Source organism: Paenarthrobacter sp. NPDC090520 (genome assembly GCF_044769205.1).
Lineage (GTDB): Bacteria > Actinomycetota > Actinomycetes > Actinomycetales > Micrococcaceae > Arthrobacter.
The window spans coordinates 56,226-111,681 of record NZ_JBIVXM010000004.1 but is presented as its reverse complement, the minus strand read 5'-3'; the positions used below and the strand labels follow the sequence as shown (position 1 = coordinate 111,681).

The window sequence follows — 55,456 nt, the reverse complement described above, 5'->3', positions numbered from 1 at the left end:
CGCGCCTCGTTGAGGCAGGAGAACGGGCCGCGCAGTCCGGAGGCACCCGGGAGGATGGCATCGGGACCCAGCCTCACGCCGTCGAACTTCACATCGCATTGGATTGAAGCGCGCAGGGAGAGCTTCGGCTCGATCGGTGCAGCGGAGACGCCAGGGGTGCCGGCCGGTACCAGGAATCCACGGATGCCGTCCTCGGTACGGGCCCAAACCACCATCACGTCAGCGATGGAAGCCAGCCCGATCCAGCGCTTGGCGCCGTCCAACACCCAACCGTCAGCAGTTCGCCGGGCAGAGGTGGACATGGAAGATGGATCCGAACCCGCGCTTGGCTCGGTCAGCGCGAAGCAACCGATCAGCTCGCCGGCTGCCATCCGGGGGAGCCACCGCTCCTTCTGTTCCTCGGAACCCCACGTGTGGATGGCCGTCATTGCAAGCGAGCCCTGTACCGAGACGAACGTGCGGATGCCGGAGTCGCCTGCCTCCAGTTCCATCGCGGCAAGGCCATATTCGACGGCGGTCCGGCCGGGGCAGCCGTAGCCGTCCAGGTGCATGCCCAGAACTCCGAGCTCACCGAGTTCCGGGACAATCTCCCGCGGGAATTCGGCCTTTTCGAACCAGCGCGCGATGTTCGGCTTGATGCGCTGGACTGTGTAGTCCCGCACCTTCTCCCGCAGGGCGAGTTCGTCATCGCTCAGGAGCGAATCCAGGTCAAGGACGTCCGAGGTCGAGGGGCTCATGCAAGCATCCTAGGGGAGTCGCTACTCGAACCTGACGGCATCCCATTGAAGGATTCTCGGAATGGCGAGACGTTCGAGCACGAAAGGATCGCCGGCAATGAAGCTTTCGGCGGCGTCGCGGGATGCGAAGATCCCCATGGAACTGCCTGCAGGGTCCGGCGTCAGGAACGGGCCCAGGGCAAGGATGCCTCCGCCCTCGGCACGGAACGTCTCAAAGAATGCTTGGTGCCGTGGATAGGTTTCCATGACCCGGGAGCGCTCAACGCCTTCTTCGAGGCTGTAAATGACAACGAATTCCATGGCTCGATAGTACCGGCGGGCCGCCTACTCGCCCCGGACGATTCCCATGTCCGCGTGCTCACCCGTGAAGTACCCGCGGGTGGCCGGTGCGAAGCGGCACACGATGGCCAGCACCACGCCGAGGAGCAACAGCAGTACGCCGCTGACAAACGCTCCGCCGATGCCGAAAATCTGGGTGTCCCCGTACGCCGGGTCCCACATCTGGACGGCGGAAACGAAGAACGCTACCGTCAAGGCCACTGCTCCGAGGAGCGGGAGGATTCCGCGGAACCACAGGTTACGGGCCGACTCGCGAAGGGTGGTCCGGAAGAACCAGACACAGGCGAAACCGGTCAACGCGTAGTAGAAAGCGATGAACAAACTGATGGCGCTGATGGAATCGGCCAGCAGGTCCTCGCTGAGGAAGCTCATGGCCACGTAGTACACCACGGCAGCGACGCCCATCACTTGCGTGGAGAAGCCCGGAGTCTGGAAGCGCTCGTGGACTTTGCCGAACCTGGCAGGCAGTGCGCCGTGGACCCCCATGGACAGCGTTCCACGGGCCGTGGGGAGGATGGTGGTCTGCGTGGAGGACAGCACCGAGGCCAGCACGGCCACAACAATCAGCCACCCCCACGGACCCAGCACAACGTCCTTCATGGCCAGGAACACGTCGTCCTGGTTGGCGGAGTTGCCCAGTCCAATCCCGTCCGTGCCGATCGTGGCATACATCATCACCAGGAGCGCCATGGAAACGTAGATGGCTACGAGCACAAAGGAGGAAATCACGGCACCGCGGCCGGGAGTCTTTGAGGGGTTCTCGGTTTCCTCGTTGAGGGCCAGGCACGTGTCCCAGCCCCAGTAGATGAACAGGGCCAGGAGGACGCCATGGACCACGGCACTGGGATCGTTGAATGCGCCTACCGGGTTGAACCACTCAAAGTCGAAGGCCTGGCCCTCCGGCACGCCGCCGGCGATGCGGATGATGATCGCCAGCGCGAAGATGCCCAGGGAGATGTATTGGATGTAGGTCAGCGTCCGCTGGACATGCTCGCCCAGCCGGATGCCCCGGTGATTGACGAACGTCATGAAAGCTATGAACAGGACACCCGTGGCCGTGACAATCCACGTGTTCCCAGCGAGGGAGCCATCGCCGATCAAAAGCCACAGATACTTTCCGGCCACCTGGGCCAGGTTGGCCAAAACCACGATGCCTGCAAGGGCCACGCCCCAACCGCCCAGCCAACCGGCCCACGGACCGAAGGCCCTCCGAGCCCAGATGAACGTGGTGCCGCAGTCCGGCATGGCGCTGTTCAGCTCCCGGAACGCGTAGGCAATGAACAGCACAGGGATGAAGCCGAGGACCAGGATCAGCGGGGTGTAGTTGCCGTTGACGGCAACGATCAGGCCCAGCGTGGCAGCGAGCGAATAGACCGGTGCAGTGGAGGCCAGGCCCAGCATGACGGAGTCACCCAGGTCCAGGATTCCTGCCCGCAGGCCTTTGGAAGGAACGACGGCGGTGCGGTCACCGCCGGGGGCGCCTCCCGGCGTCGAGGTTTCAGTGCTCATAGTGCGGCTCCAAAGAGGGAAGTCGAGGTTGGGCCCTGGGGTGCAGGTGCGTCGATGGTGTTGGGAACGAAACGGCAGAAGTAATCAGTGATGGGTCCGTCCGACTCGCGGATGCCGCAGCCCACGGATTCACCGTCAACCACCCACAGGCCCAGGACAGGATGGTTTCCATCGAAATCGGGCAGCGCGTGGTACTGCTGGTAGCACCAGCCTTCGCGCCCGTAGCCACCGGGCTGCGTGATGTCGATGCCCGCAGCGTGGATGCGGACGTTGTCCCCTTCGCGCCCGTGCAAAGGTTTGGCAACCCACTCCTTGAGCGGACCGGGATCGCCGAGGTAAGCGGGCAAGAGATTCTCGTGGCCGGGGTAGAGGTGCCACAGGGCGGCCAGCAGCGCCTTGTTGGAGAGCAGCATCTTCCAGGCCGGCTCCACCCAACGCGGGTTGTGGGCACGTTGCAGGAGGCGGTGGCCGAACGGCTCCTTCATCATCAGTTCCCACGGATACAGCTTGAACATTGTGCTGATCATGAAGTTGTCCAGGTCCACGAACCGGTTCAGGTTGGGGTCCCAGCCGATATCCGACATGTTGATGCCAATGGTGGTCCAGCCGCCCTGGCTGGCAACGTCCCGCATGTAGGCCGCGGTCATCCAATCTTCGCCGGACTCCTCGGCCTCGGAGTGTGCCACGTGCAGGGTGCTCATGCCGGTGCGGAACTGCAACTTCTTCCACTGCCGGATCAGGGCCTCATGGATGCCGTTCCATTGGTCTTTCTCCGGGAACACATCCTGGAGCCAGAACCACTGCGCCACTGCCGCTTCGATCAGGCCTGTTGGCGTGTCAGCGTTGTACTCCAGCATCTTCGCCGGGCCGCCCTGGCCGTCATAGATGAAGTCGAAGCGGCCGTAGATGTCCATATCACCGGCCTGCAACGACTCCGCCGCGAGCTCCAAGGCCTGCCTGCCAATGCCGATGTCTCCCATGGCTCCGGTGGCCAGGTACTTCGCGGCTTCCAGGCACATGAGATGCATGTCCTCGGCGGTCTTCTCGAGCGTTTCCACCTCGTCCATGGAGAACTCGTAGTAGGCCGACTCGTTCCAGTATTCGATTTTCCGGCCATCGGGCATGGTGGTGGTTGAAAAAACCAGGCCCTGCTCTTCGATCTTCTTCTTCCAGTCCGGCCGTGGCACGGAGGAGAGTCGCCGCACGCTTAGCCTCCCGAGCTTCCGCCGCTTTTCGAACTGCTGCCAAAGCCGCCACGGCTCACCGTTCCGCCCTTGCTGCTATAGCCGGTGGAAGTCTTTGCACCCTGAGGAACCGTTTTGGTGGCGCTCGGGTAGGAGCTGCGGTTCTGGCCAATGCCGGGCACACTTGCACCCCTGGAGTAGAAGTACCAGGCATAGACGCCGGAGCTTCGACCCGCCGAGCTGCTGTTGTTGCACTGGTCGTCGTCGACGCGCTCGCCGGTTTCCTCGTTGAAGCACACCTGTGCGTAATCGGCCTCGGCCTCGTTGCTGGCCACGATCGCGGTAATCGTTCCAGCCAGCAGCGCGGTAACGCCCAGACCCACGACGACGGTGCGGCGCTGCGACCGCTTCTTGCGCGCCGCGGCATCGCGTTCTTTGCGTTCGCGTTCCTTTTCGAAGGGATCGACGACGGGGAGCGGTCCGTTGGGGCGCTGGGCCTTCCGTCCGGTGGGCGCCGCGCCAGGGGCCTTCCCCTCCGTGGCTTTCCCGTCTTCGGGCACAGGTGTGCTCAATTCGGGGTGGAGTTCGGGTTTCGGCACTTGCCACGGTGGAGGCTTGGGGGCGTTGTTGCCGACGCCCGGCTCGCCGTTGGCACCCAGTCCACCGGCATTGGTGCCGTGGCCGTCAGGGCCTTCTTTTGGGTCCATGTGTATCCCCCTGGATAGACCGTAGGAGTGTCCGGCCCGCGCCGGACAGGAATTCTGAATGCAAGCCTAGTCCTTGCGGTGGTCGTGGGCACCGATGACATAGCCCGGTGGGTAGAACTACCCGTCTGCCGGACGTGCAAGGATGTAGCCATGCCTGCCGCCGACTCCCACAGTGACGACGCCGAGGGGTTGTTGTTGCGGCTCCCGCCGGTGCGGGGCATTGGACGACGCCGGGTGCTCAGCGGCCTGGTCCTGGCGCTGTTGCTGCCACCCGCCGTCGAACTTTTGGTGACGGTCCTCAACTTCCGTAACTTCTCCATGATCATGCTGCTGCAGTTGGCCGTGGCGGTGGCCGTAGCGGCGATCGGGGGACTGTGGCCAGCAGTGGTGGCGGCCGTTCTGGGCAGCTTCCTCCTGAACTACTTCTCCGCAGATCCTGTGGGGTCCCTTTCCATCGCGGACCCCACCACCCTGTTCACTGTGGTTGTCTTCCTTGCTGTCGCCTGCGGAGTGGCGCTCGCTGTAGGACTGGCCACCCGTCGGGCCCAGGAAGCAGCGCGGTCCGGCGCCGAAGCCACGGCCCTCAGCGCGCTGGCCCTCCGGATCCTCAGCTCGGACGGGAGCCTTGAATCCTTCCTCGAGAAGGTGCGGGGGAACCTGGGAATGGAGGCGGTCACCCTCCTGGGCGCCGCGACTCCTGCCTCGGCCGGGGTTCCAGCCACATGGCGGGTCCTGGCGAGTGCCGGCCCCAATCCACCGGTGACCCATGCTGCGGCCGACCATGCCGCCGTCGTCGATCCCCACTACACGCTGTTGCTGCGCGGAGGGCCGCTGACGTTGCAGCACCAGCGGCTGCTGGCCGCCTTCGGTGCGTTCGTGGTGGCGGTGCGGGAGCGGCAGCAATTGGTGAAGAGCCGCAGGGACAATCTCCGCCTGGCCGAGGGCAACAAGATGCGGACGTCCATCCTTCGCGCCGTCTCGCACGATCTGCGGACACCGCTTGCGGGCATCAAGCTGGCCGTCAGCAGCCTGCGGCAGGAAGACGTGCAGTTCCCTCCGGATGTGGAGCGCGAACTGCTGGAGACGATCGAAAGCTACGCAGACCGCTTGGACCATCTCGTGGACAACCTGCTGGACATGTCCCGCATTACGGCCGATGCCGTCAACCCGTTGCTGGCCGGCATTGCGTGGGCCGAAGTGCTGCCGGACGCGCTGCGTGGTGTTCCCGCGGACAGGCTCCGCAACGAACTGCAGCCCAATCTCCCGCCGGTGCAGGCCGACGCAGGGATGCTGGAACGAGTGGTGGCGAATATTGCGGAGAATGCGGTGAAGTACGCGGCAGGTTCGGACGTTGTCCTGACGGCACGTGCCGGGGCGGGCATCACTGTGGGGGACACCCCAGCCAGTGAACTTCGCATCACGGACCATGGCAAGGGAGTGGGACAGGCTGAAGTCCTGGAGATGTTCCAGCCCTTCCAACGCCTTGACGATTCGGCCGGAGGCGGCCCGGGGGTCGGGTTGGGCTTGGCGGTTGCCAAGGGTTTCACGGAGGCCATGGGCGGTACCCTGCGGGCGGAGCCGACGCCGGGTGGCGGCTTGACCATGGTGGTCACCCTCCCGCTCTGGACCGGGCACCAGGAAGGCATGGAATGACGCGCGTACTGATCGTGGAGGACGAGGCCCAGATTGCGCGGGCCATGCAGATCACCCTTCAAGCACACGGCTACCAGGCATTTTCTGTCGGGACGGGAGCAGATGCCCTTGTTGCCGTAGCCAAGGGGAAGGTGGACATTGTGGTCCTGGACCTGGGTTTGCCGGACCTGGATGGGGTGGAGATCATCCGCCGCGTCCGCGGCTGGAGCAGCATGCCCATCATTGTCCTCTCCGCCCGGCATGCCTCGGAGGACAAGGTTGAAGCACTCGACGCCGGTGCGGACGACTATGTGACCAAGCCTTTCGGCCTCGATGAGCTGCTCGCGCGGTTGCGGGTCGCCTCGCGCAGGCTCGTCACCTCGCAAGAGGAACCCACTCTGGCGACTGCCGACTTCATGGTGGACCTGGCGGGGAAGAAGATCGTCAAGGATGGTGCCGAGGTCCGCCTGACACCAACAGAGTGGAACATCCTTGAGCTGCTGGTCCGGAACAAGGGCAAGCTGGTGAGCCAACAGCAGCTCCTGACCCAGGTGTGGGGGCAGGCGTATGCCAAGGAGACCCAGTACCTTCGCGTCTACATTGCGCAGCTCCGGCGGAAGCTGGAACGCGATCCCGCGGCTCCCCGCCACCTGCACACGGAGGCAGGGATGGGATACAGGTTCGATCCGTAGCGGGCTGGGGTTCAGCTGGACGGCTTACCTGGTGCCGTTATTCCTCACCCGTGTACTGCCCCGACCAACTTTGCGGGGAAGGGGTGGCCGAAAGCCCTCCGTTGCGGCGTGTCGCAGAGTGTTCCCGCTCAAAGTGGGTCGTGGCGGCACGGCGGATGGCGCGACAAACTGACCGGTCACAACACACCCCACCGGCGCCGGAGTCCCAGCGGCTACGTGTGCGCCCCTGCTTGTGAGCCGGCACTTCGCCATCAAATGAGAGAGCGTTGGGGTGGCGGGGGTGTTTGGTGAGAGAGCGTCGGGTGGGGGCTTCCGTAGACTAGGCCACATGAACACCGCCTCCCTTCTTGCCGTCTGCCGGGTCCACCAACTGTTGCCGGACCCGGAAGGCAGCGTGGGCGTGACCGCGATCGACAAACGCGCGGTGGAGGGACCCGTCAAGGTGCACAAGCTGGGCCTTCACGGCGATGTCCAAGCCAGCCGCAAGGATCACGGGGGAGAGGACCAGGCCCTCTACGCCTACTCGCAGGATGACGCCGACTTCTGGTCCGCTGAACTGGGTCGCGAGCTGCCGCCGGGAATCTTCGGCGAGAACCTCCGCGTAGCCGGCATCGACGCCACCGGAGCAGTGATCGGGGAGCGGTGGAAGATCGGCCTGGACCTGGAAGTTGAAGTGACCTCGCCGCGTGTTCCGTGCGCCACGTTCCAACGGGTGCTGGGGGAGCCGCAGTGGGTCAAGCGGTTCACCAACGAGGGGCGGGTGGGAACGTACCTGCGCGTGATCAAGACCGGGACTATATCGGCCGGCGACCACATCCATCGGCTCTTCGTCCCCAAGCACGGCATTACAGTGGGGCAGTGGTTCAGCGAACCGACCCCGGAAATCGTCCAGGCCCTGCTCGACGCGGAAGCAGATGGGGAGATCCGTTTGCAGGATGAATACCACTCAAAATTCGAGAAAGTCCTGCGCCGCAACGGCCTCTAGCACCGCCCCACACAGAGGAGTGTGCGCAAGCTCTCACCGCCGCCGACGCGGTATAAGTCGCGGTGGACCATGCCCGTGCCCTACACTGGATACATCCCCCACTCCGGAATTCCCTTTATCCTGCCCAATTTTTGAGGCAGGACTGGTAAGTGTTGGGGCCCGCAAACTGTGTGCGGGCATTTTCATAGGGAGCGCCGGCTAAAGAAAACGCTGTACAGACTGCTGGGATAGCAGCCAAGAGATGCAGCGCGAAGTCCTGCCATGGGATTGCGACAGCGCCGGACTTCTGCGAAAGCAGGGCACCCTTGCCGGGCTTTCGCGTGTACTGCGGCCAAGCCCAACCGGGCCGCGCCGACGCCCTATGGATGAGGAATTTCCCCACATGCCCGAGACTCTCAACGAGAACCTTGACGCCGAGACCACAGAGACCGTGAGCGACGCTCCGGAAGCACCGGCCGCCGTCGAAACCCCTGCCGACGAAACCGCAGCCGCTCCTGCCGCCGAAGCCGAAGAGGAAGGCGTCCGCTTCTCCGACCTCGGCCTTGACGGCCGCGTCCTTGCAGCCCTCCAGGATGTTGGCTACGAGAAGCCGTCCCCCATCCAGGCCGCCACCATTCCGCTGCTCCTGGAAGGCCGCGACGTCGTTGGCCTGGCGCAGACCGGTACCGGCAAGACCGCAGCCTTCGCTGTTCCGGCCCTGTCCCGGCTTGCCGAACTCCACGACCTCAACGGTCCCTCCCGCAAGACCCAGGCCCTGGTCCTGGCTCCGACCCGTGAGCTCGCCCTTCAGGTTGCCGAGGCTTTCACCTCCTACGCCAAGCACATGGACGACTTCACCGTCCTGCCCGTCTACGGTGGCTCGGCTTACGGCCCGCAGCTCGCCGGCCTGCGCCGCGGTGCCCAGGTTGTAGTGGGTACGCCCGGTCGCGTGATCGACCACATCTCCAAGGGTTCCCTGGACCTCTCCGAACTCCAGTACCTGGTGCTGGACGAAGCCGACGAGATGCTGCGCATGGGCTTCGCCGATGACGTGGAGCAGATCTTCCAGCAGACCCCTGAGACCCGCCAGGTGGCGCTCTTCTCTGCCACCATGCCCGGCCAGATCCGCCGCATGTCCAAGCAGTACCTGAACGACCCCGCCGAGATCTCGGTCAAGTCCAAGACCTCCACGGGTTCCAACATCCGCCAGCGCTACGTGCAGGTCATGGGCCCGCACAAGCTGGACGCGATGACCCGCATCCTCGAGGTGGAAGAGTTCGACGGCGTCATCGCCTTCGTGCGCACCAAGATGGCCACCGAGGACCTCGCCGACAAGTTGAAGGCCCGCGGCTTCCAGGCTGCCGCCATCAACGGCGACATCCCGCAGCAGCAGCGTGAGCGCACGGTTGACGCCCTGCGTGAGGGCCGCATCGACATCCTGGTGGCAACCGACGTCGCCGCCCGTGGCCTCGACGTGGAGCGCATCAGCCACGTCGTGAACTACGACATCCCGCACGACACCGAGTCCTACGTCCACCGCATTGGCCGTACGGGACGTGCAGGCCGCAGTGGCGACGCGATCCTCTTCATGACCCCGCGCGAGAAGTACTTGCTCCGTGCCATCGAGAAGGCAACCCGCCAGTCGGTGGAGCAGATGCACTTGCCGACCGCGGAAACGGTCAACTCCCTGCGCCTGGGCAAGTTCGCCGAGCGCATCACCGAAACCCTCGAGTCGGAAGATGTTTCGCTGTTCCGCGACCTCATCGCTTCCTACGAGGAGGAGCACAAGGTTCCGGCCGCCGAGATCGCCGCAGCCCTGGCCGTCATGGCACAGGGTGGCCAGCCGCTCCTGGTCAAGGACCTCCCTGCAGCACCGGAATTCCAGAAGCGCGAGCGCAAGGACGGCTTCAACTCCCGCGGCCCGTCCCGTGCCCTGACCGAGGGCAACGCCACTTATCGGATCGCCGTCGGACGCCGCCAGCGCGTCATGCCTGGTTCGATCGTGGGCGCCATCGCCAACGAAGGTGGCATCTCGTCCTCGCAGATCGGTGGCATCGACATCCGTTCGGACCACTCCCTGGTGGAGCTCCCCGCGGACCTGAGCCCCGAGCAGCTGCGCGCCCTGTCCCGTACCCGGATTGGCGGCGAGCTGATCCACCTCGAGCTGGACACGGGACGGAAGCCCCGCGGTGAAGGCGATCGCGGCGGCTACTCCGGTGGCCGTGGCGGCGGAAACTTCAAGGGCAACGGTGGCTTCAAGAAGGAGTTCCGCCGCAACGACGGTGAGCGCTCCTCGGCAGACCGTGGCGGCCGCTCCTACAGCGAGCGTACCTCCGGCAGCTACGGCGACCGTGACCGCGGCCAGTCCAGCGGATCGCGGTTCGGCGGTCACGGCGACGGTGCCCGCAAGCCCCGTGGCGGCGGCGAAGGCGGCCACCGCGACTTCAACCGCAAGGGCAAGTGGTAAACACTCTGCAGCATCCTGACCGAGGGGTCGGCTTTCGAGCCGGCCCCTCGGCCGTTTAACGGGTTCCCTGCCACTGGCACCCGCCGTACCATCGAGCCATGGGATTCCTGGACAACGTGAAGAAGAACCTCGGTTTGGGACACAAGGACCACGCTGCCGGGGAATCGGCAGCGCGCCAAGCGGCTGAGGACGCTGCCGCCGTCGAGGTTTCCGCCTCGGACACGGCGGCCGCGGAGGCCGCTGCAGCGCAGGCGGCCGAACAACAGGCGGCAGCCACCGCTGCGGCGGCGCAGGAGGCGCACGACGTCGGCCTGGAGCCTTCGGACCCGGAGGTGCGGCAGGCGGGCCAGGACGCCGCCGTGGAGGCCGCTGCAGGGGCCGGACAGACCGGGCGAGTGGCTCCCCGCGTCACGGAGGTGGTGGTGGAACCGGGGGACACCATGGGCGGCATCGCGGCCCAGTTCAAAGTGGACCTTGGAGCGCTGATTGCGACGAACGCAGACAAGGTGCCGAACCCGGATGCGATCTACCCCGGACAGGTGCTCCGCCTGCCCTGAAATGGCCCCTTTGAGAACAGGAAATTGGCCGGTTCGCAAATTGTGTCGGAGCTGTTTTTCCCCGTCTTTGCACCGATTTGGAGCTTCGGAAAACCTCCGGTAGAGTATTTACTCGTTGCCCCCCTAGCTCAGTGGTAGAGCGCGTTCTTGGTAAGAACGAGGTCACCGGATCGATTCCGGTGGGGGGCTCTGGATGAGGGCCTGCGTCAAGGCGGTTTTGACCGGCTGACGCAGGCTTTTCTCATCCGTGGCGGTGTAGCTCAGTTGGTTAGAGCGCACGACTCATAATCGTGAGGTCGGGAGATCGAGCCTCCCCACCGCTACAAAGCAAGGCCCCGCAGGTTTTCACCTGCGGGGCCTTTTTGTTGCCGCGCCACGTAGGGCCGATCTGGGACAGAATGGGTGCATGAGCCGAATCGCAATCATTGGCGGCCACGGCAAGGTGGCCCTGCATCTGTCCAGGATTCTTAGTGGCGAAGGTCACGATGTCACGTCGTTCGTGCGGAATCCCGATCATGTGGCTGATGTCACGGAAACCGGGGCCGCCGCCGAGGTCCTGGACGTGGAAAGTTCGACGACGGCGGAACTCGCCCAGGCGCTCACGGGCCATGACGCCGTGGTCTGGTCGGCGGGTGCCGGGGGAGGCAACCCGGAGAGGACGTATGCGGTGGACCGGGACGCGGCGATCCGTTCCATGGACGCAGCCGCCGAAGCCGGCGTCAACCGCTACGTGATGGTTTCCTACCTCGGCGCCGCGAAGGACCACGGAGTCCCCGAGGACCACGGTTTCTTTGCGTACGCCGAAGCCAAGGCAGCCGCCGACGACTACCTGCGCAGTACCTCGCTGGACTGGACGGTGTTGGGCCCAGGGGCACTGACGGATGTGCCGCCGACAGGCCTGATCGAGGTGGATCCAGCGAACCCGGACGACGGTACGCAGACTTCGCGGGCCAATGTTGCCTTGGTGGCGGCTGCGGTCCTGGAACTTCCGGACACAGTTCACCGCACTATCAGGTTCAAGGACGGCGCCGTGGACGTCGTGGACGCCCTGACCGGGGGGTGAGGCCCGGCCCCCGGGATATGTTGGTAGGGAACTTTCGCGGCCTGGTCCGCTGAAGTGCCGGACATACTCATGGGGAAGCGGGACTATGGATCAATTGGCGCTGATTATCGGATTGCTGCTTGCAACGGTGGTGGCTGTTGGTTTGGGGGACCGGCTGAAGCTTCCCTACCCGGTGCTGATGCTGCTGCTGGCGGTGGCCCTGACGTTCATTCCGGGGTTCCCCGAGTTCGAGATCTCCCCGGAACTGATCCTCCCCATCTTCCTTCCGCCGTTGCTTTTCGCCACGGCACAGAAGAGTTCCTGGGCCGTGTTCCGTGTGCGGTGGAGGACGTTGCTGCTCATGGCCGTGGCCCTGGTGGTGGTCTCCACCGCAGCAGTGGCGGGAGCCGCCTGGCTCATGATCCCGGGGATCGGTATTCCTGCGGCGATCGCTTTGGGCGCCATGGTGGCGCCGCCGGACCCCGTGGCGGTGGAATCCGTTGCCGGCCGGGTCCATATGCCGCGTCGATTGATCACTGTCCTGCAGAGTGAGGGATTGTTCAACGACGCAGCCGCCATTGTGATTTTCCAGGCGGCAGTGGCGGCCACACTGGCCGGCAGCGAGGTAGGCCCGGGAATCATCCTCCAGTTCGTCATCGGCGCGGCACTCGCCGTGCTGATCGGCATCGCCATGGGCTGGCTCACCAAGGTCATCACCAAGCTGGTGTCCTCCATGGTGGCCAGGAGCGCTGTGACGCTGGTTGTTCCGTTCGCCGCGTACATCCTGGCGGAAGAGCTGCACGCCTCAGGCGTGGTGGCCGTCGTCGTCACGGCCTTGGAGCTGCAACGCCACGCCCGGCCGCAAGACGCCGCCGAGCGGGTTACCCGGAACGCCTTCTGGGATGTGGTGGAACTCCTGGCCACGGGACTGGCGTTCGGTTTGGTGGGCCTGGAGATCCGTCACGTCATCCGGGATGAGGGCACAGCCATCTTCGGCATGATCGGCATGGCCGTGGTGATCTGCGTGCTGGTGTTCGTGGTGCGCTACCTGTGGCTGGGTCTCTTGGCGCTGTCTGCCAACAGGCGCAGGAACCTCCTGCAGCCTACGACGCCGAAGGAAGTACTCATCCTGACGTGGTGCGGCATGCGCGGGCTTGCCACCCTGGCCCTGGCGTTGGCGCTTCCGCTCACCCTCCCGGACGGCAGCGATTTCCCGGCCCGGCACGAGATCCTGGTGATTGCCTGTGCCGTGCTGCTGGCCACGCTGGTGGTGCCGGGGCTGACACTTCCATGGCTCATGCGTGTCCTCAAGGCCACCGAGGATGGCTCGCACGAAAAGGACGCGGCCCGGTTGCTGGCCAAGCGTGCCCAGACGGCCGCGGTGGCGGCACTCAAGGAGCACGACCTCATGAAGGAGTTGCCGCCGGAAAAGGTGGCCCTGGTCAAGGAAAAGATGCGCCGCCTGCACGCCGAGCTGCTGGATGGAACGCTCAAGAACGAGTCCGCCGCGGAGAAGCGCGAGCGTGGCCGGGAATTGGCCATCACGGTGCAGACCATCGCCTTGGACGCTGCCAGGCTGGAAGTGGTGCAGGCCCGCAACGAGCCGGGGACGGATCCGGAGGTTGCCGACCGGGTGCTCCGGCAACTGGACCTGCGGACCATGTCCATGCCGGAGTAGGCCGGAGCCTCCAGCGGGGTGGTGTCAGGAAGCCCGCTTTGGCAGGGACGAAGGGGAGAGATCCAGTGCGTGCTCTTCCACGTAGTCCAGGGCATGCCGGATGGCTCCGAGCGAGACAATGCCTTCCTCCAGGGTGGACGTGGCCAACCTCGGGGGAGTGAAGGTGAACTCCGGCAGGTGTTGCTGGATGCCCGGAAGCAATGTCCTCGCGGAGGCTGCCACCCCTCCGGCGAGCACCACGAGTTCCGGGTTGACCAGCGTGCTGATGGAGCCGATGACCCTCGCCATGCGCAATGACACCCGGTCCAGGGCGCTGAGGGCGGCACCGTCTCCATCGGCCGCTGCTGCGAAGACCATCTCGGCGGTCAGGTCATCCGGGTTGCCGCCACAGAGTCCGCGGAGGGTTGTCCCGTCCGCCTCTTCCATGGCTTCTCGGCCCGCCAGGGCGGCGTAGAAGGCGATTCCATACGTGTTACCCACGCCGTCCACGTTGTCGAGGAATCCCAGTTCACCGAAGCCGCCCACCTGGCCGTGGAGGAGCCGTCCGGATTCCAGAATCCCGGAACCCAGGCGGTCTCCGGCCAGCATGACCACCAGGTTGTCCACCCCCTGGGCCGTCCCTTGCCATCGTTCGGCCAGGGCCGCGAGGTTGGCGTCGTTTTCGAGGAGAACATGCCACCCGTGGCGCTCGGACACGGTCCGGCGGACGTCGAAGGATTTCCAGAATTCCTGGACGGTGAGGACTTCGCCCTCCCGGCTGACGGGTGCGGCCACGCCAACCGATACTGCCAGGACGGAGTCCGCAGGAACCCCGGCCTCCTGCAAGGCGTTGGCTGCGATCTTGTCCAGCACGTCGGCGCGTTCAGCCGCGGAGACGTTGTACGTCCGGAAGGGCATGGTGACCTGCGAGAGGGGGTTTCCGGCCATGTCGGCGACGATCGTGGTGATCTTGTTGGCGCCGATGTCGATGCCCAGGACGCTGGCGGCGCCGTCGTCGAACACGAAACGCCGGGCCGGGCGTCCCTTGACGTAATCGCCCGCGCCGCGCTGGTTCTCGAGTTCCCGAAGCCAGCCGAGCCGGACCAGCTCGTCGCAAATGGAAATGACGGTTGCCCGGGAGAGTCCCGTCTGGGCCATCAGCTCGGTTCCGGTGACAACGCCTGCGCCGCGCATGGCCTTAAGCATTGCCCCGGCGTTGAGCCTGCGGACCAGCTGGGTTGAGGGCGCCGTTCCAGTGAGCATGGTGTGTTCCCACCTTTCCTGGCCGCCAGAGGAATCGGCCTCTCTAAATTTAGTACATAAATTTAGACTTCGCCGTGTTACGGCTTCGGGCTTGACGGTGTGGCGGCCCTCACATAATACTTGCGACAGGTAATAAATTTATCTCCTATCTAAAATCCCGGGGTGGTGTCGCGCGCCATCACCCCGTTGGCATGCGGCAGAGGGGCCGCACGACGAAAGGATCACGTGTCTGTGAAAGTGACACGCAAGAAACGTTGGGCCGCCATGGGCCTTGGGCTGGCATTGCTTGCCGGCCTTCTTTCGGGATGTGCAGGAGAGCACGGGAAGGAAACCATCCGCTTCACCTTCAGCAAGCGGGAAGCGATTGGCTTCATGACCAAGCTTGTCTCCGAGTACAACGCCTCGCAGGACCACACGGAAGTGGTGCTGGATACGTCCGGCGTCGATGTGGTCTCGGCAAGCTTTGTCCGCGGCAATCCGCCGGACATCGCCTTGGCGAACTACAACATGGAGACCTCGCGCTTCGTCCAGCGGGGTGCGTTGAGCGATCTCTCCGGCACGGGTGCAGCCAGCCGCGTCCGCGAAGACCTCCAACCGCTTATGGACCAGTACGGTTCCTACCCCGGCCGCACCAGTGCCCTGCCATATTCGGTGATGGCCTCCTCGGTGATCTACAACAAGCAAATCTTCGCGGCCAACAACATCAAGGTGCCTACCACCTGGAGCGAGCTGATTGCCGCGTGCGAGAAGCTCAAAGCTGCCGGAGTGACGCCTTTCTATGCCACGTGGAAAGATGACTGGACCATCGCCCAGGGCTGGTTCGACTATGCGGTGGGTGGCCAAGTGGACACACTTGGCTTCTTCGACAAGCTGGCCTCCGAAGGTACGGCCGTTGGATCCGGCTCCGAGGCTTCGTTCCAGAAGGATTTTGGCCAGCCGGTGGAAAAGATGCTGACGCTGGCCAAGAAATACGTCAACAAGGACGCTGCCAGCAGGGCTTACGGGGATGGAAACCTTGCCTTCTCCCAAGGCAAGGCTGCCATGTACCTGCAGGGGCCGTGGGCTTTCAGCGAAGTGGCCAAGACGGCTCCCAACCTGGAACTGGGAACCTTCCCGCTCCCCATGACTGACAACCCGCAGGACCTGCGCGTCCGCGTCAATGTGGATCTCGCTGCGTGGATTCCGGAGGCGTCCAAACACAAGGACGCCGCCCGCGACTTCCTGGAGTACCTGTACCGACCCGAAGTCATCGACGCCTACAACCAGTCGCAACTGGGTTTCACGCCCACCAAGGACGCTGCCGGCGCTGCCGATCCCCGGATAGAGGGAATGGTGAAGTACTACGACAACGCCCAGGTGTACCAAGGGCCGTCCGTGCTGGTTCCCAAGACCATCCCGATCATGAACTACACCCAGGCGCTCGTGTTTGGCGCAGACCCCACATCCACCCTCCGCACACTCGACGCAGACTGGGCACGCCTGGCCTTCCGCCAGTAGCGCAGACACAGGGAGCCAGATAAATGTCCGTCCTTACCACTTCAACGTCACCCAAACGCCCCGCGAGTGGACGCAGTGCCCAAGCGAATCCCGCACCCACACGCCGTCGGCCCCGGAGGGTCGAGCCGATCTTCTACCTGTTCCTCCTGCCGAGCCTTGTTCTTTTCACCTTGGCGATCACCGTGCCCGGCGTCATCGGTATCTTCTTCAGCTTCACCGACTCCATTGGAATCGGCGACTGGGAGTTCGTGGGCCTGACCAACTACATCGCCATTTTCAGCGACCCTGCGATCCTGCAGAGCTACCTCTTCACCTTCGGGTTCTCGATCGTCACGGTGATCGTGGTGAACGTGATCGCGTTCCTGCTGGCTGTGGGACTGACCTCCCGCGTCCGGATGAAGTCTGCGCTGCGGACCGTCTTTGTCATTCCCATGGTGGTCTCCGGCATCATCATCGCCTACGTTTTCAACTTCCTCTTCTCCAATTCGCTCCCGGCGCTGGGCTCGGCCGCCGGGATTCCTTGGCTGGAAGGCAGTCTCCTGGCCAATCCGGATCTCGCCTGGGTCGCCGTCGTGTTGGTCACTGCCTGGCAGGCTGTCCCCGGTTCCCTGCTGATCTACATCGCGGGTCTCGTGGCCGTTCCCGGCGACGTTTACGAGGCTGCGGAGCTCGATGGTGCCGGCAAGGTCCAGCAGTTGCTGAAGATCACCCTCCCGCTCGTAGCGGGATACGTGGTCATCAACGTCATCCTGGGGTTCAAGGGCTTCCTCAACGCCTACGACATCATCGTGGGGCTGACCAACGGAGGTCCGGGGACCTCAACGCGGAGCATCGCCATGACCGTCATCACCGGCTTCAACGGTGGCGACTACGCCTACCAGATGGCCAATGCCACCATCTTCTTCCTGGTGGCGATCGTTATCTCCCTTGTCCAGCTTTCCCTGACCCGCGGACGGAATGCCCTCTGATGAGCACACAAGCAACCCTCGGACGTGAGGGCACCACCAAAGCCGCCGGCAGTACCCGTCGGTCAGCCAACAGGCCGGAACGGATCAACTGGTCCGGAACCACCATCCTCATCCTGTGCGCGGTAACGGTCCTGTTACCCCTCTACGTCACGGTATCCATGGCGTTCAAGACGCAGGCCCAGGCCGTGGACGGCAACGCCTTCTCCTTGCCTGCTCCCTTCAGCCTGGACGGTTTCGTGCAGGCCTGGAGCCTGACCAACTTCCCGGTCGGCGCGGCAATGTCCTTGCTGGTGACCGCGGGAACAGTTGTCGCCACCATTGTCCTGGCAGCGTTCGCCTCCTATGCGATTGTCCGGAATTGGGACCGCCGCCTCTTCCGGTATTCGTTCTTCTACCTTCTGGCAGCCATGTTCATCCCCTTCCCGGTGGTGGCCCTGCCGCAGATCCAGCTGACCGGTCGCCTGGGCCTGGATAATCCGCTCGGCGTGATCCTCCTGGCCACCATGTTCCAGTTGAGCTTCAGCGTGCTCCTGTTCACCGCCTTCCTCCGCTCGATCCCCATGGAGTTGGAGGAGAGCGCCAGGATCGACGGGGCAACCACGTGGCAAACGTTCTGGAAGCTGATCTTCCCGCTGCTGGCGCCCATGAGTGCAACTGTGGGGATCTTCGCCTTCCTCTATGCCTGGAACGACTTCATGATGCCTTCGCTGATCATTTCCGATCCTGCGCTGCAAACCCTTCCCGTGCGGCAAAGTCTGTTCCAGACTCAGTTCAGCAACAACTACCACGTGTCCTTTGCGTCCTACTTGATGGCCATGGCTCCGGCGATTGTTGCCTACCTGTTTACGCAGAGATGGGTCATGGCGGGCGTGACCCAGGGAGCCGTCAAGGGCTGAGTGTTGACCTGCCGGGCCAGCCGTCAGATACTGGTTCGGGAACTAAATTTAGAATCTAAATCAAAGGAGTTTCGTGAGCACCTCCGCCACCAAGGCAAACCTGTCCCACTCCGACCGCATGGCCGACCCCAACTGGTGGCGCCAGGCGGCGGTGTACCAGATCTACCCGCGCAGCTTCTACGACGCGAACGGTGATGGGCTGGGCGACATCAAAGGCATCACTGCCAAGGTTCCGTACCTGAAGGAACTTGGCGTCGACGCCGTGTGGCTGAGCCCGTTCTACCCCTCCGCGCTCGCCGACGGCGGGTACGACGTGGACGACTACCGCAACGTGGACCCCAAGCTTGGAACGCTGGAGGACTTCGACGAGATGGCCGCAGCCCTGCACGCAGCAGGCATCAAGCTCGTGGTGGACATTGTGCCCAACCACTCCTCGGACCGGCACGAATGGTTCAAGGAGGCCCTGGCCTCGCCGAAGGGGTCCGCGGCCCGCAACCGCTACATCTTCCGCGACGGCAACGGCGAAAACGGCGAATTGCCGCCGTCGGACTGGGACTCTGTTTTCGGCGGCCCCATCTGGGAGCGCATCACCGAACCTGATGGCACACCCGGCCAGTGGTACATGCACATCTTCGCCAAGGAACAACCGGACTTTAACTGGGAAAACCCGGAAATCCGCGAGGACTTCCTGAAGACCCTGCGCTTCTGGTCCGACCGTGGCGTGGACGGCTTCCGGATCGACGTTGCCCACGGCATGGCCAAGGACCTCTCCGAGCCGATGCCCATGAAGGCTGACCTGGCTGCCAAGGCACACAACACCGATGGCTTCACCGACGGTTCGCACCCCTTCTGGGACCGCGACGAAGTCCACGAGGTCTACGCTGAGTGGCGCAAGCTCTTCAACGAGTACAACCCGCCGCGCACCGCCGTCGCCGAAGCCTGGGTCCACGAGTCCCGCCGGGCCCGCTACGCCAGCCCCGAGGGCTTGGGCCAGGCATTCAACTTCGACCTCCTGCAGTCGGACTTCGACGCCGCCTCCTTCAAGAAGATCATCACGGACAACCTGGTCGCCGCCAAGGAATCCGGCGCGTCTTCCACGTGGGTCTTCTCCAACCACGACGTCGTCCGCCACGCCACCCGCTACGGGCTGCCGAAGGGTGGGTCCGTAGCCCAGGGAACCAACGCAGCGCAGGACATCACCGGCACCGAGCCCAAGGGCCAGGATGGCAAGGGCTGGCTGCTCGCGGGTGCCCCCGCCGACGAACTGGACATCGAGCTTGGCCTGCGCAGGGCACGCGCTGCTTCGCTGCTCCTGCTCGCGCTCCCCGGTTCGGCGTACCTGTACCAGGGCGAAGAGCTTGGCCTCCGCGAAGTCACGGAAATTCCCGACGCCGAGCGCCAGGACCCGTCGTTCTTCCGCAACAAGGGCGTGGAGATCGGCCGCGACGGCTGCCGCGTTCCGCTGCCTTGGACCCCGGAAGGTTCCGCCTTCGGTTTCGGCGGCGACACGGCCCACCTGCCGCAGCCTGCCTGGTTCAAGGACTACGCAGTGTCCACCCAGGAGGGCGTGGAAGGCTCCACGCTGGAGCTGTACCGCAAGGCTCTGCGCCTCCGCAGTGAGCTGCAGACGGACGAAGAACTCGAATGGGTGGAGACCGGCAACCCGGACGTGCTGCACTTCAGCCGCCATGGTGGCTGGGAGACGGTGACCAACTTCGGAACGGAAGCCTTCGAGCTTCCGGCGGGGACCGTCGTCGTCAGCAGCGGACCGTTGGAAGACGGCAAGCTGCCCGCTGACACCACGGCGTGGGTAGTCCGGGACGCATAGGCATCCCTGGAAGATGACTGAAACGAACGGGCGGGGACGCCTCATTTACGGTTGCATGGGACTCGGTGGTCCGTGGGACGGCACATCCTACGGCGCCACGGAGATCGACCAGGCTGCTGCCGTGATCGAAGCCGCGCAGGGCATCGGGATCGATCTGTTCGATCATGCCGATATCTACCGCAGCGGCAAATCGGAGGCCGTCTTCGGGGAAGTCCTCGCCCGTTCGCAGGGTTTGCGGGAATCGGTCCAGCTTCAGACCAAGTGCGGAATCCGGTTGGGGGAGCGAGGGTTGGATACCCACTACGACCTCAGCCGCGAAGCCATCCTGGAGCGGGTCAACCAGAGCTTGAAACGGCTCCAGACGGAGTACGTGGATATCCTCCTGCTGCACCGGCCGGATCCCCTCATGGACGCGCGCGAGGTGACTGACGCCGTCGGGCAGTTGATGGCCGAAGGCAAGGTGCGGCAACTGGGTGTGTCCAACATGTCCGGGGCTCAGATCGCCTACCTGCAGGACCGGCTGGAGACGCCCATCGTGGCCAACCAGTTGGAAATGAGCCTGCTCCACCGGGATTGGCTGGAGAGCACGGTGCTGGTCAATCATCCTGAGGGCACCGCGTACAGCTTCCCCCATGGAACACTGGAGCATTGCATGGCAAACGGGATCGAGTTGCAGGCCTACGGTTCCCTGGCGCAGGGGCGTTACACGGGTGCCGGCGGACAAACCCCCGCTGATACAGCAACGGCAGCGATGCTCGAACGGCTGGCAGGGGAGAAGAACACCACTCCGGAATCCGTCCTCCTGGGCTGGCTCATGAAGCACCCGGCCCGGATTTCGCCCGTGGTGGGCACCACCAACCCGGGCCGGATCGGTGCCTGCGCCCAGGCCATCGACGTCGCAGAGAACATGTCCCGTGCCGAGTGGTACGGCCTCTGGACCGCTGCCCGCGGAAGCAATCTCCCGTAAACCCAACTGAGTCGCAGTAGTGCGCGTTATGAGAGCTCAAAACGCGCTTAACTGCGACTCAGTTGGGTGACAACAGCAACACATAAGGCCCCCTACGAAGCGTCAGCCACCACAGAGTAGGTGCTCGAATCGCCCTGGAGGGACTGGCTCAGCTTGCCGTCCACACCCACCGGGATGTCACCGGCAATGGTCACGCGGTTCAGCTTGCGCGGCTGGCCGTCGTAGTTGTCCGGAGCGTAGTGCTGGGTGATCCTGTTGTCGAACAGCACCACCTGGTTGGGTTCCCAGTTCACGCGGACCACGTTCTCCGGACGGGTCACGTAAGCCTGCAGCAACCGGATGATGTCCTTCGACTCAGTGTTGGACAGGCCCACAATCCGCAGCCGCTGCGCGAAGCCCCCAATGAACAATCCGCGCTCGCCGGTCAACGGGTGTACACGTACCACGGGGTGGGCGGTCTCGAACTTCAGGCGGGTGAACTCCTTGCGGCGTTCCTCGGCGTTGGCGTGCTCCAGGTTCTTGGGCACGGAGTAGTCGTAGTCATTGGTGTGGATGGCCCAGAGGGTATCCGCGAAGTTGCGCAGCTCCTCCGGCAGGTCCTGGTAGGCGCCGGCCGAGGAAGCAATCAGCGTCTCGCCGCCGTACGCCGGGAGGTCGATGCTCCGGAGCGTCGAAGCCTGCGGCGGGTTCACCACGAACGTGACATCCGTGTGCCAGTTGTTGGCCGAACCGTTCTCGCTGTCCACGGGCAGGACGTTCTCCTCGCCATCAACCGACGCCACCGTGGGGTGCGCCTTGGTCAGCGGACCGAAGTGCGAGGCGAACTTCACTTGGGCCTCGTCCGTGAGGATGTTTGCCTCCCTGAACACCAAGGCTTTGTGCTCGTTGAGGGCGGAACGGATCTGTGCGACGGTCTCCGCGCTGAGGTCACCGGAGATGTCGAGTCCACGGATCTCGGCGCCGATGCGGGAGCCCAGCTTGGCAAATTCGAGCTTGGTTTCGGTAATGACAGTCATGGTTCTTTCCTTTTCTTTCGGTGATGGTGTGGCGAGGTGCCACGGGTACAAAAATCAGGCGGCAGAACCAACGGCGGTCCGCCAACGGGAGAAGTGCCGTTCCAGGGCGACCAGCAGGAAATTCACGGCGAGCCCCAGCAGGGACACGGTGAGGATGCCCGCGTACATGTCCGGGATGAGGAAGCTGCTCTGCGCGTTCACGATCAAGTAGCCCAAGCCAGCCTTGGCTCCCACCATTTCCGCAGCGATCAGCACCAGGATGGACGCGGTGCCGGCCATGCGGATACCGGTGAAGATGGTGGGCACTGCAGAGGGCAGGATGACCTTTTGGAAGAGCCGGAAGTTGTTCAGTCCCAGTGAGCGTGCGGCCCGGATGAGCAGGGGATCCACGGTTTTGACGCCGGCGATCGTGTTGAGCAGCACCGGGAAGAACGCAGCGTAGGCCACGATGCTGATCTTCGATTCCTCGCCGATGCCCAGCAGCAGCGTGAACACCGGAAGCAATGCCAGCGCGGCAGTGTTGCGGAACAGTTCCAGCAGCGGGTTCAGGACGGCGTTCAGCTTCCCGTACCAGGCGATGAGCAGGCCCAGCGCCACACCCGCCACCAGTGCAGCACCGAATCCGGCAACCGAACGGGTCAGGCTGGCGGCGATGTGCCCTTGGATGGTCCCGGCATCGAACAGCTTGCCCCAGGCTGCGAGGACTTCATGCAGCGGCGGAAGGAACACCCGCGTGGACGGGCTCGCCAGGTACGTCGGCCCGAGTTCCCACAGTGCCAGGAAGGCAAGGACGGCCGCGGACTTCCACGCCGCCGATCCCGCAACTGCGGTGACGCGGCGCGCCACGGCGCGGACCGGCGTCGTGCGTTCCGCCTCCACACGGACTGAAGGTTCGACGGCGGCAGTCGGCTGGGGTGCGGCGGCTGCGGTTTCTGCGTGCGTCAGGGTGGTCGTCATCAGGCCGCGCTCCTTTCAAGGGTGGTTGGTTCGTCGGGGGCACTGCCGTCCGGCAGGATCTTGCGGTGTCCGGCATCCTGCGCTCGCCGGACCTCGTCGTGGAGGAGTGTCCAGACCTGGTGCCTGTGCTCCACGAAGGCCGGGTTGGAGCGGATGTCCTCGTCTCCGTCGCGGTCCGGAATGTCGATGTCCACGATTTCCTTGAGCCGGCCGGGCCGGGCGCTGAGCACGGCAACCCGTTGACCCAGGTACACGGCCTCGTCGATGCCGTGCGTGATGAAGATGATCGTCTTGCCGGTGGCCTTCCAGATCCTGAGCAGTTCGTCCTGCAACTGCTCGCGGGTTTGTGCGTCCAGGGCCGCGAACGGCTCGTCCATCAGCAGGACGTCGGGCTCGTAGGCCAGGCTCCGGGCAATGGCCACGCGCTGCTTCATGCCGCCGGAGAGCTCGTGCGGGTAGCGGTCCTCGAAGCCCGCCAACCCAACGAGTGCAAGGTACTCACTGGCTTTCGCAGCGCGTTCCCGGCGACTCAGCTTTTTGCCGTCAGGTCCTTTGCCTTCGAGTCCAATGGACACATTGGCCGAGGCCGTCCGCCACGGGAAGAGTGCGTATTGCTGGAACACCACGGCACGATCCTTTCCGGGGCCGGTCACGGTTTTGCCGTCCACCAGGACCTCTCCCGAGGTCGGCGTGGAAAGCCCGGCCAACAGGTCCAGCAAGGTGGTCTTGCCGGAGCCGCTGGGCCCTACCAAGGTGAGGAACTCGCCATCGCGCACGTCCAGGCTGAGCCCATCGATGGCCGTGAGCCGGGAAGCGGGTGCTCCTTTCGTGGCACGGACGGTGAATTCCTTGGTGACGTCTTTCAGGCTGATTTTCACGGTCATTGCTATCCCTTCGTCGTTCCGCTGGAAGCCGTGGCGCTGGCCGCAGGCTGCTTGGCAAGATCGTTGAAGTCGTTGGTGTAGTACTTGGACGGCGTCAGGTTGCCCTTCACGATTCCCGAAGAATTCAGCCATGCCTCCCAGCGGGTGAAGTCCTCGTCCTTGATCACGCCGTTGTCCGGCACGCCCGGGCTCTTCCAGTACTTGAGGTTGGCCGTGCTTTCGTTGCGTCCACGGTTTTCGATGATCTTGGTGAAGCGCGCGATCACTTCCTCCCGCGGTGTTTCCGTGGCCCACTTCAGGGCTTTGGCAATGGCAGTGGTGAACTCGCGGGTGGTGTTCGGGTTCTTTTCGATGAAGTCGTTCCGGAGCACGATCTGGCCGCCGGCGAACGTGCCGAACAGTTCGTAGTCGTTGAACAGGGACCGCAGCCCGCCGGCTTCGATCGCCCGGTCCTGCAGCACGCCGCCCAGTGTTCCGGCATCCACCTGTCCGCGACGAATGGCTTCCTCGGTGTCGTTCGGTGGCAGCGGCACCAGCTGGACCTGCTTGATGTCGTCTTGGCTGAGGCCGTTCTTGGTGAGGTAGGTGTTGATGACGGCCTCGTGGTGGGCGCCCAGGGTGTTGACGGCGATTTTCTTGCCGATCAGGTCGCGGGGTCCTTTGATGTCGCTGTCGGCTTTGACGTAGTAGCCACTGAAGTTCTTGGCGTCTGCGCCGTAGTAGTTGATGACGCCCTTCACCGGGGCACCGGCTTCGATGAGCTTGGTCACCGCGCCGGTGAACGCCCCGCCAAAGTCGGTCTGGTTGGTCGCCGCCGACTGGATGTCCTGCGGACCACTGGTGGTGTTGCCCACCCAGTTAAGCTTGATGTCTCCCAGATAGCCCAGGTCCGCGGCGAGCTCTGGGAACGTGACTTGGTTGGCCCAGCCCTGGTAGCGGAGTTCCTTGACTTCGGGACCCGCCTGGCTGGCTTGACCGGCGTCGGCTGAACCGCCGCAGCCGCTCACCGTCAGCGCTAGTACGACGGCGGCCGCGACGCTCAGGAGGGGCAGTTGCAGTTTCATGGGAGCTACTTTCGGGTGGTTGGTTTGTGGTTGGGGAAGCCATCTGCGAAACGGCTTGGGAACGATGAAAGCCCATTTCGACGGCGGCAGGGAAGCGATCCGGTAACGGCCGGAAACGCGGGGAAACAGCGGGCAACGCAATGAAATCCGGGGCCACCGGAGGCAACGGGAAGACACAAAGTCCTCTGGTTGAGCCGCGTGAAGGCTGTGTTCCGCGAGGTGACGTCCGGCGACAGACAGGACCAAAGCGACTGGCCAGTACCGGCGTCGGGCAGTCATACTGCGGGACCCCACAGCAATATGGGGTTTAGTTCGTATTGATCCTCACAACCGGGCGCAATTCTTCGCCCCGCGGGCCGGTGGGCGGATACGGTAGATACATGACGTCTAGCATCGCCGCCGAGTCCGTTCGGCCTACCCGCAACATTCCTGCCGATATCGCCCGTTCCTGGCTCCTCGTGAACGCCATGAAGACGGAGCTTTTTGACGAATCGGCGGGCTCGCGTGCAGACGCCATCATCCTTGACATCGAAGATGCCGTTGACCCGTCCCAGAAGGACAAGGCCCGCGAGAACGTGGTGAACTGGCTGGCCAACGGCGGCCAGGCCTGGGTCCGCATTAACGACGCCACCAGCCCGTTCTGGGCCGACGACCTCGCAGGCCTGCGCGGCACCCCCGGCCTGCTCGGCGTGATGCTGGCCAAGACCGAATCCGCGGACCAGGTCACCGAGTCTTACCACCGCATGGACGGCAAGACCCCCGTGATCGCGCTGGTGGAGTCCGCCCTCGGCATCGAAGAGGCCAACCACATTGCCCGCGCCCAGGGTGCGTTCCGCCTGGCGTTCGGTTCGGGCGACTTCCGTCGCGATACCGGGATGGCGGCAACCCCGGAGGCCATGGCCTACCCGCGTGCCAAGCTCGTGGTCGCCAGCCGCGTGGGCAACCTGCCGGGTCCGATTGATGGCCCCACCGTGGGCACCAACCACCCGATCCTGCGCGAGCAGACCGGCATCACCGTGACCATGGGCATGACCGGCAAGCTGTGCCTGGCCATCGACCAGACCACGGTCATCAACGAGGTCATCAGCCCCACGCCGTCCGATGTCGCCTGGGCCACCGACTTCATGAACGACTTCGAAGCCAACGGCCGCGTGATCCGCGACGGCTCGGACCTCCCGCGCCTGGGCCGTGCCGAGAAGATCATGAAGCTCGCGGTGGCCTTCGGGGTCCAGCCTTCGCTGTAGGCATGCTCGTCCACGGCGTCGTCTGGGACTCGTCCTCCCCAGCGTTGCGCCTCCACACTCCTGCCGGGGAGTTCACTGACGTTGCGTTGGCCCAGGGATCATCCCTGGGCCTGCGCGTTATCGCGGGTCTGTGGTGCCTCGGCCACGTCAAAGTGCATGGGCCAGGAGAGCGGACCCACGTTCCCTGCCGCAGTTCTTCCCCCGCCGAACGAGGCAAACAGTGTGGCGCCTGCTTTGCCAAGGACGATTCCCGGCTCATGCACGACTTCCACCGCGGCGGTTCCGTCCCGCCCGGGCTTCGGGCCTACCTCATGCAGCCGCACTGGCTCTACGTCGCCACGTTCGCCAACGGCGCCACCAAGGTAGGGACGGCCTCTGCCCCACGGAAGTGGAACCGGCTCGCCGAGCAAGGAGCCGTTCACGCCTCCTACGTTGCTAACGCCGAGGACGGCCGGATCGTCCGTGTACTCGAAGACCTCGTGACGCGGGACCTGGGACTCGTCCAGCAAGTCCGCTCCGCTGCCAAGGCGACCTCGCTCGTGGAGCCGCGTCCCGGCGTCGAACTCCAAGCGATCAACCGGAAGCAGGCCGCCAGCGTGCGGGAATTGCTGGGTGGCTTGGCCATGACCGGTTACACGGTTGTGGAGGAAGAGTGGGAGCGCCCTGCTTTGGCCGACCGGCTGTGTGACGCCCGCGCCTCCGGCGCCATCCGCCACGCCTACCCTGCAACGTTCGACGACGGCGGTCACGGACTGCGGGTCCGCTCGCTGTCAGGGGCTATCGCCTTGGCCGGGCTCCCGGACGCTGCCGGAGTTGAGGTGGAGGGCAGCTTCGTCGCTGACCTCGGAGCGCTGAAGGGACGCAGGATCGAACTCGGCCGGCACGTCACGGAGATCCCCGCGCTGCAGGACTCCCTGTTCTAAGGCGTTGAGTGGCCGCCGGTAGACTTGGACGGTGCTGAACGAATTCTGGGCCTCTGCCTCCACCGGGTACAAAGCGCTGGTCTTCAGCGCCATGGGGCTGATCGCCGTCGGACTGATCCTCTCGATCGCAGGCAATACCTCCGGAAACCAAGGCCTCGCGCTGGCCTCGCTGCCCGTCATTGGCCTGGGCCTGGTGCTCCACGTAGTGGGCCTGGTGGTCCGCGGCCAGAAGATCCGCAAGAGCTACAAGAAATAACCGCTTCATCAGGCGGTATCGGCGCTGCATCCGGCAGTGGCTGGCCGATAGGGTTGGAACCATGAGTATCAATCCGGACCTGCAGGGCCGAAGCTACCCTGCCGCAGAGGTTTACGACGTTGGCCGTGAAAAGATCCGCGAGTTCGCGAAGGCCGTGAAAGCCACCAACCCCGCGCACTTCGACGTAGAAACGGCGCGCGCCTTGGGCCACCGCGACCTCGTTGCGCCGCCGACGTTCGCCATTATCATTGCCCAGCGCGCCGACGCCCAACTGGTGGAAGACCCCGAGGCGGGGATCGACTTCTCCCGCGTGGTCCACGCCGACCAGCGTTTCACGCACCACCGCGCCATCGTGGCCGGCGACCGGCTGGTGGCCGAGCTCCATGTGGACGGTGTCCGCGCCATGGGCGGCGGTGCCATGATTACCACGCGTTCGGAAATCTATGCTCTGACCGACGGCGACGACCGTGAGAAGGTAGCCACTACCACCTCATCCATCCTGGTCCGCGGAGAGGGACAGTAATGCCAAAGTTCGAAGACCTGTCAGTCGGCCAGGAAATTGGCTCCACAAGCATCGAGGTCACGCGCCAGGACCTGGTCAAGTACGCCGGGGCATCCGGTGACTTCAACCCGATCCACTGGAACGAAGCCTTCGCCACCTCCGTGGAACTTCCGGGCGTCATCGCACACGGCATGTTCACCATGGGCTCCGCAGTTCAGCTCGTGAGCGACTGGGCAGGCGACCCTGCCGCCGTCGTCGATTACCAGACCCGCTTTACCAAGCCCGTCCTGGTCACCGACACCACCGGTACCACTGAGGCGGGAGCCGTCATTGACGTCACCGGCGTGGTTGGCGCGCTCGACGCCGAGGCCGGCACCGCCCGCATCGACCTGACCGTGGTTGCCGCCGGGCAGAAGGTCCTCATGAAATCCCAGGCGGTTGTGAAGGTCGCCTGACCCAGCGCCATACTGCAACGCAGCGGCGCGCCACCACGGCAGGAATGTCGAGGTGGCGCGCCGCGGTTGTTGCCTCCTGCGCAGCCAGCGGCGGGGCGGGCTGCCAATCCCCGCTAGGCTTGATGGGTGACCCAGACGCTGCTTTCCGAACTGACCACGGCTGCTGTCGGCGGCCCCGCAGGTACCTATGTGGAGGCCCGTACCGAGGCTGAGATCATCGACGCCGTCCGGTCGGCTGACGCTGCGGGGGGGAAGCTGCTGATCATCGGCGGCGGCTCCAACCTCCTCGTTTCGGATGCGGGCTACCCCGGGACGGTCCTCAAGATCGCCTCCGAGGGGTTCGCGGTGGACTCCGAGGACAGCTGCGGGGGAGTGTCCCTGGTGGTCCAGGCCGGCCACAACTGGGATGCCCTGGTTGAATACACCGTCCTGCATGCCTGGTCCGGCCTCGAAGCATTGTCCGGGATTCCCGGTGCCACGGGCGCTACGCCCGTCCAGAACGTGGGTGCCTACGGTGCCGATGTCTCGCAGACCATCGCCTCGGTCCGTACTTGGGACCGCGAACGCCATGCCGTCCAGACTTTCACCTCTTCCGAGCTGAAGTTTGGCTACCGTGATTCCATCCTCAAGCAGACCACTGTGGAGGGCTCGCCGCGATACGTGGTGCTGACGGTCGAATTCCAGCTGGCACTGGGCAGGATGAGTGCTCCGATCCGCTACGCCGAGCTGGCCCGCGTCCTCGGAGTTGAGGTGGGCAAACGTGCCTACGCCAACGATGTCCGCCGCGAAGTCCTGAAGCTCAGGGCGTCCAAGGGAATGGTCCTGGACGCTGATGACCGTGACACCTTCTCCACGGGCTCGTTCTTCACCAACCCGATCGTGCCGGCCGAGCAGGCTGCGCAGTTGCCGGAGAACGCGCCCAAATACCCGGCGGGGAAGGATGGGCTGGTGAAGCTTTCCGCGGCTTGGTTGATTGACCAAGCGGGATTCACCAAGGGGTTCGGCCTGGAGGAGTCGAGTGTTTCCGGTGGCCGGGCCTCCCTGTCCACCAAGCACACCCTGGCCATCACCAACCGCGGCTCAGCCCGTGCCGCTGACATGGTGGCGATCGCACGCGAGGTGCGTGCCGGCGTCGTGGACCGCTTCGGAATCGAGCTCCACCCGGAGCCGCTGCTCATTGGGGTAGAGCTCTAGGCTTTCCGGAAGGTTGGGCGTCAGCGGACGCGTCGCTCCGCGATGGGCAGAACCTTGTTGAGCAGCAGGAAGGTCAGGCCACAACTGACTGCCCCTAGCAGGAAGATCTGGCTGAAGGCGATGCTCTGCGGCGACGGGCCGCTCGGGAGGAAAAGCCCGGCCGTGGCAAAACCCACCAAGCCGAGCATCATGACGATGGAACCCAGCAGGAAACTGCGGACCTGCGCCGCGGCGGCAGGGTAGAACCATGGTTCGGGGGCGTCGTCGTCGCGGTCCGATACTGGCTGGCTCACGGCAGCTGTGCCAATCAGGAGGGCAGCCGCGGCTGTGGCAACGAGTCCCGCCAGCTGGATTCCCTGCATGGAGGGGGACAGACTCACTCCCGTGCCGACGGCAACGATGAGTCCGGCGCCGAGCCCAATGGCGGTGCAGCACCAACCGGCGGCGGCGAGCCAACGGCTGAGCGGCCGCACCAGAGGGGCAAGATCACCAAAAAGCATGTAGCCATCCTAGGAAACGGTTCTGGAAGGCCGCTGGGAGGCGCGGCAAGGTTCCCTGTGCCCCCGGGCGGCCCATAGGATGAAGCATGCCTGCGAAGCCGCTTTCCTCCAGCACGCTGTCCGTCCGGCCGCAGGTCATGGGCCGTTTACGCCTGGTGAGCCAAGGACTGCTGGGCGGCGGGTTTCCTTCCGTGCCCGATGCTGTCCGCTGGATGACGGCCATGCAGGCGCAGGACCTTGGCCACGCACTGTGGGCCGTGGGACAGCGGGTGCCCGGGACAGCGGCCTCCCACGTCCGGGCCGCCCTGGACGCCGGAACCATCGTCCGTTCGTGGCCCATGCGCGGCACACTGCACCTGTTGGCGCCCGAAGATCTTCGCTGGATTCTTGCCATCACCCGTCCGCGACTCTTGAAGTCGTTGACCGGCCGGCACCGCGAACTGGCCATCACCCCGGACGACATCAGCCACGCCAGGGACATCGCACTGAAGACCTTGGAGGCCCTGAAGAGCTCTGATGGGACCATCGGTGCCAGCCGGGAACAGCTCTTCGCAGCCTTTGGGGAAGCCGGACAGGTCACCACGGGGCAACGCGGAATCCACCTCCTGGGCAGCCTGTGCCAGGAGGCATGGCTGGTCCAAGGTCCAATGGCGGGGAGCAACGGAAAGGTGGGCGTCCAGCAACTGTTCGTGCCTTTCGACCAGTGGGTCAAGGAATCCCGTGACCTGGCCCGGGAGGAAGGCATCGCCGAGCTGCTGCTGCGGTACATCCGGGGCCATGGCCCGGCGACCATCCGCGATTTCGCCTGGTGGAGCCAGGTGCCGCTCACGGAGGCCCGGAAGGCACTGACTGCGGTGCAGGAGCAGATGGTGGAGCTGGCTTTCGACGGTACCAGCTATTGGCTCTCGCCAGAGACTGCCGCCATGCTCGACGCCGGTGTGCCCGGCTCCCGCTCGTTGCTGGCTCTCCCCGGCTTCGATGAGTACCTGCTCGGGTACCAGGACCGGAACCTGGTCCTGGATCCCGAGCACGCCGAATTGGTGGTCCCGGGCCGGAATGGTGTGTTCAAGCGCATCATCGTCTCCGGAGGCGTGGTGGTGGGGACGTGGGCGCGGACCGGCAGCGGGAAGGACGTGGGCGTGGTTCCGGAGCCCTTCCTCGGCGACCTCGGTCCAGCCGCAAGCCGCTCGTTCCAAGCGCAGGGCCGGGCGTTCGCGAAGTTCATGGCGGGCTGAGACGCCGAGAACCCGCCTTCCCGTCACTGGGCAGCAACGGAAAAGCGGGTTCAGGACGTGACGGCGGTGAGGCTAGAGCTTGCCCGTCACGATGTTCAGCATGCGGCGCAGCGGCTCTGCTGCGCCCCACAGGAGCTGGTCGCCCACGGTGAAGGCGCTGATGTACTCCGGGCCCATTTCGAGCTTGCGGATGCGTCCCACCGGGATGTCCAGGGTGCCTGAAGCGGCCACCGGGGTGAGGTCCGCCATGGAGGCTTCCTTGGTGTTGGGCACGACCTTGGCCCACTCGTTGTCCTTGGCCAGGAGGTTTTCGATCTCCGTGACGGACAGGTCTTCGCGGAGCTTCAGGGTCAGTGCCTGGGAGTGTGAACGCATGGCGCCGATGCGGACGCAGAGTCCGTCCATGGCAATGTGTTCCTTGCCCGCGGCGCCCTTGGCGGTGCCGAGGATCTTGTTGGTTTCCACACCGGCCTTCCACTCTTCCTTGGACTGCCCGTTGCCGAGGTCGGCGTCGATCCAGGGGATCAGGGAGCCGGCCAGCGGAACGCCGAACTGCGTTGCGTCAACGCCGGTGCGCTGGGTGGCGAGCACCTTGCGGTCGATCTCCAGGATGGCCGACGCGGGGTCATCGAGCTCGCTGCTGACCTCGTTGTTGAGGGTACCGAACTGGTTGAGCAGTTCGCGCATGTGGCGGGCGCCGCCGCCGGAAGCAGCCTGGTACGTCATGGACGTACCCCACTCCACGAGGTTGTTCTTGAACAGGCCGCCCAAGCCCATCAGCATGCAGGAAACCGTACAGTTACCGCCGATGAAGTCCTTCACGCCGCCGGAGAGCCCGGCATCGATGACGTCCCGGTTGATAGGGTCCAGCACGATGATCGAATCGTCGTTCATGCGCAGGGTGGAGGCAGCGTCGATCCACAAGCCGTCCCAGCCACGGTTGCGGAGTTCGCCGTGGACCTGCTTGGTGTAGTCGCCGCCCTGTGCGGTAACAATAATCGGCAGCTTGGCAAGCGTCTCAATATCGAACGCATCCTCGAGCTTGCCGGCCCCATCAGCGAAGGACGGGGCGGCACCTCCTGCGTTCGAGGTGGAGAAAAATACCGGGTTGATGTTGGCGAAGTCGTTCTCTTCCTGCATGCGGTGCATCAGGACGGAGCCGACCATGCCACGCCAACCGACCAGTCCAACGGACGGATTAGCTGCTGTAGTCATTCACCCAGTCTAAACTTTCGGACCCGCCCGCCGCTGTTGGTTACGTCACCCGCACAACGTACGACGACGGCCCGCACCGGAGCGCCCGGTGGCCCCGAAAGCGGGTCTACTGGCTGGCGTCGTGCTCCTGCAGGAGGGCCGTTTTCCGGGCCCGCAGCGCAAAGAAGGCGCCGAAGGCGAAAACCTGCGTGACTACCACGAGCACGATGATCCCCAGGATCTTGTTGCCACCCAGGATCATGGTCAACCCGACGATGGCCGAGAGCAGGGCGAAGAGCGGCAGCAGCATGTAGCCCAGCACAAAGAGGGTTTCGGGTTTCTTGAGCATTGCTTGCATGTCCTGGTTTCTAGTTCTCGGTCCGGCGCCACGTGGTGAACCGGTATTTCGTGCCATTGTTGGCGGTGAGCCAGCCCTCGGCCGGCGCCATGGTGTCAAACTTCCAGTCGTCGCCCAGTTCCGGAGCGAAGGTATCGCCGTCGAGCCCGGCATCGATGATGGTGATCACCGCAAGGTTGGCGATGCCCATGGACTGTTCGAAGATCTCTCCGCCGCCGATGATCCAGACCTTTTGGCCGCCGGGGGCGAATTGGGATTCCAGCAAGGCGGCGTCGAGGGAGGACACGACAGTGGCGCCTTCGGCCTCGGGAGTTGATGCCCACTCCTGGTTCCGGGTGACCACAATGTTGGTTCGTCCCGGCAGCGGCCGGTACTTGTCCGGGAAGGACTCCCAGGTCTTCCGGCCCATGATCACGGGGTGGCCCGTGGTGAGCTTGCTGAAGTGCTTCAGGTCTTCCGGCAGGTGCCAGGGCATGCTGCCGTCCTTGCCGATCACTCCGGCTTTGGTCTGTGCCCAGATCAGGCCGATGCCGGTCATGGCGGCGGCGGTCTCCTGGGTGAAGATGACGCCCGGAAGCTGGGCCGGGTTCTCTGGCGAAGGAGTGCTCATACGGCGATCGGTGCCTTGATGGTGGGGTGGTGCTGGTAGTTGACCACTTCGAAGTCGTCCAGCGTGTAGTCGAAGATCGAGTCCGGCTTCCGCAGGATGTTCAACTGCGGGTACTGGTACGGTTCGCGGCTGAGCTGTTCGGCCACTTGCTCCACGTGGTTGTCGTAGACGTGGACATCGCCGCCGGTCCAGACGAATTCGCCCGGTTCCAGGCCAAGTTGCTGGGCCACCATCCGCGTGAGCAAAGCGTAGGAGGCGATGTTGAACGGCACGCCCAGGAACGTGTCTGCCGAGCGCTGGTACAACTGGCAGGACAGCTTGCCGTCAGCCACGTAGAACTGGAAGAAGGCGTGACATGGCGGCAGCGCCATGTCCTTGAGTTCGGAGACGTTCCACGCGGAAACGATGTGCCTACGCGAGTCCGGGTTGGCTTCCAAGCCCTTCATGAGCTCGGAGATCTGGTCGATGTGGCCGCCATCGGGCGTGGGCCAACTGCGCCACTGCACACCGTACACCGGGCCGAGTTCGCCCTCGGCGTCAGCCCACTCGTCCCAGATGCTCACGCCCTGGTCCTGCATCCACTTGACGTTCGAATCGCCGCGCAGGAACCACAGGAGCTCGACTGCCACGGACTTGAAGTGGACCCGTTTGGTGGTGATGAGCGGAAAGCTCGCGCCCAGGTCAAAGCGCAGCTGGCGCCCGAAGACACTCCGGGTTCCGGTGCCTGTGCGGTCCGATTTGTGCGTGCCATTCGCCATGACGTCACGCAGAAGGTCTTCGTAAGGGGTGGGAATGCTCACGGTTCAAGCTTACTTGTTTGGGCCAGGCGGCCGCGCAGCAGATCGAGGAGCGTTTCGTCACTGACTCCCAGCGAACGCGCCCTTGAGATCACATCGTCGATGGCTGCCATCACCGCCGCATCAGCTCCCACCGGGCCGTGCGGCGCAGCAGGCGGGCCGACGACGACGGTCCCGTTCCGCCGTCGTGCTTCTATCAGGCCGGACTGCTCAAGTTCCCGATAGGCGCGTGCCACCGTTCCGGCGGCGATGCCGAGATCGGCGGCCAGGCTGCGCACGGTGGGCAGGCGGCTGCCGGGCGGCAAGACCCCCACGGCTATCAGCGAACTGAGTTGCCTGCGGATCTGTTCGTAGGGCGGGACGGGATCCGCGAGGTCGATGGTGATCCCGGCGGTCATGGCGTGGGCGTTTCCTGAGGGAAAGCGCTCCGGCGGGAGAGGTTCCGAAACAGGCTGCGGACGGGCGTGACGGCGACGGCAACGGAGGTGGCCAACAAGATGGCGCCGATGATGGGGGCGGGGCTCGGTCCCAGCCGATCGAACGCCGGGAAGAGCGCCGCCCATGCCTCGGCGTTTCCGAGCAGCATCAGTGCCGATTGTGCCAACAGGAAGGCAGCCAGAGTGCGGACGATCCGGTACATCGCGATGGCCCGCAGCGCAGCGTCGAGGCTGTCTTCGCCTGGAGCTTCCGGAAGACCTCGACGACGGCGGGTGGCCAGGATCGAGGCGGCCCCCACCAGCCCAACGCCCACCATGAGCAAAAGGGTGGAAGGCCACGTGGGTGGTCCAACCAGAAGCACTTCCCCCATGCCGGTCATGACGATGGTGACAAGAAAGACGGCCGCTGAGGCAAGGGCAAAGTAGAACAAACCCTTCGATACGGCTTGCCGGGGCCAATGCAAGGGAGCTTCGGGGTCGCCATAGTTGCGGGCGATCAACAGCTCGCCAGCAGCGACGGCCAGGAGGATCAACGTGGCGGTCACCGAGATAATGATGGCGGGGGTCAGCGGTCCTTGACCTTGTTTCGGATTGAAACCGAACCACATCCCCAGCGTCAGGAGCGGCAAGGCTCCAGCAATCCCCAGGCCGGCGCCAAGGGACACTGTCAGCTTCACCGCGCCATGTGTGGCTGGATCGGTTCGGAGGGAGCGGCCGCTCACGGCATTCTTGCTGGCAGCGAGCGAAGGGAGTTTGGGCACCCTCCACCACCACATGACCAGCAGGACAGCCACGTTGACCAGGCCTAGCACGTTGAACCACGACGATTGCCAGACGGCGCCTGGCGCCGGAAGGGTGGCGTAGTTCCCGGCGATGGCCGCCAGGCCCGCTGCGATGGTGGATACGGTTCGGAGCAGTCGGCTGGCTGCGATGGCCCGGAGAGACTTGTTGTCATCGCTGTCCAGGGTTTCCAGTTGGCGCCGTCTCGCCATGAGCAGCAGGACCAGCCATGTGCCGGCAGCGAGGACCAGCAAGGCGCCGCCGAGCCATCCTGCGAGTTCCGATCCAGCGATCCTGCCGTCCTGGCCCTGGCCGGTGTAGGTGGTCGTTCCCATGGGCGACGGGGGAGCTGGGGCAGGAAGCACGGGAGTGAAAGCGGGCAACGACGCGATCGATGCTATGGCGGCAGCCGCATAGGCAAAGATCAAGCCTGTGGTCCAAGCAAGTTTCCGGGGGAGGAAATCGCGAATCCTGCGGACGGCGAGCTCAGCGTACCTGCGGGGTGCTTTCGGTGCCGGGTAGCTCCACTGGCCCAGGGCATGGACCAGCAACACCGCGGCTACCGGCCAAGACAGAGCCGAAAGGAGCGCCTCCGAGGTGAAGGGCGCATTCGACGCTCCGGGATTGGCCCGGATGATGCCTGCGCTCATGGCACCCTGAAGGGAGCTGGCCATCCAGCCGATGATGCCCACCCACAATCCGTGCGATTCCACGGACGTGGAATCAGGGCTGGACCAGACCTGCACCCTGAGGAACAGGTAAACGAGGAGCGCGCCGATGACTGGAGCGAGCAACAGCAGAGGCGGCAGGTAGAAGGACACGGTCAAGACCCCCAAGTCTTCGAATCAATGTGTCAAGTATTTGATACAAAAACCCAAGGGGTCAAACTAGCTCAGTCGTCGAAGGGCTTGACCTGCTCCACGGACACCACTTTCCGTTCGCTGCCGCGGACCACTTGGCACACAATCACTTCGCCCGGGGTCAGGAAGGGATCTGAATCGGGCAGCAGCTTTCGCAGGGACCCGGACATGTGCAGGCCAAGTTGCTTCAGCACGGTTGGCAGGGCCGGACGATGCGTGCACACGGCGATGGGCACCTGCTTGTCGAAGAGGGCCTCCACCGCTGCCGCGGTCTTCTTCGGCGACCTGTCGTGGTTGTGTTCGGTAAGGGCTTCCACCAGTTTCACCTTGGCTCCGCTGGCCTTGGCATAGGGAGCGATGGTGGCGACGCAGCGCACCCACGGGCTGCTCACGATGCGCTGGGGTTTCCATCCCTGCAGGAGGCGCTGCACGGCAACGGCTTGCCGCTGCCCCGTGGCAGCCAAGGGACGGTCGCCTTCGGCCTTGGTCCACGACGATCGCGGCTTGGCCTTGGCATGGCGGATCAATACCAGCGGCCAGGTGTCGAGTTCTCCTTTGACGTGCGCTTTCTCCAGGTACTCGAGTGGCGCTACGTCCGAAGGGTTGCTCAGGAAGGTGGCCGCCCTGTCCGGGCTGCACCACATGACACTGTCCACTTCCTTGCCGTCCGGACGGAGAAGATCTCCATTAACCCGGACAGCCCAATAACGGACAACCTTGAGGCCGGCATTCACGTGGTAGTGGATGGGTGGCAAGGGGATGCCCAGGGTGGCATCCAGCCCAATCTCTTCACGCACTTCCCGGACGGCGCACTCCGGAACCGTCTCGCCGTCGTCGAGCTTTCCTTTGGGCCAGGACCAATCGTCGTAGCGTGGTCGATGGATGAGCAGCACTTCGAGGGCACCTTTGTTGATGCGCCAGGGAATGGCGCCGGCCGCCACGACGGCTACCGGTTCGCCCGGATGGTCCGTCTGGTCGGCCACGGGGGTATCGCTGTTCAACTCTTCCCTTACCGCCGCGCTGCTGCCCGCTGACGCGAACGCGAAGCCAGGAGCCAGGACTGCATATCCAGCAACGGTTCGCCGTTACCGTCCAGGTGGTGGCGGGTCCAGTGGCCTTGGTTGTCCAGATGCCAGCTGGCCGTACCGTCGTCCACGTAGCGGCGCATCAGGTCCAGGACCGTGTTCACATCGTCCTTGCTGGCGAGTTGGACCAACGCTTCCACACGCCTGTCGAGGTTGCGGTGCATCATGTCCGCGGAACCGATGTACACCACCGGGTCCCCGCCGTTCGCGAAGGCAAAGACACGGGAATGTTCGAGGAACCGGCCCAGGATGGAACGGACCGTAATGTTCTCGCTGAGCCCGGGAACGCCGGGCCGCAGCGAGCAGATGCCACGCACCACGACGTCTACCTTCACGCCCGCCTGGGACGCCCGGTAGAGGGAGTCGATGATGGCTTCGTCCACCATGGAGTTGACCTTGATCTGCACCCGGGCAGGTATACCTTTGCGGGCGTTGCGGATCTCCGTCTCGATCCGGTCCACCAGGCCGGAACGTACCGAACGCGGTGCCACGAGGAGCCGCTTGAACGTGGACTTCGGGGCGTAGCCGGAAAGCTGGTTGAAGAGCTTGGAGAGGTCCTCGCCCACCTGCTCATTGGACGTCAGCAGGCCCAGGTCCTCGTAGTAGCGGGCCGTGCGCGGATGGTAGTTGCCCGTCCCGATGTGGCAATAGCGCCGCAGTCCGTCCACTTCCTGGCGGACCACCAGGGACAATTTGCAGTGGGTTTTGAGCCCCACGATGCCGTACACCACGTGTACGCCGGCCTGCTCGAGCTTTCGCGCCCAGGAAATGTTGGCTTGCTCGTCGAAACGTGCCTTGATCTCCACGAGGGCCAGTACCTGCTTGCCGGCCTCGGCAGCATCGATCAGGGCGTCCACGATCGGGGAGTCGCCTGAGGTCCGGTACAGGGTCTGCTTGATGGCCTGGACCTTGGGGTCGGCAGCAGCCTGCTCAAGGAACGCCTGGACCGAAGTGGAGAACGAGTCGTAGGGGTGGTGCAGCAGGATGTCGCGGCGGCGCATTGCGGCGAACACGTTGGCGGCCTTGGACGTCTCGGATTCGTTCAGGTACCGGGACGTGTGCGGAACGTGCTTGGGGTAGTGCAGGTCCGGGCGGTCGATACCGCCGATGACCGAGAGGCCCCGGAGGTCCAGCGGAGCCGGGACGGAGTAGACCTCGGATTCGTCCACGCCGAGTTCGCGGACCAGCAGCGCACGGATGTTCGGGTTGATGTCCGTGGTGACTTCAAGGCGCACGGGCGGGCCGAAACGGCGGCGCAGGAGTTCCTTCTCCAGTGCCTGCAGCAGGTTCTCGGCGTCGTCTTCTTCCACCTCGACGTCTTCGTTGCGGGTGACGCGGAAGGTGTGGTGCTCCAGGACCTCCATGCCGGGGAAGAGCTTGTCCAGGTGGACGGCAATGAGTTCTTCAAGGGCGATGAAGCGGGCCACGCGGCCGGGAACTGCACCGGCGCGGGGTCCGTCCACCGAGATGAGCCGCGGGAGCTGGTCCGGAACCTTCACACGCGCAAAGAGTTCCTTTTCGCTGACCGGGTTGCTCACGATCACGGCCAGGTTCAGGGACAGGCCCGAGATGTACGGGAAGGGGTGTGCCGGATCCACAGCCAGGGGAGTGAGGATGGGGAACACCTTCTCCTGGAACATGAGGCTGAGGCGGTGCCGGGCCTCTTCGTCGAGCTCGTTCCAGTGCATGATGTGGATGTGCTCGTAGGCCAGGGCAGGGCGGATCTGCTCGGCGAAGACGCGGGCGTGGCGTTCCTGGAGCTTGTGGGCTTCCTCGCCGATCTGTTCAAGAACCTCTATGGGGCTGAGCCCGGCAGGGGAGGGGACGGCCAGGCCCGTGGCGATGCGGCGCTTGAGGCCGGCCACGCGGACCATGAAGAACTCGTCCAGGTTGGAGGCAAAGATGGAAAGGAAGTTGACCCGCTCCAACAGGAAGAGGTCCGGATCTTCGGCGAGTTCCAGGACGCGCGAGTTGAACGCCAGCCAGCTGAGTTCGCGGTCGAGGAACCGGTCCGGCGAAATGTCGCCTTCGGGCTCCAGGCTCGGGGCGAACTCCGGAATGTCAATGCGATCCTGGGTGGCCCGTGCGGCGGGCACTTCCGATGAGCCGAAGCGCGCGGGCAGCGTGGCGCCCTTTGAGGTGGATCCGGCGGTGCCGACGGGGTCCGGCTGCATGGGTTTCTCCTAAGCTCAGGACTGGGGTTTCCTCCCACATTACAAGCAATTGGGCGGCTCGAATCGATGATGTCCAGCCCTTTCCGGCAGATGGACGCTCGTGGTTAATTTTTGGTTAACGGTCCATACAAAACGTCCGTGTCCCAGCGGACGAAGCCCAGTTTTTGGTATAGGGCCACGGCGGCTTCATTGTCCGCGTCCACGTACAGCATGACCGCGTGGAGGTCCTGGTCCTGGAGGTGCCGGATGCCCGCCACAGTGAGTGCCTTACCGAGCCCGAGCCCCTGTGCTTCCGGCGTGACACCCACGACGTAGACCTCACCGATCGCCGGGTGGGCTCCCTGCCGTGGATGAACTTTGGTCCAGTGGTAACCCAGGAGTTCCCCGCCGGCGTTTACGGCGAGAAGGAAGCCCTCGGGGTCGAACCAGTCCTCGGCCTCGCGTGCCTGCACATCTGCCAGCGTCATTGAGCCCTGCTCCGGATGGTGCGCGAAAGCGGCGCGGTTGGCAGCCAGCCAGGCTTGCTCATCCTGACCCGGCACGAAGGCGCGCAGCGAAACATCCGGCGGCAGGACGACGTCGGGCAGTGCTGCGGTGGAGGACATCAGCCGCATCTTCCGCAGCTCCCGGACCGGGCCGTAACCGAAGCGCGCGGCCAGTTCGGCGGCTGCCTCGTGGTTGCCGTGGGACCACGCCGTCAGGCCTGCGAAGCCGCGCTTTTCCTGGAGTGCCGCCAGGAGGCGGCCCGCTACGCCCTGGTTCCGGTAACTGGGGTGCACGGCCAGTTCCAGGACGCCGCTCCCGTCGGGCGCTTCAACGACGACGGCGATGCCGGCGAGGTCGTCCGCGGTGGACGGATCCGAATCTTCATCGGGTGCATAGAGTGCCAAGGAAAGGAGGGCATGTCCGCCGCCGTCCGCGCCGCGCAAGGTGACCAGCGTCTGCTCCGAGAGCGGGGGATTCCCGTCCGACTCGCCGGCAGCAGCCGCGAGCGTGCTGAAGTCCTTGAAGAGTCCGGGGTCAAGTGCGCCGGTGACGTGCAGTACGGGCCAGTTCTCGGGGTGCGCGTGACTCATGATGCAAGGCTATACGCCCGGGGCAAGCCCCGCGATTTGGCATGCCCGGCCAACAGGGGTAGTCTCGTTATCTCGTTCGGCTTCCCGAAGCCGGGCGCGAGGGGGATCCACCAGTGGGGTGGCTTCGATACGTTCGACCCGTATGTCCTCCACAACGCGGCAAAGGGCCGGGAATCACAGTGATTCCCGGCCCTTTCTGCTGTGGTGTCAGGCTTCGGACAATTCGTCATCCGGAAGCCGGACCAGCGTCAGGCGGTAGCCGACGTTGCGGACGGTGCTGATGAGGTTCTCGTGGTCGACGCCGAGCTTGGCGCGCAAGCGGCGGATGTGGACATCCACGGTGCGGGTGCCGCCGTAATAGTCGTAGCCCCACACCTCGGTGAGCAACTGCTGGCGCGTGAAAACGCGGCCGGGGTGCTGGGCCAGGTACTTCAGGAGCTCGAACTCCTTGAAAGTAAGGTTCAGCGGCTGCCCGGCTACGCGGGCTGTGTAGCTGGCCTCGTCAATAACGACGCCGGCTGCCCGGATTTCGGTCTGCGTTTCCTCTTCGCCCGGCGTGGCACGGGCCATGGCCAGGCGGATGCGGGCCTCCACCTCTGCGGGGCCGGCGGAATCCAGCACGATGTCGTCAACGGACCAGGCCGAGGAGACGGCAGCCATGCCGCCCTCGGTCAGGATCAGCATGAGGGGTGCGCTGAGGCCGGTGGCCTTGAGCAGTTGCGTCAGGGAACGCGCTCCTACCAGGTCCTTCCGGGCATCGAGGAAGACGATGTCCGTAGGGTCGGTTTCAAGCAGGGCTGTAGGTTCTGCCGGGAGGATGTGCACACGGTGGTTGAGCAACTCCAAGGCAGGCAGGATGTCCACCGAAGATCCGGTGCTGTTCGTCAGGAGCAGGATGTGCGACATAGTTCCTCCAATGGGCTGTCCGCGCATCATCGGGCGTCGAAACCGGAGTTTCACCGGCCGGTCACGGCGAACTGGGATCACCCTTGCCGTTGTAACGGGATCGAGGCGATGACAGTGCACTGTTGATGTCCGAGTATACCCACCAGGGCCCGTACAGTCAGGGATTCGTGACGGCCAGGCACCGGAATTACGACATATCGGGCCGCCATGAGGCAGGATTGACGAGAGGTCGTTAGGCGCATCGAATTGAGGATCGGGCACACAGTGAAGTCTTGGAGCATTGGGGTATTCGGACTTGTGGCGCTCGCAGCCATCGTGTCCAGCACCTTCGTTTCCCGGGAGGCCATGGTGGGCGTGGGAATCGTTGCCTCTGCCGCCGTGGGAATCGGCTGGCCCCACTTCCTTGCCGTCCCCGCCAAGAAAACCCTGGCTTCGGTCATTGCCTTGGCCGGCGCCGGTTCGGCCGTGACTGCCGCCTATATGCCCGCGCCGGGATTCCTGGACGGCACCCCTGCCTTCATTGCCGTGGGCGTGATGGCCGTCTTCATTATCCAGTTGATCCGGGGAACCGGGCAGGCGCAACGGCTTGAATCGACCCTGGGTTGCTGCGCCGGCGTGCTGCTCAACTGCCTCGGTGCGGGTTGGATCGCCGGTGCGCGGTTCAACGGCGTCAAGGAGATGGTCCTCGTGGCCGGACTCAGCGCAGCCGTGGCACTCCTGGTGGGCGTCATCCGCTGGCCGGACCGGATCGTCGCGCCCCTGGGCGTCGTCATGGCCGGGCTCATGGCGCCGCTGGCCGGGCTGGTTTTCTCCGACATCGCGGTCCTCCCTGCGGCCCTGGTTGGCGTGGTCGTGGGCTCGGTCCTGGTGTGCTTCCGCCGCATGACCACCCTGCGGCGCGGTCGCCTCAATCTTCCTGCGGCACTGGGCATGGGTGTTGCACCCGTCTGGGCTGTGGGGGCGCTGGCTTACTTCATAGACAAACTACTCATCTACTAACGGTTAGGATGGCATCATGTCTGTTCTCGCATTTGAAATCTTCTTCCTGGTCCTCCTTGGCCTCGCCAGCATCTCCATGGCCTGGTTCGCCGGCTTTGTTGTGTACCGCCTTTTCAAGGGCCAGAAGTAATCACCCCCTTCACGCCCTTCAACAGAGGTAGTGGTTGTGCCTATTGAGATCCCAACGGACCTGACCCCTGAACTCGTCCCCCTTTCCTGGCTCATTGGCGAGTGGGAAGGCCGCGGCCGGCTCGGCAGCGGCGACGAGGACTCGGAGCACTTCGTCCAGCATGTTTCCTTCACCCACAATGGCCTGCCCTACCTGCAGTACCGGGCCGAGAGCTGGATCAGTGACGACGCCGGCACAAAGTTGCGCCCGCTGACCGTCGAGACCGGATTCTGGGCGCTGGAACGGGAACTCCAGGAGGGCGATGGCGGCCCCGGACTGGTTCCTGCGGACATCGTTCCCGTACTCAAGACGGCAGACGACGTGGAAGAGCGCCGGAACAAGGACGGCGGCTTCGACCTCTCCGTTTCGATCTCCCACCCGGGTGGCATCACGGAGCTTTACTACGGCCAGATCAAAGGCCCCCAGATCCAGCTCAGCACCGACATGGTGATGCGGGGCAGCCACTCCAAGGAGTACACGGCGGCAACCCGTATCTTCGGCCTGGTGGATGGCAACCTGCTGTGGCGGTGGGATGTAGCCGCCAACGGCAAGTCACTTGAAGCCCACGCCTCGGCGTTCCTCCATAAAGCCTCCTGAGGCACCGGCCTGACGGCCGCCCAATCCGCGGCGAGGCCTCACTGAACGTTCCATAGAGCAACCAGCAAAAGGAGCAGCAAGTGACAGACAACCTCAAGCCCGGGGGCTACGAGGGCCTCAAGGCCGTGTTCTTCAACGGAACCTTGAAGCCCTCGCCGCAGCTCAGCAACACCGACGGCCTGATCCGCATCAGCCGGGACATCATGGAGAAGCAGGGCGTTTCCACCCGGCTGTTCAGGACCGTGGACCATGACATCGCCAGTGGCGTCTATCCGGACATGCGGGAGCACGGCTGGAAGAGCGACGAATGGCCGGAGATCTACCCTTCGGTGCAGGAAGCGGACATCGTGGTGGTGGCCGGCCCCATCTGGCTGGGCGACAACTCCTCCCAAACCAAGAAGCTGATCGAACGCCTGTACGCCCACTCGGGCCAGCTCAACAGCAAGGGCCAGTGGGCTTTCTATCCGAAAGTCGGCGGCTGCCTGATCACCGGTAACGAGGACGGTATCAAGCACTGTTCCATGAACGTGCTCTACAGTCTCCAGCACGTCGGCTTCACCATCCCGCCGCAGGCCGATGCCGGCTGGATCGGTCCCGTGGGCCCCGGTCCCAGCTACCTGGACGAAGGATCGGGCGGCCCGGAGAGTGATTTTACTAACAGGAACACCACCTTCATGACGTGGAACCTGCTGCACCTGGCCAAGCTCCTGCGCGACGCCGGGGGCATTCCCTCCTATGGAAACCTGCCGGATGAATGGAAAGCCGGAACGCGCTTCGATTTCGAAAACCCCGAGTACCGCTGAGGAACCGTACCCCTCAGGGAATACGCCCGAACACCAAGGACTTCTACTACATATGACTTACAAGAGCCCTCTGTTGTCGCGCCCTGGCGCGGTCGAGGACACCGGCCTCGATGCCGGCGTCGCGGCCCACTACGGCGAGCCGCTGCGCGAGCAACGCGCCCTCGCAACCGGTACCGCCGTCGTCGATCTGTCCAACCGCGGCGTGGTGACGGTGGCCGGACCTGACCGGCTCAGCTGGCTCAACACCCTCTCGTCGCAGCAGCTCACCAACCTCCAGCCGAGGGTGGCCAGCGAACTGCTGCTGCTCAGCGTCCAGGGCCGCATCGAATTCGATGCGCGGGTAATCGACGACGGCGGCACCACCTGGCTGATCGTCGAGGCAGCGGAAGCCCAACCCCTTGCGGAATGGCTGAACAAGATGAAGTTCATGCTGCGCGTGGAGATCGCCGACGTTTCTGCGGACTGGGCCGTGGTTGGCTCCAGCAGGCCGGTGGAGCAACTCGCCGACCGCCTGGTGTGGGAAGACCCGTGGCCGCATGTGGGTCCGGGTGGTTACTCCTACAGCCTGGTTCCCGAAGAATCGCATCCGGGGTTGGAACGTCCCTGGTTCGAGTACCTCGTGCCGGTTTCCGGGCTTGAAGCTGCGGTCGAGGGCCTGCCCTTGGCTGGTGCCATGGCGGCCGACGCCCTCCGCATCGCCGCCTGGCGTCCCCGTTTGGGTGCCGAAACGGACGACAAGACCATTCCCCACGAACTCGACCTGATCCGTACGTCCGTGCACCTGAACAAGGGTTGCTACAAGGGCCAGGAAACCATTGCCCGCGTCCACAACCTCGGCCATCCGCCGCGGCGGTTGGTCTTCCTCCAACTGGACGGTTCGCAGCACACCCTCCCCGCCGCTGGCAGCGTCGTATTTGCCGGGGAACGCAAGGTGGGTACTCTGACATCTGTGGCGCAGCACTTCGAGATGGGCCCGGTGGCTTTGGCTGTCATCAAGCGTTCGGTGTCTGCCGAAGATACGTTGACGGTGATGGACGGCGATGAGCCGTACGTCGCAGCCCAGGAAGTGATCGTCGCCCCCGACGCCGGCCAGGTGGTCGGGCGCCAGACCGGATTCCTGAAGGGACCCCACCGATGACCCAGCCCACCACGCCGGAGGCGGCGGACGCCCAGCCTTCGAACCAGGCCGACGACGAAACGTTGGCTTTGGCGCACGCGCTCTTTGACGCCGCCCGGGAAGGCAACTCCGAACTCTTGCGGGGTTACCTCGGCGCCGGTGCTCCCGCGACGCTGACCAACGCGGCGGGGGATTCGTTGCTCATGCTGGCGGCTTACCATGGCCACGAGGAAACCGTTCAGCTCCTGGTGCATCACGGCGCCGACGTGAATGCGGCCAACGACCGTGGGCAGACTCCACTCGCCGGGGCGGTTTTCAAGGGCTACGCAGGCGTAGCCAGGGTCCTGGTGGACGCTGGCGCGGATCCCGACGCCGGCACGCCCAGTGCCCGGGACGCAGCGAAGATGTTCGCGCGCACCGAGATCCTGGATTTGTTGGGCTAGCCGCAAGGCCGTTCCAGAGAACCCTGTTGCCTGTGGCAACAGGGTTTTCTTGCGTCTGACTATTCCACGTGGAATAGTTGTAGTGGAATATTTGCTGTGGAAGGGGTTTTGCCGTGCCAAAAGCCGCTGACCTGACGCCCTTGGGTGTCGCAGCGCTGGCGCTGCTGGCCGAAGGACCCATGCACCCTTACGAGATGTACCAGGTCCTGATGGCACGCCATGAGGACCGCCTGGTCAAGGTCCGTCCCGGAACCCTGTACCACGCCGTCGGACGCCTGGCTGAGAACGGCCTGGTGGAAGCTGCCGGTACCGAACGCGAAGGCAACCGGCCGGAGCGCACGACGTACCGGATCACGTCCGCCGGCCACGAAGCCCTGGATGCGCGGCTGCAGGACATGCTGGCGACTCCCATCAATGAATACCCCACCTTTCCCCACGCCATCGCGGAGGCCCACCACCTCCCGGCGGAGGTGGTGGCCGAACTGCTCGAGGGGCGGCTGGCGGCCCTCGGTGCCGATCTCGACTTCCTCCAGCAGGCCGAGGTGGCTGTGACGGCCAAGGGCCTCGAACGCAAATATTGGATAGACGTCACCTATCAACAAGCCATGCTTCGAACAGAGATCTCGTGGATCCGCGAGCTCCTTGCGGAGTTGCGCAGCGGTCAGCTGCCCTGGGACAACCCCCAGCCAACTCCGTCCGAACTTTCCACCAAACCAAAGGAATCCCTTGGAAAACGTAGCTAAGCCGTGGCCGGCCCTCTGGTCACTTGTGGTTGGCTTCTTCATGATCCTGATCGACACCACCATTGTGTCGGTCGCCAATCCACGGATCATGGAAGGCCTGAATACCGACATCAACGCCGTGATCTGGGTAACCAGCGCGTACCTTCTGGCCTACGCGGTGCCCCTGCTGATCACCGGCAGGCTTGGTGACCGCTTCGGTCCCAAGAACCTGTACCTCATTGGCCTGGTGGTCTTCACCCTGGCCTCGCTGTGGTGCGGACTCTCCGGAGACGTCACCATGCTCATCGCCGCGCGGGCCGTCCAAGGCCTGGGTGCAGCCATGATGACTCCCCAAACCATGGCAGTCATCACCCGCATCTTTCCCCCGGACCGCCGCGGGGCAGCCATGGGCCTGTGGGGCGCCACTGCCGGCATGGCCGTGCTCGTCGGCCCGATCCTGGGAGGCGTCCTGGTGGACGGACTGGGCTGGGAGTGGATCTTCTTCGTCAACGTTCCCATCGGCATCGTGGCCTTCATCCTCGTCACCCGCTTCGTGCCCAAGCTGACCACCCACAGCCACTCCTTCGACATCCTCGGCGTGGTGCTCTCGGCCCTTGGCATGTTCCTGCTGGTCTTCGGTATCCAGGAGGGCCAGACCTACAAGTGGGGAGTGGTCAACGGCTTCATCACGGTGTGGGGACTCATCATCGCCGGCATCGTTGTTTTGGCTGTTTTCATAGCCTGGCAGTGGTGGCTCGAGCGCCGCGGTGGTGAGCCGCTCCTGCCGCTTGGCTTGTTCAAGGACCGCAACTTCTCCCTGGGCAACTCCACCATCATGGCCGTGGGCTTCACGGTCACCGCGTTCCCGCTTCCCACGATCTTCTACTACCAGGTTGTCCGTGGACTGACGCCCACCCAGTCAGCCCTGCTGATGATCCCCATGGCCGTGATCTCCGGTGGCCTGGCACCGTTCGTTGGAAAGCTGATCGACCGCGCCAACCCCCGCTGGTTCGCCGCGTTCGGATTGCTCTGCCTGTCCGGTGCGCTCTTCTGGACAGCATCGCTCCTGGGGCCGGACACTCCCATCTGGATGTTCCTCCTGCCCAGCGCCCTCCAGGGTGTGGCGAACGCCTTCATCTGGGGTCCTGTTTCCAACGCCACCACCAGGAACCTGGCACCCCGCCAGGCCGGCGCAGGATCCGGCGTGTTCAACACCACCCGGCAAATCGGCGCAGTGCTGGGTTCAGCGGCCATCGCCGCCCTGATCCAGTCCCGGCTTGCCGCGGAACTTCCCGCTGCGCCGGCAGGAGCCCCAGTGGGTGAAGCGTCCATGACCGGCGTGCTCCCGGAGTTCCTGCACGCAGGCTTCTCGACGGCCATGAGCCAGTCCATTCTGCTGCCAGCGTTCGCGATCCTGGTAGGTGCGATGATCGCGCTGTTCTTCGCCAAGCCGAAGTCGGTGGAAAGCTGGGGCGCCAAACCAGCGGAGGCGGCCGCTCCTGCGCAGGATCCCGCGGCGCAGGACGCCCGCCACTAGCCGGTTTACAGGCTTGGCGGCCAAGAAGAGAGTGTGCACCGCGGTTGCCCCCGTCAAAGGGGCAGCAGTGGTGCACACTTTTTGCTTCGCGGGGTTGGCACTAACCGAGCAGCACTCCCGCGTGAAGCCCTCCGGTGGCAAAACCGAGGCTGCGGGCCATGGCCAAGGCTCCGGTATTGCTGACGTCGGCCTTCCACTGAAGAGTGAGGCCGGAGGCCAAGGCCTCGTGCGCGGCGATGGAGGCGGCAAGCTTTCCCACGCCCCGGCGGCGCCATGCGGGAGCCACCAGCACACCCATATCCGCCAGCAGGCCTTCCCACTCCGCGTAGGCACCGCAGGCTACCGGCGAGGCTTGCTCGTCCTCGGGGTGCATGATCGTGAAACGGTGCTCCAGCGACTGGAGGCCAACCTCGTTGACGTCATCGGGAGGGCACAGGCTCTCCAGGGCGATCGCTTCGGGATTTCCCCGGGATACCGTCAGGTCTTCGGACGGTTGGTTCAAAGGAAGGTCATCGGCGAAGAACAACGCCGATGACCCCAGGCCGTGACCGCCGTGCGTCCGGGTGAGGGTCAGCAGCGTGACGTGCTGTGCCAGTTCGGCATCGGGTATGTCCGCTGCTGCGTCGAGGGCCCAAGGGGGACCCACCAGCGCTGACACGCCGAACAGGCGGAGGAACTGGACGGCGCGGGCTGACTCATCGACCAGCGTGACCCGATCGCGCGGGCCTGCCGGGGATGAGGCGAGCCGGTCCGCGGCGGTGGCGAAAGCAGCGTCGTCGAGCCCTAAACGGCGAGCCCACGCCAGCTGGATAATGGCAGCGGACGTGGGCTCGAGAGTCATGGATTCAGACTAGCCGAACAACACACTCGCTTCGTCGTAGCGGTGCTGCGGCACGGTCTTGAGCTTGCCCAGGGCCTCTTCGAAGCCAACGTGGGAGATGTCCGTGCCCTTCAGGGCAACCATGGTGCCCCAGCGTCCGTCCACGACGGAGTCGATCGCGGCCATGCCAAGGCGGGTTGCCAGGACACGGTCGTAGGCGGTGGGGACGCCGCCGCGCTGGATGTGGCCCAGGATGGTGGCGCGGGTTTCGATCCCGGTGCGGGCCTCGATTTCCGGGGCGAGCTGGTCGGCGATGCCGCCCAGGCGGGGACGGCCAAAGGTGTCCAGGCCACGCTCGGAGTGCGGGGATTCCATGTGGTCCGGCACGAAGCCTTCGGCCACCACAACCAGGGGCGCACGGCCACGGTCATGGGCTTCCTGGACCCATTCGGCGATCTGTTCGATGCTGACCTTCTGCTCGGGGATCAGGATGGCGTGTGCGCCGGAGGCCATGCCGGAGTGCAGGGCGATCCAGCCTACGTGCCGGCCCATGACCTCGGCGATCATGCAGCGGTGGTGGGACTCGCCGGTGGTGCGGAGACGGTCGATGGCCTCGGTGGCGATTTCGACGGCGGTATCGAAGCCGAAGGTGTAATCGGTGGCGTCGAGGTCGTTGTCCACGGTCTTGGGGACGCCGACGATCTTCAGTCCGGCGTCGGTGAGCCGCTTGGCCGCGGCGAGGGTGCCTTCACCACCGATCGCGATGATCGCGTCGATGCCCAGGCGTTCCATGTGCTCTTTGATGACCTCGGGTCCGCCGCCGTTTTCGAAGGGGTTGGTGCGCGAAGTTCCCAGGATGGTGCCGCCCTGCTTGGCGATGCCGCGGACCATGGTGCGGGGGATGTCGATGACATCACCTTCAACTACGCCGCGCCAGCCGTCGCGGAAGCCTACGAACTCCTGGCCATGGATGGCGATGCCCTTCAGGACTGCACCCCGGATCACTGCGTTGAGGCCGGGGCAGTCGCCACCGCTGGTAAGAATGCCAATTTTCATGTTTGCTCACTCATGGCTTGGAGGAATACGTGCCGAGCGCCACGCTGAGCTCCCCACGATTCTAGACGTGCATGTGGGGTGGGACACAAATGGTTACTTTTCACCCCGGGCGTGCGGTATTGGAAACCTGCCCACAACATGCGAACGCCCTGCGTCCCGTGAAGTCTCCACGGGAGGCAGGGCGTCTTTCAGCCGAAGACCCGGATATCAGCGCGAACGCCGGCTGATGAACGACTCCAAGGGGATCTTGTTTCCCTGGTCCGGAAGGATGAGCCAGGCGAGGACGTAGAACACGATGGCCGGTCCCGGCAGGAGGCAGAAGAGCAGGAAAGCCACGCGGACATAGGCCACATCGACCTTGAGTTTGGCCGCGATGCCTCCACAGACGCCACCCAACCAGCGTTGCGGTCCGCGCTTCAGGCCGAAGCCCCTGACGATGCTGAAGAACTTGTCCATGGCTACACCCTTCCTTGTTGGGAGCTCTTTGTCACTCGCCTGGAGCCCCGGCTGGCTGCCAGGAGGCCGCCGACCACGAGGGCTGCGCCGGCGCCGATCATGAGGCCGATCAGCACGTAGGTTCCGTTCAGCACCACCCAGCCCAGGGTGGAGACGAGCAAAAGTGCTGACAGTGCGATGACCACCAGGCCCCACACCACGGTGCCGATCCGCGCCTGCCGGGGTTCGTCGTCGTCCGCTTCCCGGTCCACTTTGTACGTGGGCTCCAGGTGCGGTGTCAGGGGGATCTGCTGCAGGCGGGGCGATGGGATGGGCTCCGTGGGACGGGTCTCCCGGGGAAGGGGCGCCGTGTGTGCTTCGGCGGCCTTGGAATCGTGGGTTCCGTTCGGCTCATTCGTGCTCATGTCAGTTTCCTTCCTGGATGGTCACGTTGCTGAAGGTGCCATCGATCTTCACCACGAGGTTGGCTCCTGGTTTGTCCGTGTTGTACAGCGTCCGGTCGTCCTGCAGCCTGCCGCCACGGTCCGTGCCGCGCTCGTTCAGGTTGCCGAAGGTCATGTCCGCCTGGACTTCCACCGGCACGTTGTCCGGGATGACCACGGTGACGTTGCTGGCCGTTGCGTCCACCGGGATGGTGACGGGTGTGGTCAGCGGCGGGGTCAGGTTCAGGTCCGTGAGATCCACGGTTCCGCTGGCCCCCGTGACGTTGAATCCCGAGCGGGCCTGTTCGATGCTGGCAGGTGCCCAATTGACGTCATGGAACGTGAAGCGGTCACCGTTGCGGGGGATCACGTTGAAGATGCCGCCGATCACCAGCGCAACGATCGCCAGGAAGCCCAGGAACCCGGAGGTGCGTCCTCGAAGACCCGCCACCAGGATGCCAAGGCCCAGGACAGCAGCGCCCACAGCCCAAACCACGGCGTTGGCAGCATTGCCCAGGTCGATCACGTTGCCGGCGTCGAGGGCCTTCAGGGTGCCACCGGCCAAGAGCGCGGTTCCGGCGGTGACGGCCACAATCGCAGCCCCCGGACCCTTGCGCTTGGGCCGGGCCGGCTTGGGCTCGCCACCCTGCGGCGGGGTGGGGCCGTAAGGCGGCCGCGGACCCGAGGGGTTGTACGGACCTGCCGGGTTGTAGGGTCCTGCCGGATGGTTCGGACCGGCGGGGTTGGCTGATCCGGCCGGGGCCTGGGAGGTGCCGGGTGCACCTGGCTTGCCTGGCCCCGCCCCGTACACGGGGACGCCGGTGTTGGCGCCCGCCGGGCGGGTCACCGTGGGGGCGGAGCCGGCGGTGCCATAGGCCGTAGCGGAGGGGACCGAGGCGCCGAAGTCTTGCCGGTTCACGGGCTGCGTCGCTTTCTGGTTCTTGTTGCGTTGCACGAGGTAGTAGACCAAATAGGCAACAGCGCCTATCCAGAAGAGGGTCCAGAACAATCCGGGAAGTCCGTTCCAGCCCCAGCCCCAGAAACCGCGGCCCAGGCTCGGCAGGCCGATGATCGTGGTGATCAGCGCACCGGTCATGCCCCCTGACCAGCGTCCCGCGCCGGCTTCCTGCACATGGATGCGGCCATCGGGTTCGGGAAGGAGCGCCCACGCCAGGCCGTAAAGGAGCACGCCGACGCCGGCGAACAAGGCCAGGACAATGAAGATCCCGCGGACAATGAGCGGATCGATGCCAAAGCGGTGGGCAATGCCGCTCGCGACGCCACCAACCCAGCGGTCCGGTCCACGGCGGATGCCCTGGTTGCGGATCCAATCGAAGAAGTTCTGCTGTGCAGCGGCGGGACCGCTGCCCGGCGTCCAGGACCGTCCGGAGTGACCTTCAGATTCGCCGGTGGGTGTGCCGGCAGGTGCACCGGTCGTGGCGTCGGGACCCGGGGAGCCCGCGTTGGCGGGGCGGCCGGATTCCTCGGGGTTCATGCTGTTCGCGTTCATACTTCGATCCTGCCGCTGGTGCCTGCCTGGCCTCTACTGGGGGATACCCTGAATGATCCCTGAGGGACCCCCGAACAAGGCTCGTTTCCGGTCCGGGCAACCCTGATCCGTGTTTGGATGGGTACATGAGCACTGCCGTACAACGCCCGCCGCTGGTCCGCAGCAGCGACCGCATGATCGCGGGCGTCTGCAGCGGACTCGCCGCGCATTTGGGCTGGCCGGTCAAGTACGTCCGGGTGGGCATGGTCCTGGCCTGTTTCGCCGGCGGAGCGGGCCTGGCCTTCTACGCCTGGTTGTGGACCATGGTTCCCACCGCTGATGAGAACGCACGCCGCAATGCCAAGCGGCCGGCGTCGCCCATTGCTCCTGCGGTGAGCCAGCCGCCGTCGGCGTCCGCAGCAGAAGCAAGGTTCGACGCCGGTCCGTCGCCTGCCGTTTTTGGCGCACCGCCGGAGTCTCCGGCTTTCGGGACAGCGACGGCATCCTCACCGTTCGGCGCGCCATCCGGAACTGCTGCGTATGTGGCGGCTCCGGGAACTCCGGAAGAACCCGTCGCCGGTGCAGCCGGGTGGCTCAGGCCGGCGGACGGCAGTGCACCTTGGTTTACGTTCCGACGCATCCAGTACGGCAAGGAGATCCTGCTGGGCGCGGGGCTGCTTCTGGTGGCTGCCATCCTGGTGGCCCGGCAATTCGGCGTGGACCTTCCCCTGGGAACGCTCATCCCTGCCGCGGCGATCCTGGGCGGCGCAGCCATAGCGTGGATGCAGCTCGACGAAACACGCAGGGCCGGCCTGGTGGACAAGACCAAAGCAGACCAGGCCGGGGGCTGGGTCCGCCTGGCGGCAGGCCTGGCCCTGGTGGTGGCCGGTGTCCTCGTGATGGTTTCCGGCTCGGGGTCCTGGGAGCAAACGTGGCTGGCCCTCCTTGCTTCGGTGGCCGTGCTGGGCGGTGTGGCCTTGGTGCTGCTCCCTTGGGGCCTGAAGTTCTGGAAGGACCTGGAGACGGAACGGGCCGGACGGGTCCGGGAAACCGAGCGCGCCGAGATCGCCGCGCACCTCCACGACTCCGTCCTGCAGACGCTCGCACTCATCCAGCGAAGGGCCGGTTCCGAGCAGGACGTGGTCCGCCTGGCGAGGGCCCAGGAACGTGAACTGCGTTCGTGGCTCTTCAGTGATTCCACCAAGGAGTCAGGACTCCTGGCCGAGCGCATCAAGGCCGTTGCGGCCGAAGTGGAGGACGCCCACGGCCATGCCGTGGAAGTGGTGAGCGTTGGTGACACGGAGATGACCGACAGGCATGAGGCCCTTGTCCAGGCCGCCAGGGAGGCGATGCTGAATGCGGCGCGCCACGGCGGCGGTACGGTTTCGGTCTATCTGGAAAGCACGGCCGGTGGTACGGAAGTCTTCGTCAAGGACCGTGGTCCCGGATTCGACCCCGACGCCGTGCCGGATGACCGGATGGGCGTCAAGGAATCCATTATTGGCCGCATGAAACGACACGGCGGCACCGCGAAGATCATCAGCAGTGCCGACGGCACGGAGGTCCGCCTGGCGCTGCCCGCGGCCACCGCCGAGAACGGCGATTCACGGAACGGAGAGACCAAGCCATGAACAATACCCTCCAGGACGGCACCGGGCGGAGCGTACGCGTGGTGATCGTGGACGACCACACCATTTTCCGGTCCGGGTTGAAGGCCGATCTCGACCAGAGGATGCACGTGGTGGGCGAGGCCGGCACCGTGGAACAGGCCATCGCCGTGATAGCAGAGACCCGGCCCGAGGTGGTCCTTCTCGATGTCCACCTTCCCGGTGGACTGGGTGGCGGCGGCCGCGAAGTCATTGCGGGCTCCGCGGCCTTGCTGGGCTCCACGAGCTTCCTGGCGCTCAGCGTGTCCGACGCCGCCGAGGACGTCGTGGCCGTGATCCGTGCCGGTGCGCGAGGCTACGTCACCAAGACCATCTCCGGTGCCGAGATTTCGGATGCCGTGATCCGCGTGGCCGATGGTGACGCCGTCTTCTCGCCCCGGCTCGCGGGGTTTGTCCTGGACGCGTTCGGGACGGCCCCGGCGGACATCGCGGACGATGAGCTGGACAAGCTGTCCGCCCGCGAACTGGAAGTCATGCGCCTGATCGCCCGGGGCTACAGCTACAAGGAAGTGGCCAAGGAACTGTTCATTTCCATCAAGACCGTGGAAACGCACGTCTCCGCGGTACTCCGGAAACTCCAGCTCTCCAGCCGCCACGAGCTCACCAAGTGGGCAGCCGAACGCCGCCTCCTCTAACCCATTCCCCACCCCACCCCAGACACCCCACCCACCCACCCCAGACACCCCACCCTAGACACCCCACCCACCCCCGGACGCTCTCTCACCTAACGCCCCCTTTTCGGCAACCCTCTCTCACCGAATCCCGCTTAAACAGAAACGCTCTTCCACCAAACGAGGTGGAAGAGCGTTCCGGTGAACTTTCGCTACTTGGCCTTGCCCAGGAATTCCTGGATGCGCCGCACACCTTCGGCGAGGTCGTCGTCGCCCAGCGCGTAGGAGAGGCGGACGTAGCCGGACGGACCGAAGGCCTCGCCGGGGACCACAGCGACCTCAACCTCGTCCAGGATGAGCGCGGCAAGCTCTGCCGACGTCGTCGGACGGGCGGTACCGTTGGAGGTTTCGAATTCCTTGCCCAGCAGCCCGCGGACGTCCGCGTACACGTAGAAGGCGCCTGTCGGCGTCGGGCATTCAACGCCGTCAATCGCGTTCAGGCCAGCCACGATCGCCTTGCGGCGGCGGTCGAAGGCAACCTTCATCTCGTCGACGGCGGTCAGTGGGCCTGTGAGGGCGGCGGCAGCTGCCACCTGCATGATGTTGGAAACGTTCGACGTCGCGTGCGACTGCAGGTTGGTGGCGGCCTTGATGACATCGGCGGGCCCGATCATCCAGCCCACGCGCCACCCGGTCATGGCGTACGTCTTGGCGACACCGTTCAGGATGACAACCCGGTCGCCGAGTTCAGGTGCGGCGGTGGCGATGGAGGTGAATTCCACGCCGTCGTAGGTCAGGTGCTCGTAGATCTCATCCGTGACAACCCACAGGCCCTTGGATGCGGCCCACTTGCCGATTTCGGCAACCTGTTCCGGGCTGTAGACGGCGCCGGTCGGGTTGGAAGGCGACACGAACAACAGGATCTTGGTCTTGTCGGTCACGGCGGCCTCGAGCTGCTCGACGGTCACCAGGTAGCCCTGCTCCGGACCGGCGAAGACCTCAACGGGTACACCGCCTGCCAGGCGGATGGCCTCGGGGTAGGTGGTCCAGAAAGGCGTGGGGATGATGACTTCGTCGCCCGGGTCAACCAGGGTGGCAAAGGTGTTGTACACGGCCTGCTTGCCGCCGTTGGTCA

The 55,456-nt window shown here is 64.7% G+C and carries 55 protein-coding genes and 2 tRNA genes (2 of these 57 only partly in view); 30 read left to right on the top strand and 27 right to left on the bottom strand.

Annotated features, from left to right (window positions below):
- The 5 genes in view from ACIQTZ_RS06955 to ACIQTZ_RS06935 are tightly spaced (at most 24 nt apart) and all read right to left on the bottom strand, a layout consistent with a single transcriptional unit that may run on beyond the window.
- A protein-coding gene (locus tag ACIQTZ_RS06955; RefSeq protein ID WP_402978799.1) for an acyl-CoA dehydrogenase family protein crosses the window boundary here: on the bottom strand, positions 1-737 show its 5' portion. 430 nt of this gene lie to the left of the window's left edge; the window shows 737 of its 1,167 coding nt (coding positions 1-737); the start codon lies at positions 735-737; its stop codon lies beyond the left edge, outside the window.
- A 21-nt stretch (positions 738-758) separates the two neighbouring features.
- On the bottom strand, positions 759-1,037 hold the full coding sequence (locus ACIQTZ_RS06950; protein WP_402978796.1) for a YciI family protein: 279 nt from the start codon (positions 1,035-1,037) through the stop codon (positions 759-761).
- Positions 1,038-1,061: 24 nt separating this feature from the next.
- On the bottom strand, positions 1,062-2,585 hold the full coding sequence (locus tag ACIQTZ_RS06945; RefSeq protein WP_402978793.1) for an APC family permease: 1,524 nt from the start codon (positions 2,583-2,585) through the stop codon (positions 1,062-1,064).
- A complete protein-coding gene (locus ACIQTZ_RS06940; RefSeq protein WP_400328961.1) occupies positions 2,582-3,790 on the bottom strand; it encodes a glutathionylspermidine synthase family protein in 1,209 nt (402 codons plus the stop codon). Before ACIQTZ_RS06940 ends, ACIQTZ_RS06945 begins: the two co-directional genes overlap by 4 nt.
- 2 nt (positions 3,791-3,792) lie before the next feature.
- On the bottom strand, positions 3,793-4,476 hold the full coding sequence (locus ACIQTZ_RS06935) for a Tat pathway signal protein (RefSeq protein WP_402944770.1): 684 nt from the start codon (positions 4,474-4,476) through the stop codon (positions 3,793-3,795).
- A 150-nt stretch (positions 4,477-4,626) separates the two neighbouring features.
- Between ACIQTZ_RS06935 and ACIQTZ_RS06930 the strand changes: the two genes are divergently transcribed.
- The 9 genes from ACIQTZ_RS06930 (at position 4,627) to ACIQTZ_RS06890 (ending at position 13,508) form a co-directional block, all read left to right on the top strand.
- The gene (locus ACIQTZ_RS06930) at positions 4,627-6,129 is read left to right on the top strand and encodes an ATP-binding protein (RefSeq protein ID WP_402978790.1); all 1,503 of its coding nucleotides are present in this window, start codon (positions 4,627-4,629) and stop codon (positions 6,127-6,129) included.
- Positions 6,126-6,800: a response regulator gene (locus tag ACIQTZ_RS06925; RefSeq protein WP_402978787.1), complete on the top strand. Its 675-nt coding sequence runs from the start codon at positions 6,126-6,128 to the stop codon at positions 6,798-6,800. Before ACIQTZ_RS06930 ends, ACIQTZ_RS06925 begins: the two co-directional genes overlap by 4 nt.
- A gap of 328 nt (positions 6,801-7,128) precedes the next feature.
- On the top strand, positions 7,129-7,785 hold the full coding sequence (locus ACIQTZ_RS06920; protein WP_402978784.1) for an MOSC domain-containing protein: 657 nt from the start codon (positions 7,129-7,131) through the stop codon (positions 7,783-7,785).
- A 382-nt stretch (positions 7,786-8,167) separates the two neighbouring features.
- Positions 8,168-10,231, top strand: coding sequence for a DEAD/DEAH box helicase (locus ACIQTZ_RS06915; protein ID WP_402978781.1), 2,064 nt, complete (start codon positions 8,168-8,170; stop codon positions 10,229-10,231).
- Positions 10,232-10,329: 98 nt separating this feature from the next.
- Entirely contained in the window at positions 10,330-10,788 is a 459-nt protein-coding gene (locus tag ACIQTZ_RS06910) for a LysM peptidoglycan-binding domain-containing protein (RefSeq protein WP_400328986.1), read from the top strand.
- A 117-nt stretch (positions 10,789-10,905) separates the two neighbouring features.
- A tRNA-Thr gene (locus ACIQTZ_RS06905) sits at positions 10,906-10,977 on the top strand.
- Positions 10,978-11,037: 60 nt separating this feature from the next.
- Positions 11,038-11,111, top strand: a tRNA-Met gene (locus ACIQTZ_RS06900).
- 83 nt (positions 11,112-11,194) lie between these two features.
- The gene (locus ACIQTZ_RS06895) at positions 11,195-11,851 is read left to right on the top strand and encodes an NAD(P)-binding oxidoreductase (protein ID WP_402978778.1); all 657 of its coding nucleotides are present in this window, start codon (positions 11,195-11,197) and stop codon (positions 11,849-11,851) included.
- A gap of 85 nt (positions 11,852-11,936) precedes the next feature.
- Entirely contained in the window at positions 11,937-13,508 is a 1,572-nt protein-coding gene (locus tag ACIQTZ_RS06890) for a Na+/H+ antiporter (RefSeq protein WP_402978775.1), read from the top strand.
- A gap of 24 nt (positions 13,509-13,532) precedes the next feature.
- Here the strand turns inward: ACIQTZ_RS06890 and ACIQTZ_RS06885 are convergent, their stop codons facing one another.
- On the bottom strand, positions 13,533-14,750 hold the full coding sequence (locus ACIQTZ_RS06885) for an ROK family protein (protein WP_402978773.1): 1,218 nt from the start codon (positions 14,748-14,750) through the stop codon (positions 13,533-13,535).
- A 225-nt stretch (positions 14,751-14,975) separates the two neighbouring features.
- Between ACIQTZ_RS06885 and ACIQTZ_RS06880 the strand changes: the two genes are divergently transcribed.
- From ACIQTZ_RS06880 to ACIQTZ_RS06860, 5 genes are all read left to right on the top strand, one after another.
- Entirely contained in the window at positions 14,976-16,247 is a 1,272-nt protein-coding gene (locus ACIQTZ_RS06880; RefSeq protein ID WP_402944740.1) for an ABC transporter substrate-binding protein, read from the top strand.
- A 23-nt stretch (positions 16,248-16,270) separates the two neighbouring features.
- On the top strand, positions 16,271-17,215 hold the full coding sequence (locus ACIQTZ_RS06875) for a carbohydrate ABC transporter permease (protein ID WP_402944738.1): 945 nt from the start codon (positions 16,271-16,273) through the stop codon (positions 17,213-17,215).
- Positions 17,215-18,111: a carbohydrate ABC transporter permease gene (locus ACIQTZ_RS06870; protein ID WP_402978770.1), complete on the top strand. Its 897-nt coding sequence runs from the start codon at positions 17,215-17,217 to the stop codon at positions 18,109-18,111. The genes ACIQTZ_RS06875 and ACIQTZ_RS06870 overlap by 1 nt, the downstream gene beginning before the upstream one ends.
- Positions 18,112-18,184: 73 nt before the next feature.
- A complete protein-coding gene (locus tag ACIQTZ_RS06865; protein WP_402944732.1) occupies positions 18,185-19,939 on the top strand; it encodes a glycoside hydrolase family 13 protein in 1,755 nt (584 codons plus the stop codon).
- Between the two features lie 13 nt (positions 19,940-19,952).
- Positions 19,953-20,906, top strand: a complete 954-nt coding sequence (locus ACIQTZ_RS06860) for an aldo/keto reductase family oxidoreductase (RefSeq protein ID WP_402978768.1) — start codon at positions 19,953-19,955, stop codon at positions 20,904-20,906.
- A gap of 92 nt (positions 20,907-20,998) precedes the next feature.
- Here the strand turns inward: ACIQTZ_RS06860 and ACIQTZ_RS06855 are convergent, their stop codons facing one another.
- The 4 genes from ACIQTZ_RS06855 to ACIQTZ_RS06840 are packed head-to-tail and all read right to left on the bottom strand — an operon-like array spanning position 20,999 to position 24,827.
- Positions 20,999-21,922, bottom strand: a complete 924-nt coding sequence (locus ACIQTZ_RS06855; protein ID WP_400329009.1) for a TauD/TfdA dioxygenase family protein — start codon at positions 21,920-21,922, stop codon at positions 20,999-21,001.
- A gap of 54 nt (positions 21,923-21,976) precedes the next feature.
- On the bottom strand, positions 21,977-22,879 hold the full coding sequence (locus ACIQTZ_RS06850) for an ABC transporter permease (RefSeq protein ID WP_402944727.1): 903 nt from the start codon (positions 22,877-22,879) through the stop codon (positions 21,977-21,979).
- Positions 22,879-23,763, bottom strand: coding sequence for an ABC transporter ATP-binding protein (locus ACIQTZ_RS06845; RefSeq protein WP_402978765.1), 885 nt, complete (start codon positions 23,761-23,763; stop codon positions 22,879-22,881). Before ACIQTZ_RS06845 ends, ACIQTZ_RS06850 begins: the two co-directional genes overlap by 1 nt.
- Before the next feature lie 2 nt (positions 23,764-23,765).
- Positions 23,766-24,827 (bottom strand): ABC transporter substrate-binding protein, encoded by a 1,062-nt coding sequence (locus ACIQTZ_RS06840; RefSeq protein WP_402978762.1) that lies wholly within the window; start codon positions 24,825-24,827, stop codon positions 23,766-23,768.
- Between the two features lie 380 nt (positions 24,828-25,207).
- Here ACIQTZ_RS06840 and ACIQTZ_RS06835 point away from each other — a divergent pair, with 380 nt between their 5' ends.
- The 6 genes from ACIQTZ_RS06835 to ACIQTZ_RS06810 all read left to right on the top strand — a co-directional run bounded on the left by ACIQTZ_RS06835 (position 25,208) and on the right by ACIQTZ_RS06810 (position 29,401).
- Positions 25,208-26,071 carry an HpcH/HpaI aldolase/citrate lyase family protein gene (locus tag ACIQTZ_RS06835; protein WP_400329021.1) on the top strand — a complete coding sequence of 288 codons (864 nt, stop codon included), beginning with the start codon at positions 25,208-25,210 and terminating at the stop codon, positions 26,069-26,071.
- Between the two features lie 2 nt (positions 26,072-26,073).
- A complete protein-coding gene (locus ACIQTZ_RS06830) occupies positions 26,074-26,994 on the top strand; it encodes a DUF2797 domain-containing protein (RefSeq protein ID WP_402978759.1) in 921 nt (306 codons plus the stop codon).
- Positions 26,995-27,025: 31 nt separating this feature from the next.
- On the top strand, positions 27,026-27,250 hold the full coding sequence (locus ACIQTZ_RS06825) for a DUF3188 domain-containing protein (protein ID WP_400329027.1): 225 nt from the start codon (positions 27,026-27,028) through the stop codon (positions 27,248-27,250).
- A 61-nt stretch (positions 27,251-27,311) separates the two neighbouring features.
- Positions 27,312-27,773: a MaoC family dehydratase N-terminal domain-containing protein gene (locus ACIQTZ_RS06820; RefSeq protein ID WP_400329030.1), complete on the top strand. Its 462-nt coding sequence runs from the start codon at positions 27,312-27,314 to the stop codon at positions 27,771-27,773.
- The gene (locus ACIQTZ_RS06815; RefSeq protein WP_402978756.1) at positions 27,773-28,207 is read left to right on the top strand and encodes a MaoC family dehydratase; all 435 of its coding nucleotides are present in this window, start codon (positions 27,773-27,775) and stop codon (positions 28,205-28,207) included. Before ACIQTZ_RS06820 ends, ACIQTZ_RS06815 begins: the two co-directional genes overlap by 1 nt.
- 126 nt (positions 28,208-28,333) lie before the next feature.
- The gene (locus ACIQTZ_RS06810; protein ID WP_402978753.1) at positions 28,334-29,401 is read left to right on the top strand and encodes a UDP-N-acetylmuramate dehydrogenase; all 1,068 of its coding nucleotides are present in this window, start codon (positions 28,334-28,336) and stop codon (positions 29,399-29,401) included.
- A 20-nt stretch (positions 29,402-29,421) separates the two neighbouring features.
- Here the strand turns inward: ACIQTZ_RS06810 and ACIQTZ_RS06805 are convergent, their stop codons facing one another.
- Positions 29,422-29,901, bottom strand: a complete 480-nt coding sequence (locus ACIQTZ_RS06805; RefSeq protein WP_397324305.1) for a hypothetical protein — start codon at positions 29,899-29,901, stop codon at positions 29,422-29,424.
- A gap of 86 nt (positions 29,902-29,987) precedes the next feature.
- Between ACIQTZ_RS06805 and ACIQTZ_RS06800 the strand changes: the two genes are divergently transcribed.
- Complete coding sequence (locus ACIQTZ_RS06800) at positions 29,988-31,136, top strand: winged helix DNA-binding domain-containing protein (RefSeq protein ID WP_402978750.1); 1,149 nt, start codon at positions 29,988-29,990, stop codon at positions 31,134-31,136.
- Between the two features lie 72 nt (positions 31,137-31,208).
- Here the strand turns inward: ACIQTZ_RS06800 and asd are convergent, their stop codons facing one another.
- The 10 genes from asd to ACIQTZ_RS06750 form a co-directional block, all read right to left on the bottom strand.
- Positions 31,209-32,351, bottom strand: coding sequence for an aspartate-semialdehyde dehydrogenase (gene asd / locus ACIQTZ_RS06795; RefSeq protein WP_402944700.1), 1,143 nt, complete (start codon positions 32,349-32,351; stop codon positions 31,209-31,211).
- A gap of 106 nt (positions 32,352-32,457) precedes the next feature.
- Positions 32,458-32,679: an NF038396 family protein gene (locus ACIQTZ_RS06790; protein ID WP_402979161.1), complete on the bottom strand. Its 222-nt coding sequence runs from the start codon at positions 32,677-32,679 to the stop codon at positions 32,458-32,460.
- A gap of 19 nt (positions 32,680-32,698) precedes the next feature.
- Complete coding sequence (locus ACIQTZ_RS06785) at positions 32,699-33,298, bottom strand: dihydrofolate reductase (protein ID WP_402978747.1); 600 nt, start codon at positions 33,296-33,298, stop codon at positions 32,699-32,701.
- Complete coding sequence (locus tag ACIQTZ_RS06780; protein WP_402978744.1) at positions 33,295-34,098, bottom strand: thymidylate synthase; 804 nt, start codon at positions 34,096-34,098, stop codon at positions 33,295-33,297. Before ACIQTZ_RS06780 ends, ACIQTZ_RS06785 begins: the two co-directional genes overlap by 4 nt.
- Positions 34,095-34,493 carry a GntR family transcriptional regulator gene (locus ACIQTZ_RS06775; protein WP_402978741.1) on the bottom strand — a complete coding sequence of 133 codons (399 nt, stop codon included), beginning with the start codon at positions 34,491-34,493 and terminating at the stop codon, positions 34,095-34,097. The genes ACIQTZ_RS06780 and ACIQTZ_RS06775 overlap by 4 nt, the downstream gene beginning before the upstream one ends.
- Complete coding sequence (locus tag ACIQTZ_RS06770; RefSeq protein WP_402978738.1) at positions 34,490-36,139, bottom strand: hypothetical protein; 1,650 nt, start codon at positions 36,137-36,139, stop codon at positions 34,490-34,492. Before ACIQTZ_RS06770 ends, ACIQTZ_RS06775 begins: the two co-directional genes overlap by 4 nt.
- 65 nt (positions 36,140-36,204) lie before the next feature.
- Positions 36,205-37,173 carry an NUDIX domain-containing protein gene (locus ACIQTZ_RS06765; RefSeq protein ID WP_402978735.1) on the bottom strand — a complete coding sequence of 323 codons (969 nt, stop codon included), beginning with the start codon at positions 37,171-37,173 and terminating at the stop codon, positions 36,205-36,207.
- An 8-nt stretch (positions 37,174-37,181) separates the two neighbouring features.
- The gene (locus tag ACIQTZ_RS06760) at positions 37,182-39,431 is read right to left on the bottom strand and encodes an RNA degradosome polyphosphate kinase (RefSeq protein WP_397324289.1); all 2,250 of its coding nucleotides are present in this window, start codon (positions 39,429-39,431) and stop codon (positions 37,182-37,184) included.
- 104 nt (positions 39,432-39,535) lie between these two features.
- Positions 39,536-40,507, bottom strand: coding sequence for a mycothiol synthase (gene mshD, locus ACIQTZ_RS06755; protein WP_400329058.1), 972 nt, complete (start codon positions 40,505-40,507; stop codon positions 39,536-39,538).
- Between the two features lie 207 nt (positions 40,508-40,714).
- Entirely contained in the window at positions 40,715-41,413 is a 699-nt protein-coding gene (locus ACIQTZ_RS06750; protein ID WP_397324286.1) for a winged-helix domain-containing protein, read from the bottom strand.
- Between the two features lie 264 nt (positions 41,414-41,677).
- Here ACIQTZ_RS06750 and ACIQTZ_RS06745 point away from each other — a divergent pair, with 264 nt between their 5' ends.
- From ACIQTZ_RS06745 to ACIQTZ_RS06715, 7 genes are all read left to right on the top strand, one after another.
- Positions 41,678-42,412 (top strand): permease, encoded by a 735-nt coding sequence (locus ACIQTZ_RS06745; protein ID WP_397324284.1) that lies wholly within the window; start codon positions 41,678-41,680, stop codon positions 42,410-42,412.
- A 166-nt stretch (positions 42,413-42,578) separates the two neighbouring features.
- Positions 42,579-43,178, top strand: coding sequence for an FABP family protein (locus ACIQTZ_RS06740; protein WP_397324283.1), 600 nt, complete (start codon positions 42,579-42,581; stop codon positions 43,176-43,178).
- Positions 43,179-43,258: 80 nt separating this feature from the next.
- Positions 43,259-43,981 (top strand): flavodoxin family protein, encoded by a 723-nt coding sequence (locus ACIQTZ_RS06735; RefSeq protein WP_400329062.1) that lies wholly within the window; start codon positions 43,259-43,261, stop codon positions 43,979-43,981.
- A 52-nt stretch (positions 43,982-44,033) separates the two neighbouring features.
- The gene (locus ACIQTZ_RS06730; RefSeq protein ID WP_402978730.1) at positions 44,034-45,119 is read left to right on the top strand and encodes a YgfZ/GcvT domain-containing protein; all 1,086 of its coding nucleotides are present in this window, start codon (positions 44,034-44,036) and stop codon (positions 45,117-45,119) included.
- Positions 45,116-45,541 carry an ankyrin repeat domain-containing protein gene (locus tag ACIQTZ_RS06725; protein ID WP_400329068.1) on the top strand — a complete coding sequence of 142 codons (426 nt, stop codon included), beginning with the start codon at positions 45,116-45,118 and terminating at the stop codon, positions 45,539-45,541. Before ACIQTZ_RS06730 ends, ACIQTZ_RS06725 begins: the two co-directional genes overlap by 4 nt.
- A 113-nt stretch (positions 45,542-45,654) precedes the next feature.
- A complete protein-coding gene (locus tag ACIQTZ_RS06720; protein ID WP_402978727.1) occupies positions 45,655-46,284 on the top strand; it encodes a PadR family transcriptional regulator in 630 nt (209 codons plus the stop codon).
- The gene (locus ACIQTZ_RS06715) at positions 46,268-47,800 is read left to right on the top strand and encodes a DHA2 family efflux MFS transporter permease subunit (protein WP_402978724.1); all 1,533 of its coding nucleotides are present in this window, start codon (positions 46,268-46,270) and stop codon (positions 47,798-47,800) included. The genes ACIQTZ_RS06720 and ACIQTZ_RS06715 overlap by 17 nt, the downstream gene beginning before the upstream one ends.
- Before the next feature lie 100 nt (positions 47,801-47,900).
- On the opposite strand, the gene ACIQTZ_RS06710 is transcribed toward ACIQTZ_RS06715, so the two are convergent.
- From ACIQTZ_RS06710 to ACIQTZ_RS06690, 5 genes are all read right to left on the bottom strand, one after another.
- On the bottom strand, positions 47,901-48,641 hold the full coding sequence (locus ACIQTZ_RS06710) for a GNAT family N-acetyltransferase (protein ID WP_402978721.1): 741 nt from the start codon (positions 48,639-48,641) through the stop codon (positions 47,901-47,903).
- A gap of 9 nt (positions 48,642-48,650) precedes the next feature.
- Positions 48,651-49,676 carry a 6-phosphofructokinase gene (locus ACIQTZ_RS06705; protein WP_387435091.1) on the bottom strand — a complete coding sequence of 342 codons (1,026 nt, stop codon included), beginning with the start codon at positions 49,674-49,676 and terminating at the stop codon, positions 48,651-48,653.
- Between the two features lie 207 nt (positions 49,677-49,883).
- On the bottom strand, positions 49,884-50,132 hold the full coding sequence (locus ACIQTZ_RS06700; protein WP_402944670.1) for a PspC domain-containing protein: 249 nt from the start codon (positions 50,130-50,132) through the stop codon (positions 49,884-49,886).
- A gap of 2 nt (positions 50,133-50,134) precedes the next feature.
- On the bottom strand, positions 50,135-50,536 hold the full coding sequence (locus tag ACIQTZ_RS06695) for a hypothetical protein (protein WP_402978718.1): 402 nt from the start codon (positions 50,534-50,536) through the stop codon (positions 50,135-50,137).
- A 1-nt stretch (position 50,537) separates the two neighbouring features.
- Positions 50,538-52,064 carry a PspC domain-containing protein gene (locus ACIQTZ_RS06690; protein ID WP_402978715.1) on the bottom strand — a complete coding sequence of 509 codons (1,527 nt, stop codon included), beginning with the start codon at positions 52,062-52,064 and terminating at the stop codon, positions 50,538-50,540.
- A 125-nt stretch (positions 52,065-52,189) separates the two neighbouring features.
- Between ACIQTZ_RS06690 and ACIQTZ_RS06685 the strand changes: the two genes are divergently transcribed.
- Together ACIQTZ_RS06685 and ACIQTZ_RS06680 are read left to right on the top strand one after the other, a co-directional pair.
- Complete coding sequence (locus ACIQTZ_RS06685) at positions 52,190-53,674, top strand: PspC domain-containing protein (protein WP_402978712.1); 1,485 nt, start codon at positions 52,190-52,192, stop codon at positions 53,672-53,674.
- Complete coding sequence (locus tag ACIQTZ_RS06680; RefSeq protein ID WP_402944658.1) at positions 53,671-54,345, top strand: LuxR C-terminal-related transcriptional regulator; 675 nt, start codon at positions 53,671-53,673, stop codon at positions 54,343-54,345. The genes ACIQTZ_RS06685 and ACIQTZ_RS06680 overlap by 4 nt, the downstream gene beginning before the upstream one ends.
- 188 nt (positions 54,346-54,533) lie before the next feature.
- Here ACIQTZ_RS06680 and ACIQTZ_RS06675 read toward each other — a convergent pair whose 3' ends face one another.
- Positions 54,534-55,456: the 3' portion of a pyridoxal phosphate-dependent aminotransferase gene (locus ACIQTZ_RS06675; protein WP_400329091.1), read on the bottom strand. It continues 307 nt past the right edge of the window; only the last 923 of its 1,230 coding nucleotides appear in the window; its start codon lies beyond the right edge, outside the window; its stop codon occupies positions 54,534-54,536.

Excerpts from the sequence above, each read along its gene's own strand:
- ACIQTZ_RS06910 (WP_400328986.1), top strand. The coding sequence starts at position 10,330 with ATGGGATTCCTGGACAACGTGAAGAAGAACCTCGGTTTGGGACACAAG.
- ACIQTZ_RS06835 (WP_400329021.1), top strand. The coding sequence starts at position 25,208 with ATGACGTCTAGCATCGCCGCCGAGTCCGTTCGGCCTACCCGCAACATT.
- mshD (WP_400329058.1), bottom strand. The coding sequence starts at position 40,507 with ATGAGTCACGCGCACCCCGAGAACTGGCCCGTACTGCACGTCACCGGC.
- ACIQTZ_RS06800 (WP_402978750.1), top strand. The coding sequence starts at position 29,988 with ATGCCTGCGAAGCCGCTTTCCTCCAGCACGCTGTCCGTCCGGCCGCAG.
- ACIQTZ_RS06700 (WP_402944670.1), bottom strand. The coding sequence starts at position 50,132 with ATGGACAAGTTCTTCAGCATCGTCAGGGGCTTCGGCCTGAAGCGCGGA.
- ACIQTZ_RS06840 (WP_402978762.1), bottom strand. The coding sequence starts at position 24,827 with ATGAAACTGCAACTGCCCCTCCTGAGCGTCGCGGCCGCCGTCGTACTA.
- ACIQTZ_RS06775 (WP_402978741.1), bottom strand. The coding sequence starts at position 34,493 with ATGACCGCCGGGATCACCATCGACCTCGCGGATCCCGTCCCGCCCTAC.
- ACIQTZ_RS06860 (WP_402978768.1), top strand. The coding sequence starts at position 19,953 with ATGACTGAAACGAACGGGCGGGGACGCCTCATTTACGGTTGCATGGGA.
- ACIQTZ_RS06875 (WP_402944738.1), top strand. The coding sequence starts at position 16,271 with ATGTCCGTCCTTACCACTTCAACGTCACCCAAACGCCCCGCGAGTGGA.
- ACIQTZ_RS06695 (WP_402978718.1), bottom strand. The coding sequence starts at position 50,536 with ATGAGCACGAATGAGCCGAACGGAACCCACGATTCCAAGGCCGCCGAA.
- ACIQTZ_RS06935 (WP_402944770.1), bottom strand. The coding sequence starts at position 4,476 with ATGGACCCAAAAGAAGGCCCTGACGGCCACGGCACCAATGCCGGTGGA.
- ACIQTZ_RS06855 (WP_400329009.1), bottom strand. The coding sequence starts at position 21,922 with ATGACTGTCATTACCGAAACCAAGCTCGAATTTGCCAAGCTGGGCTCC.
- ACIQTZ_RS06785 (WP_402978747.1), bottom strand. The coding sequence starts at position 33,298 with ATGAGCACTCCTTCGCCAGAGAACCCGGCCCAGCTTCCGGGCGTCATC.
- ACIQTZ_RS06925 (WP_402978787.1), top strand. The coding sequence starts at position 6,126 with ATGACGCGCGTACTGATCGTGGAGGACGAGGCCCAGATTGCGCGGGCC.
- ACIQTZ_RS06690 (WP_402978715.1), bottom strand. The coding sequence starts at position 52,064 with ATGAACGCGAACAGCATGAACCCCGAGGAATCCGGCCGCCCCGCCAAC.
- ACIQTZ_RS06950 (WP_402978796.1), bottom strand. The coding sequence starts at position 1,037 with ATGGAATTCGTTGTCATTTACAGCCTCGAAGAAGGCGTTGAGCGCTCC.
- ACIQTZ_RS06760 (WP_397324289.1), bottom strand. The coding sequence starts at position 39,431 with ATGCAGCCGGACCCCGTCGGCACCGCCGGATCCACCTCAAAGGGCGCC.
- ACIQTZ_RS06820 (WP_400329030.1), top strand. The coding sequence starts at position 27,312 with ATGAGTATCAATCCGGACCTGCAGGGCCGAAGCTACCCTGCCGCAGAG.
- ACIQTZ_RS06845 (WP_402978765.1), bottom strand. The coding sequence starts at position 23,763 with ATGACCGTGAAAATCAGCCTGAAAGACGTCACCAAGGAATTCACCGTC.
- ACIQTZ_RS06725 (WP_400329068.1), top strand. The coding sequence starts at position 45,116 with ATGACCCAGCCCACCACGCCGGAGGCGGCGGACGCCCAGCCTTCGAAC.
- ACIQTZ_RS06710 (WP_402978721.1), bottom strand. The coding sequence starts at position 48,641 with ATGACTCTCGAGCCCACGTCCGCTGCCATTATCCAGCTGGCGTGGGCT.
- ACIQTZ_RS06920 (WP_402978784.1), top strand. The coding sequence starts at position 7,129 with ATGAACACCGCCTCCCTTCTTGCCGTCTGCCGGGTCCACCAACTGTTG.
- ACIQTZ_RS06750 (WP_397324286.1), bottom strand. The coding sequence starts at position 41,413 with ATGTCGCACATCCTGCTCCTGACGAACAGCACCGGATCTTCGGTGGAC.
- ACIQTZ_RS06680 (WP_402944658.1), top strand. The coding sequence starts at position 53,671 with ATGAACAATACCCTCCAGGACGGCACCGGGCGGAGCGTACGCGTGGTG.
- ACIQTZ_RS06895 (WP_402978778.1), top strand. The coding sequence starts at position 11,195 with ATGAGCCGAATCGCAATCATTGGCGGCCACGGCAAGGTGGCCCTGCAT.
- ACIQTZ_RS06815 (WP_402978756.1), top strand. The coding sequence starts at position 27,773 with ATGCCAAAGTTCGAAGACCTGTCAGTCGGCCAGGAAATTGGCTCCACA.
- ACIQTZ_RS06790 (WP_402979161.1), bottom strand. The coding sequence starts at position 32,679 with ATGCTCAAGAAACCCGAAACCCTCTTTGTGCTGGGCTACATGCTGCTG.
- ACIQTZ_RS06830 (WP_402978759.1), top strand. The coding sequence starts at position 26,074 with ATGCTCGTCCACGGCGTCGTCTGGGACTCGTCCTCCCCAGCGTTGCGC.
- ACIQTZ_RS06930 (WP_402978790.1), top strand. The coding sequence starts at position 4,627 with ATGCCTGCCGCCGACTCCCACAGTGACGACGCCGAGGGGTTGTTGTTG.
- ACIQTZ_RS06805 (WP_397324305.1), bottom strand. The coding sequence starts at position 29,901 with ATGCTTTTTGGTGATCTTGCCCCTCTGGTGCGGCCGCTCAGCCGTTGG.
- asd (WP_402944700.1), bottom strand. The coding sequence starts at position 32,351 with ATGACTACAGCAGCTAATCCGTCCGTTGGACTGGTCGGTTGGCGTGGC.
- ACIQTZ_RS06885 (WP_402978773.1), bottom strand. The coding sequence starts at position 14,750 with ATGCTCACTGGAACGGCGCCCTCAACCCAGCTGGTCCGCAGGCTCAAC.
- ACIQTZ_RS06685 (WP_402978712.1), top strand. The coding sequence starts at position 52,190 with ATGAGCACTGCCGTACAACGCCCGCCGCTGGTCCGCAGCAGCGACCGC.
- ACIQTZ_RS06945 (WP_402978793.1), bottom strand. The coding sequence starts at position 2,585 with ATGAGCACTGAAACCTCGACGCCGGGAGGCGCCCCCGGCGGTGACCGC.
- ACIQTZ_RS06705 (WP_387435091.1), bottom strand. The coding sequence starts at position 49,676 with ATGAAAATTGGCATTCTTACCAGCGGTGGCGACTGCCCCGGCCTCAAC.
- ACIQTZ_RS06890 (WP_402978775.1), top strand. The coding sequence starts at position 11,937 with ATGGATCAATTGGCGCTGATTATCGGATTGCTGCTTGCAACGGTGGTG.
- ACIQTZ_RS06730 (WP_402978730.1), top strand. The coding sequence starts at position 44,034 with ATGACTTACAAGAGCCCTCTGTTGTCGCGCCCTGGCGCGGTCGAGGAC.
- ACIQTZ_RS06850 (WP_402944727.1), bottom strand. The coding sequence starts at position 22,879 with ATGACGACCACCCTGACGCACGCAGAAACCGCAGCCGCCGCACCCCAG.
- ACIQTZ_RS06915 (WP_402978781.1), top strand. The coding sequence starts at position 8,168 with ATGCCCGAGACTCTCAACGAGAACCTTGACGCCGAGACCACAGAGACC.
- ACIQTZ_RS06870 (WP_402978770.1), top strand. The coding sequence starts at position 17,215 with ATGAGCACACAAGCAACCCTCGGACGTGAGGGCACCACCAAAGCCGCC.